The following is a 48,636-nucleotide window of genomic DNA, read 5'->3' as shown; positions in this document are numbered from 1 at the left end:
GGATCACCGTGTTAGAAAGCGAGATCCAAAAACTTGAAGGCACGTTAGCAATCGAAGCGGAAACGCTCGAAATCACCACCTACGAAGACATAATAGCCCTATACGAAACAGAAGAAGGCCGATTGAAACTCAACACATTTTTCATCACCAGAGGAATCACCTTCGACGTTAAAATTGACAAAGAAACAAACCTCGTCGGCATGGACATTCGTATAAAAGGTGAAAAAGACTTTAATCTTTATACCCATCAATTTTTCAAACAAAAAGCTCCACTAACGCCATTTGGAATACCAGACCTTTCCCACATCATAAAATAAAATTAAGCCCCTCTAATAAACCGAAAATTGGAGGGGTTACACATTAACAATCCAAGGCGTTACACGTTAAAAACCAGAGCAAAAACAAAAGGCACCACGCTCTTAATCACCAGAATAGCTTTTGACTTTCTTCAAAAAAAACTTTTTTAAAAAAATCTCTCGCATAATGCACTCCCCCGCACACGCCTCATGTATACGCACGCACCCACACACGTCTTTAGTTATCTATATATAGATATCATATACACTAGATAACTATAATAAAGATTACTACACCGCACGCACATACCCAACCAACACCACTATACAAAACCACCCACACCATCATGCTTGATATACATTTTTTATGTGGTTCAATATATGCATATGGTTCAAGTTTTCAAAGAAGCCCTTAGAAACATACCTGCTATGTTAACCATCCCACTTTTGCTACGCAAAAGATGTGACGGTTAACGCAGGTGCCTAGTCGGCAGGACAGAAGCAAAAGCCAAGAGCAAAGACCAACCCACTACTGAGGATGTAATGAATGACACCAACCTGCAAACAATCACGCTAACAAAAAGAGATAGGAACTACTCCAACCTGAAGGGGTTAGATAGTTCGTTAAGACACTCGCTCAGGCTCGATCAAAATGAGTATGACGACTTTGAATTCAATCCCAATCCAGACCACCCGAGTGTCGCCATTGTAGGTGGTCTTGAACAGATATTAACAAGGGAATTGGCAGAGCAATTACTGGCCGATTTCAACGACCAACTACAAACCAAGCTCATAGCGACAGAAGCGACTGACGAGATAGCAGCAGAAAAAGAAAAGCTGAGAAAACTCAAATCTAAACTGGTCAAATTCATAAACGCAACCGAACCAACCGAGATAAAAGAACATGTCACATCTGTAATGGAGGGGGAAAGGACGTTGGTAATCGAGGACTACGCCACCCTATTAAATCAACACAAGATTAGCCGCGTAGCCCAGAGGATCGACCTTTTAGAGAACTACACCACCAAGAAGCAGGAGATCGAGCAGAACGCACCAGATAGAGCCGTATCAAGGACGGTTAACAGGGTCAAGGAGATCATCCTTGTGATCCCCGAACCCAATAAATTGGCAATCACAAAGGGATACACAGACCTTTTGCAGAAAGCCATGCACCAGTTCTATCAAAAGAATTTCCCCAACAACAAGATGCTTTTTTCATTCAGCCACTTGGACGAGACAACCAACCACGTTCACGCCTTCCTTGACCTTCAAAACACAAAGACCGGAAAATATGATTTTTCAGCCCAAGAATTTGAATTCGCATCACAATACTACGCGAAGAATAAAGCTCACCTTGATAATATATCCGAACCGCCAACATTAGAAGACTTCAAACTTCCCAACCGTAGCGAAGAAAAGCAAAACCATAGGTTTATCCGAGAACGCGAGTCATGGAAGTCAAAAGTAATGCAGGCGGCCTTTTACGAGCACTTTAACAGCTTAGCCGCTCCATATGGCTTACAAGCCAAATTCCTACCTAAAACCAAGGATAACAAAGAATTCCTAAGCAAGATTGAGCAGGAGGCCAAGAAGCCCAAGAGCGAGCGAAGCCATAACTATTACACCAGACAAGTAGAGAAACTTGAGCAGGAGCTTACACAGAAGAAAGAAGAGCTGACCGAGCAAAAAACGAATGTCGTCACGCTTAACACCACGATAAGCGAGCTTCAAAATACTGTTTCAACATACAAGAATAAAATCCAAAACTTAGAGATGCACGCCACAGAGCAGCAAAAAGAAAATGCGAAGCTCGACCACCATAGGCAAATACTGTCCGAGGACATAACCGAGAAGACGAACAAAACCGAACAGCTAAAGATAAATTTCAAATCCACCAAAGAAAAAATGACCAAAGAACTACGCGAGCTAAGGAAGAAAATAGAAGAGGATACCGAAAGAAAATCAGTATTAGAAAAAGCGATTAAGGTCTACGAGGAAGAGCTTGAACCATTAATCAAAAAATTTGACATTCTGGTTGATCGAATACTTGAAGCCAAAAGGCTTGATGAAAATCCAGAGCAATTCTATAAGAGATTAAGAGAAAACACATATAAAATGGCAAGCCGCTTGGGTTCAGAGAAACGAAAGGATTACCTATTTAACGTTGGGGAACAACTAAAAGAACAAGGATTAGACCATGCCAAAGTGGAGTTAGGATTTACAGATAAAGTGAAACTTTTGGCATCCGACACGTTCACAAGAAAACAAGTTATTGAGTTTGACAAGGAGGAAGCCCTGCAGGCGAAAGAAGCCAGAAAGAGAAGACTGCTAAAACTCAAGCCACCAAGCCCATTTCAAGACCCTTATGACCCATATAGCTAACTCATAAAAAAAGCCCCTAAAAGGGGCTTATAAATAATTTGCGAGCGTCATCTTGCTTTTAAAGCCTAAATTTTGAAACCATAGAATGCAAATCTACCGCAAGACGCGAAAGCTCTTGACTAGCCGCATTGGTTTGGTTAGCCCCCGCAGACGTTTGCATTGACAAATCCCTAATATTAACCAAATTTCTGTCAACTTCACGGGCAACCTGTGCCTGCTCTTCCGAAGCACTGGCAATAACCAAGTTTTTCTGGTTGATTGAGGTAATTGCTTCACTAATTACCTCAAGAGCATCATTAGCTTCCCGAGCAACCACTAACGTGCCATTAGCACGGTCTTGGCTCTCATTCATAGCATCAACTGCACGGCCTGTACCTGATTGAATACCTTCAATCATTTGTTCTATTTCAGCTGTCGATTGTTGGGTTCTATGAGCCAACGCACGTACCTCATCCGCTACAACAGCAAAGCCACGACCAGCATCGCCAGCCCTAGCAGCTTCGATGGCAGCATTAAGTGCCAGCAAATTTGTTTGCTCAGCAATTGAGCGAATTACTACCAGTACTTGACTAATTTCACCGGCACTCTGTGCCAAAATTTTAACTTCAGACGAAGTATCAGAGATATTACCAACGAGTTTATTAATGGACTCCAAAGCCTGACTAACCTTTTCACGGCCTTGATAGGTGCTTTTATCAGCAGCTTTAGAATCATCGGCAGTATTTACAGCGTTACGAGCCACTTCCTCAACCGCCGCTGTCATCTCATTTACCGCTGTAGCGGCTTGGTCGATTTCTGCACTTTGCTGGTTGAGTCCTCGATTAGTATCCTCCGTCACCGCATGTAACTCTTCAGAAGCAGAAGCCAGCATATGTGATGATTCGGAGATTCTTTCAATCGTATCATGCAAGCTAATCTGCATTTTTTTCAATGCAATTAGCAGGTGTGCAGGCTCGTCAGAACCATTTATCTTGATTCGTTGAGTTAAATCACCATCGGCAATTCTATCTGCAACTACCACCGCTTCAGCCAAAGGAGAAACGATACTCCGAGTAAGAACCACCGCGATTACAATCATCAGTATCAAAATAATAATCAACGCGACAACAATCATGAAAACAGCAGCATTAAATACTTTATTTGTTTGATCAGCAGCATGAACAGCACCTTTCTCATTAAACTTAATCAACTGATTTAAAAAAACCATCATTTGATCAGCATTATCAGCCAAAGGTCCATTTGCCATCTTAATTTCGTCAGCCCTTTCAGGTGAAGACAAAACTCCTTCTAAAATCTGACGCTGAACAGAAAGGTACTTTTCGTATGAGGTTTTAAATTTCTCGAAAATCTGACGATCCTCAGAGTCATCTATTTCCTTTTCATAACCTTTCAAGCTCATAGCAACATCTTGGTTTATACTTCTAACCAGATCAACGGTAGTATTTAGTTCGGATTTCTCCTCCAAAATCAACGTTCGTAAAGTCAGTGCTCTGGCTCGCCCTAAACTACTCCCAACCACTCCCACAGCCTCGACTGCTGGCAACCACTCATTACGAATTTCGGCAGCTGCATCGTCCATTTGGTGTGCTTGGAATAAAGCGATCCCTCCCATAACCAAAACGAGTAATGCGATAATTGTGAACCCAATACCGGCTCGACTACCAATGTTCATACTTCTAATATTCATCGACCGCTCCTAAACCCAGACGTAATAAATCAATACTTGCTGTATCGGCAAAAAAAATAATTTCTTGAATGAAAAAACTCATATCCTTCAGTCTAATTGATAGGCAGCATTGATTTTCAACACAAACCACAGTACAAACTCACCACTTACAGGCGGTAGTGTAATTTCCATTTCCCTTTGCCTGCATCGTGCAGGCTTTTTTATGCCAATAAAAAACCCGCGACTAAGCGGGTTTTTTACCATCTAAGTTTGACAAACTTCGAAAGTGTGGCAACTTGAAAGGAGCAGAAAAAGAAAACCACCCGGCAAGGTGGCTAAGGATACTACAATAAAATTTTAAAAAACTTTAATCAACACACTCATTTAATCATCAAAAAGTTTATTGTCAAGTCATCTTCCAAGGTTTTCTTTTTCTAAACAACCAATTAGAAGAGGAAAACAATGGGATGTATAAAACTATTTGAGGACTACTTACCAAAGAGACCTTATCACACCGATGATTTAATCAGCGGCTTAAAAATCAACAAAAAAGAAAAAGCTAAACTTGCAAGACTAGTTCAGCCCAATGGGCCTACACATAGATATTGGATGGTTTTTGACCTCGATAAATCTAATGCAGGGATGCACTGGGATGACGTGGGAGCACCAGCCCCAAACCTAATAGCTCGAAATCCGGCCAATGGGCACGCTCATTTGCTTTACCTCCTACAAACACCTGTCCGAACCGCAATCGACGGCAAAACCGCCGCTTTACGATACGCTGCAGCCGTTGAGGCAGGCTTGCGTAGTCGTCTGGGAGCCGACAGAGGCTATTCCGGGTTGATCTGCAAGAACCCGATCAATTCCCACTGGATCGTCCACCAATGGCAGGCCGATCCATACACGTTGGACGACTTGGCCGACTACATCGACCTAACCCCTGAAAAGGCCAAAGAAAAGCCCATAGAGGATTATGGCTTGGGTCGTAACTGTATGCTTTTTGACCAATTAAGAGCGTGGGCATACAAGGCGATTCGTCAGGGTTGGCCGACCTATGAACAATGGCTAAACGCTTGCCTAGACCGTGCCACCGGCTACAACGTTAATTTTACTACGCCGTTGGACATTTCCGAAGTAAAGCACACGGCCAAAAGCGTGGCGAAGTGGACGCATAGAAACTTTAACCGGGGCACCTTTGACGATTATGTCGCAAGAACCCATACAAGCGAGATACAGGCTTTCAGGGGTAAACAGAAGGGCAAGACCAAGAGAGAACGAGGTATTATCTTACTTGAAGCAGGAGCAACCATTAAGGAAGTCATGAAGGAGTTAAATGTAAGCCGTAGAACTGTATTTTATTGGAGAAAGCAACCCTAGCATTATAATTAGTGCAAAAGCCTATATCAGATAATAGCACCCGGTGAGGGTGTTTCTTCTTCCTTTCCCGCCCATCCCCTCCCTTTCCTCCCCGTATCCCCCACATATACATACACCGCCCCACCGATATCGATATAACGCACGGAATTGGTCAAAATCGGCATTCTTCCACTCCGTTGATATAACGACACCAAGCCACACCACTACACGCCTAAAATAGCCAAATGCGTTATACCTCGCAGCATTATGGGTAGTGTAAAAAGCCTATATCAAAAACAGTCCAAAACAGCGTTAACCACTCAACCCAATACTTCCATAGGTTCGGAGATATGTCCCCCAACCTATATGTATGTATACATACATATCAAATTTCTCTCCTAATGAAAATTTCACACTTTTCAAAATTCATCAAAATGGGTGAATATCATTCACTGGGCTGATAAGCGTAAATATCCCGAAAGCGATTTGGGGCAGTAACCAAAAATCGACTTTTTACAAAAATTATTTTCTTGAAAAAATTGCCGTGAAAATTTAACGTTTTCATCGAATTTTTTTAGATATTTAATTTTTTAACCATTGAATTATGGCTTATTTACAGCAAAAAACCTTGTCAATAGCAAAACGAAAATAAATATAAGGTCGGACGTTAATGAGCAAATAGGGTTCAACCCTAAGCAAATCACTTAGTTGAAATTTGCCACAAAGCAGAACAAAAAACGACACTGCAAAAACTCAAAAATCGCTCTCAAATTAATTTCACAAAAAAATGTGGGGGATTGGTGACGTTAAAATTTCAAAAAAATCGAAAGTAGCCAATTTCCTACAATACATATCCCGGAAGCAAAACCTGAAATAGTTGAAGGTTCGGAGATATGACCTTGAAGCATTGACATATCAAAACCCTATGGTATTGGTATTATAACAACATAGGAGTTCTAATTATGAACAGGATGGAATATGCAGGAAAAATAGGCGGTATGGTTGGTGGATTTAAAAGACGTGAGCGTCAAAAATTTTTAATCATGTTCGTAAAGATAGTAGAAATGGATGAGCTTCATGATATCCGAATGACCTCAAACCTCGCTAAAAAGCTAATAGCAGCATTTTCAGGCTGCAAATCAATATCCAATGATGTTCTAATCAAGGAGTTTGCAAGAAGCGGGAACAGTGTAAAACAACAAAACCTTGATATGATTGTCCATTCATTAGTAGCACGATGGCAAGACCTTTATGAAGAACAGTGGAAAGAAGCAAAAATAAAAATAGACATTGAAGCCGACGAATACAAGCAATCTATTATCGAAAAGCTGGACATTAAACTATAAACACATGTAAAGCCCCACTTTACATACTTATACCCGTGAAGCTATTTTTCGCTTTGCGGATATACACATTCCTACACCGTAGGAATTTACAACCACTATGTATCCTGCCACGATACATACTTGTATCTTTAAACCAAATAATGACCTTCACGGACATATATCCTACTCACACAGAGTAGAAAATACCGCCTATCTTTTCGTTGAGCTAAGCAGCCATAGGTTCAAGGATATATCTCCAAACCATTAGCTATCACCCACAGCCTCACCCCCCCTTCCATTATCACTCCGTTGGCTATTTCCGTATCCGGCCCCCAATCAGGCGGATGCAGAGCCTCCACCCGCTTGGCGACCTAGATCACAATTATTAGAAACAGCTAGACCCTGCGAGATCGGCGCCATCGACAACTGCGGCTGACCGTAGGGCGCGAACGCTGCCGGAATGCCGTCAATCAATACCGTGGAGCGCGGCGACAAGCGCGAGGTGAGGCCGCGCACCCCCACGTTCAAGGAAATATCGCTGCCACCGGTGCCGTTGGAATCTTGCACCTGCACGCCGGGGATGCCTTTGAGCACATCGCGCACATTCATTGCGCCCTGCTCGACCATCGCTTCGCGGCGCACCACGGTGCGCGCACCCGGATGGTTTTGCACCACTGATTCGTTAGCATCGCCGAGCCAGTTTCCCACCACTTTTACATCCAGCGGTGCCAGTTCCAGTGTGCCGCTGCCTACTGATGCGCTGCTCACAGGCGCTTCGCGCAGCGTCACCACATCGCCGCTCAACGCGTAACTCAGGCCACTGCCTTGCAGCAACTCGCTCAGTGCCTGTTCAGGTGACAGGCTGCCGTTGACCGCCGGTGCGTGTTTGCCAGCCACCCACTGTGGGCTGAAAAACACTTGCAAGGCGGTCTGTTGTGCCAACTGGCTCAAGGCTGCGCCCAACGGTTGGGCCTGAATGTGAATGACGCTCGACGCAGACTCATTGGCAAACGCGGCAGGCAGCGCTGCGCTGACCGCCAGGGCCAGCGCCAAGGGCAGCCACCGCGCTCGGGGGGAGGGAAGTGGAGTACTCAGAGCTGAGTTGAACGAAGAAAATCGTCCACGGGAATTATTGTTTTTCACGTCGAGTCTTGCCCTATTGATCGCATCTTGAGTGCGACTGTTAATGCAAACCAGTCTCAGTTGTTCAAGAAGACGAAGAACTCGAAAAAAACCTGAATCTATCGTGCAATTATTTCCTGACTGCCATCGGTGTGGGTCTGGATAACCACCGGCAGAATTTTGGGCAAGGCTATGAGCAGCGCATCGGTGTCATCCACTTTGAACACACTCGACAGGCGCAATTGCGCCAGCGCCGGGTTGCTCACACGTAACGGCTTCTGGCGATAGCGCGATACCTGGGCCGCTACTTCTTGCAGGGTGGCATCGTCAAACACCAACTGCCCTTTGCGCCAGGCAGTCAGCGCCTGGGCATTCACCGCATACGCCGCTGCCACCTGCCCTTGCCCCGTGACGTAGGTGCCCAGACCCGCCGTCAAATTGACCTGCGCGTTTGCGTCAGCCCCTTGCACCTGCACATGGCCCGACTCGACGACCACTTGGGTTTGATCACCCTCACGGCGTACATCAAAGCGCGTACCGGTGACCGTTACTTGCCCCGGCCCAGCCTGCACGACAAAAGGTCGATCGCTGTCGTGGGCCACACTGAACATGGCCTCCCCCTGTTCCAGCTCAACATGGCGCTGGCGACGTTCAAAGTTGACGCGCAAGCGGCTGCGGCTATTGAGCTCAAGGTTTGTGCCATCGGGTAACGTCACGCTGCGCCGCTCGCCAAGGGCGGTCGCGAATTGGGCTTGATACCCCGCCGATGTGTGCTGATAACCCCATACCCCAGCGCCTGCGGCGATGGCAACCAGGCTGGCCGCCAGCCCGTAACGCACCACCGAACGACGTTTGAGCGGCGCTGCGGGCGGCTCACACAACGCCTGCAAGCGCGCCTTGGGCAATGCGTCGGTGGCCGACCACAGGTTCAGCAGCCATTGGTATTCCGCTTCATGGCTGGGGTGCTGCGCCCGCCATGCGGCCAATTCCAGCTGCTGTGCGGCACTCATGGCCTGCCCTTGAGCACGCGCAAACCAGGTGGCTGCGGCGTCACGCACGCTTGCGCTATCACAGCTACAGTCACGGGTATCCATCATGGAATCCTTACGGGGGCTGGCGGTAAACCGTTCAAGCCTGTCTGGCAACCTGACCTCTTCACGGAGCCTCCACGCGTTCACGCAGATGGCGCAGGGTGCGGATCATATACTTTTCCACCATGTTCTTGCTCAACCCCAGGCGCTCGGCAATCTCGGCCTGGGTCAAGCCTTCAATCTTCTGCCAGACGAAAACCTTGCGGCAATTGAGTGGCAGCTCCTGCAATGCCCGCTCAACCGACTCAGCCAACTGGATAGCGCGCATGTACTGCTCCGGGTCGCCCGTTTCGGACGAACTTGGGGGAACGGCTGCCTGCTCCTTGGCGTCGCGTAGCTCTTCACGGCGAAAACCATCGACCGCGATGTTGCGGGCGGTCTGATGTAAATAGGCACGCGGCTGCTCGACTGCATCCGAGTCGGATTCGAGCACGCGCACGAAGGTGTCATGGGCCAGGTCCTGCGCCTGCTGGCGATTGCGCAGGCGGCGGGTCCAGGTGCCAATCAACTCTTCGTAATGGTCAAAAAAGCCCGTTCGACGGGGCGGTTTATGCGTCATTGCACTGGGCTATGAAGGCGGGGCGCGAATAGTAATGCTTCCTATTAAAGCCAGCAATCACTGTGACGCCCCGCTAACATCAGTTGTTCAGTTCAATGGGTTTTAACGCCTCCCACGATTCGACCGGACCAGGCGACTGCGCATAACTGCCGCCGCCCAGACATACCGCGATTTTGTTAACCGCGTTGATGGCACTGCTCACTGCTCCCTCGGCCCAGCCACCCGTCCATGAAACATCATCGCCAGCCAACACAAACCCATCAGGATCGCCTTGCGCAACGCCCGTCATAAACTGGGAAAAAATACGCCGTTGGTATTCATACTGACCCGGCAGGTTCATCTTGAAGGCACCCAAATGGAAAGGCTGCTCTTCCCAGTTGTATTCGATAAAGGCATTGCTCGTGCTGAAATGTTCATCCAGCTTGATGTCCGGGTAAATACTCTCAAGCAACGTGGTACACAATTGAGCATGCGACAACGATGCCCTGTCACCGAGAAACTTCAGCGCGTCATCATTCCACGTGTAGGACAAATAGATGCCACTGCCCCTATGCTTGCCGCTGCTGCCGGCGTAATCAACAGGGTAAGTGCCACGTGTCAAACGGTCTGACAGCGTGACGCTCATTTTTCGCGGGCTTCCCTCGGGGGGTGTTTCGTTCCAGAACGCAGAGGTCGTGGCTGCAAAAATCTTCGCCGACTGCATGTAATGGGTATACATGATCGCCTCCCACGTTTCAGGCGGCAGCAACGCACGTTCCGGGTCAAGACTCTGCGGGGTATTGGCGTAGCGCATCTTGTCCAGAATCCGCAGATGCGGGGTGTAGACAACAAAATCAAAGGGGTGCCAGCCCGCTTGGCCGTCAGTTGAGTTGTCTTGAATCAATACCGAAAAACCGCCATCAGCCTCGCGCTTTATATCCCGAACCTCTTGGTTGAAGGGGGTTGCCAACACGGCTTTGCTGAGCGATTCAACGCTTTTGTCGTTCGCCCATTCAACGCACGCATCCCCAAGGTCACGCGCGGTGCTTGACCACAGTTTTTGCGGCAGGGTTGAAGAGCCGTCATACATTAATGTGTGGTCTGCATCCAGCGCGGTGTAAAGCACACGCAGCACTTCAAGAATGCTATTGGGGTAGTCGGTGTTCCAGCCGCCTGTACCGAAACCGATTTGTCCAAACAAATCAATATCCTGTTTGCTCCACCCCGACTCTTGTAACAAAGCCGCATAAAAACTTACATCATCCCAACTTCTGCCGTCCGCTAATTTAAGCACGCCATTCCATAACCGTTTTATAAGGGCCTGATCAATTGTCCCTTCCGTCATGGCGGCTTCAATTCTTTCGAAGTTAAAAGGTTCTCCTCCCACAAAATTTTCAAAAAACTCAGTTTCAAGCCGCACGTATTCAGCGGGTTTGGGAAAGGCCCCGCTCTGATTTTCGTAGTAGTTGGTGGTGCCCTTGAAATCAACCACAGTACTGACCGCTGCATCAGAACCGGGGTTCGGAAAAGGGGCCGAATTGAGGGTCATTCCAACTTTGTTGAAGTAATGGAACAGGGCCTTTCCGGACACAGGAAAGCGCATGGCTCCAAGCTCACAGATCACCTGCGCGTCCGGATCTTCAGGGTCACCTTGCAGCACCGAATGTAAACGCCCGCCAATTCTGTCAGTGGCCTCGACGACAACCGGATGCAGGCCCACTTTCATTAATTCATAGGCCGCGACAAGCCCGCACACACCCGCCCCTACAACCAGGACCGTCTTTGTGCCGTGCAGCAGCGGATCAATTTGACACAAAGGCCTGCCCTGAGCCTGCGCATCATCGAGATATTGACCGTAGTGAAATGGAAAATCAGGAATCAAGGCGGTGACATCTTTATTGGCAAGAATCGGAGATCTAAGCGAACGCGTAGGGATTGACGACATAACTGCACTCCATACATTTCATGACATTCCGTTGGCATAAACACTATGCGAGCAGCCCAAACAGCCACCTGAAACCAGTCAAGCTCAACCTATCCTACATAACAAATAGAAAAACCCTACATGCCGACCAGCGGAGATCAGTAACCATAGACAGGCGAGCTAGAACGCTCAGAAATACGTGAAGTCATTATTTTTCATATTTTATTCTTATATGTTGCCCCCATGAATAACACTTGCCCGACCTCACACGGCGTCAACGACACCGGCTGTGTGCAAGCGGCAAACAGACCTATAAGAAAAGATGAGGATGTTCAATGAGCATTGACAACCAAGTTACCCCTGCGCGCCCAAAAATTGAAGTTCGCTCCATTGATTATGTGCCGCGCAACGAGCGCCACGGCAAGGTGTGGCATCAAGCGCCATTTTGGTTCACAGGTAACTTCGTGTTGACCACTATGGTCACCGGCTTCACCGGACCTGCGTTGGGCATGGGCACACTTTATTCAATACTGGCCATTGTATTAGGTGTCTGTTTCGGGACCTTTTTCATGGCCTTCCATGCCAATCAGGGGCCACGCATGGGCCTGCCACAAATGATCCAGTCGCGAGCGCAATTCGGTCTGCGTGGCGCTATCGTCCCCTTCGCAGCGGTTGTATGTGTCTACATTGGCTTCAATGTGTTCAACGTTATCCTAGCCACCGATGCCATCAATACCGTACTGCCCGGCCTGCGCGCCCCTTGGTATCTGTTACTGATTCTCGTCGCCGTACTGCTGGCGATCATCGGGCATGATCTTCTGCACACTGTGCAACGCTGGCTGACATACGTGATGATTTCAGTGTTCGGGGTGCTGACTGTCAGTGCATTGATGACATTGCAAATGGATGCAGCCTTGGCAAACGCCCATTTTTCATGGAGCGCATTTCTGATCCAGCTCTCTGCCGCAGCCGGTTACCAAATCAGTTATGCCGTGTATGTGTCCGATTACTCGCGCTATCTGCCCCATGACACCCCGACGGGCAAGGTGGTGTTCTGGACCTATCTGGGTGCCGCAGGCTCTGCACTATGGCTGATGGCGCTGGGCGCATTTCTCGCCTCTGCCCTGCCGGTCCCGGATGCCATTGGCAGCGTGCGCGAAGTCGGCAACCACTTCTACCCCGGCTTTGGCACCTTGACGGTCCTGATAGCAGTACCGTCACTGATCGGCATTATGGCTATCAACTGTTATGGCGCAATGCTCACCAGCCTCAGTGCCATCGACGGATTTCGTAAGGTCACGCCGAGCCTCAAAGTGCGCGTCGCAGGCATTCTGATCATTTCTACTGCGGTGTTTCTGATAACCCTGTCGATTCCGTCGAGTTACCTGAGTAGCTTCAACACCTTCGTATTGCTGATGCTGTATTTGCTCGTGCCTTGGACAGCCGTTAACTTGGTCGATTTTTATGGTGTGCGCAAAGGCCGATACGCCATCAGTGAAATATTCAATCCGTCGGGTATCTACGGCCTGTGGAATAAAGCCGGCTTGGTGGCCTACTGCACGGCACTGATCGCAATGGTTCCCTTCATGTCACTCGAGTTTTACCAAGGGCCTGCTGTTCAGGCGCTGGGTGGGGCTGACGTGGCTTTTTTCATCGGCTTACTGGTCGCCAGCACGGTCTACTGGATCATGACCCGCACGCTGGACTCAACACTGGAAACACCCTTCATCGACCACAGCGACCGCCTGCTTGAGGAGCAATTGCAATGACCCCCCCCCACACCGTTGTCGCATGCTGTCAATTGGCACCTAAAGTGGGTGAGGTTGCACACCATCGTGAAATCTCCTTGCAACGCATCAGTGCGTTGAACCAAGTTCATGCGGATCGCCGCACTGATCGGTATGACAGCGCTCGGCGGGCCTGAGCGCTAAGGTTTTCTCTAAGCGTAAACCTGCACTACAGGTCCACCTTGGCCACCAGGCGCTGCTCGACATGATTGCCCCGCGCAAAGCCGAACCGGCGGGCGGTGAGCAGCCCGACCATGCCCATCAACGCACAAAACACCACACACACCCACGGGCTCCATGGCATCAGCGCGATCAGCAACAGCGGTGTGGTGCTGGCCCACAGCGCATAAGCGATGTTGTAGGTGAAGGAAATCCCCGAAACCCGGATTGGCGCCGGAAACAGCCCGACCATCACCGACGGCACCACACCGACAATGCCACAGGTTAAGCCGGCAAAAGCGTACGCCAGCCCCGGCAGCGCCCACTGCCCGACCAGGCTGGCGTAAAGCAGGCCAATGCCCAGCGGCAGCAGCAGGCTGTACAGCACAATACTGCGCCACACGCCTATGCGGTCGACGATCAGCCCGGCCAACACGCAGCCCAGGTTCAAGAACACAATACCCAGGCTGCTCAGGGCGAACGTGTGGCTGGCGTCCATCCCGAACCGCTGCTGCATCACGGTGGGAGTAATCACCACAAACACCACCACGGCACTGGTCAACACACAGGTCAGCAACGCGGCCGGCAGCAAAGCACTGCGATGATCGCGCAGCACGGTACGCAACGGGAACTCGGCCCGGCCCTCTGTGCGCTCGCGCAACGCTAAAAACACAGGGGTTTCGCTCAGCCAGCGGCGCAGCCATACACCTATCACGCCAAACACGCCGCCCAGCAAAAACGGATAACGCCATGCGTAATCGAGGATTTGCGCCGGGGTAAACAACTGCGCCAACACCGTGGCAGTCAACGCACCCAGCAAGTAACCAAAGGTCAATCCGGCCTGCAAAAAGCCCAGTGCATACCCGCGACGCCCCGCCGGTGCGTGCTCGGCCACAAACACCCAGGCGCTGGGCACCTCGCCACCGACCGCTGCACCTTGCAGGATGCGCAAGGCCAATAGAATCAAGGGCGCGAAGTAGCCGATGTCTTCGTAGGTGGGCATGATCCCGATCAGCAGACACGGGAGCGCCATCATTAAAATACTCAGGCTGAAGACCCGCTTGCGGCCCAAATGGTCAGCAAAGTGCGCCATCAGGATCCCGCCCAGCGGCCGCGCCAGATAGCCGGTGACGAAGATGCCAAAGCTCTGCAACAAGCGCAGCCACTCAGGCATGTCCGGCGGGAAAAACAACTGACTGAGGGTCAGGGCGAAAAACACGAAAATGATGAAATCGTAGATTTCCAGCGCCCCGCCCAAAGCCGCCAATCCCAAGGTTCGGTAGTCAGAACGGGAAAAGCGCACCCCGCAGGGTTGAGTATCAGCAGGCATAAATACGCTCAATATTCAAAGGACACGCCTCAGCAGACGCGGCGATCAGGGGCGCGAGCATAGCAAATCTGCGCACCCGCGCTTCAGTCCCTCAACTTGTGATGCAGTTGCTTGCTGCATCAGCGCCGTGCATTGACCGATCCATCCTCCCAGCCGCCACCCAGCGCGGCATACACGTCAACCAACGACAACGACACCGCTACCGTGCTGTCAACCCACGCAGCTTCGTTGGCCAGCAGTGCGTTTTGCACCGTCATGACGTTCAGGAAATCCACGGTGCCCTGCGCGTATTGCTGGTGCACGCTGTCGAGCGCGCGCTGGCTGTGGCGCACCGCTTGCGCAAGGCTGTCACGGCGCCGCTGGCTGGCCTGATACGCCACCAGCGCATCGTCCACTTCGTGCCAGGCCCGCAGCACGGTTTGCTGATAGCCGATGCCCGCTTCCTGTTGTCGCCCTTCTTGCAACTGCAAAGCGCCCTTTAAGCGTCCGCCTTCAAAGAGCGGCACGCTCAGGCCAGGCCCAAACGCAAAGCTGCGCGCCCCCCAACTGCCCAGGTCCGACAGCTGCATGGCCTGCAACCCGAGGCTGCCAGACAACGTGATGCGCGGATAAAAGTCCGCCTTGGCCACGCCGATGGCAGCGGTCGCTGCGTGCAGTTGTGCCTCGGCACGGCGTATGTCCGGGCGCCGCTGCGCCAGTTCGCTGGGTAACCCGATGGGCACTGGCGCTTGATAAGACGGCACCTGCGCCGGTGTCGCCAATTGCGCCTGCAAGGCACGCGGTTCCCTGCCCAGCAACAGGCTCAGGGCATTGATCAATTGCGAACTGCTTTGCTGCAAGGGCGCCAGCCGCGCCTGCATTTCCGCGACTTGCGCGGCCGCTTCAGACACTTGCAGGTCCGTGGCCACACCTTCCTGCACTTGCAATTGCGTCAACGCCAGCGTGCGCCGGGCAATGGTCAGGTTCTGCTCCACCACCGCCAGCGCCTGCTGGGTGCCGCGCAATTGGATGTAATGCTGTGCCGTCTGTTGAATGACCAACAGCTGCACGCCGTGTCGATCTTCCTCGGCCATGCGTACCGACGCATCGGCGGCCTCCACCGAACGTTTTACCCGGCCCCACAGGTCAGCTTCCCAACTGAAACCCAGCCCGCCCTTCCACAGGTTGAAGGCCTGCTTGCCGCTGCGTCCCGAGGGGTCATTCAAACCGTGCTGGCTGTTGCGGCTGCGACTGTAGTCCAGCCCTGCGTCGACAGCGGGCAACGTGTCGGCGGTGATCTGACGCCGCAGTGCCAGGCTTTGCTCCAGTCGGCTGGCCGCCCGTTGCAGGTCGAAGTTATTACGTTGCGCCTCGGCAACCAGAGCCGAGAGCTGCGCATCACCAAAGCGCTGCCACCACTGTGTATCGACCGGCGTTTCCACCGCTGCGCTGTGGCCGGGTTCACTCGGGGTGGCTGCCCAGTGCGGGGCAAGAGGTGAATTCGGGGTTTTAAAGTCCGGCCCCAGCACGCATCCACTCAGGTTTAACGCGCAGTAACCGACCACTGCGCAGGCCCATGCAGTGTGTTTCATCGCGCACTCACCTGTTGCGGCTGGTCCGACGCCGTATCGATAGCCGCGTCCACCGACATGCCCAAGCGCAGTTGATAGGCCAGGGGCTGGTCGTGATCCAGACTGATCTTGACCGGCACCCGCTGAGCCACTTTGGTGAAGTTACCGGTGGCGTTGTCCGGCGCGATGGCGGCGAACGTCACGCCCGTGGCAGGCGCAATGCTGTCCACGGTGCCGTGCAGGGTTTCGCCAGGGAAGGTGTCAACCTTGATCGTGACCCGCTGACCGGGGCGCATATGGGTCAATTGATGCTCGAGGAAGTTGGCCACTACATAAGCCTGCGCCAACGGCACCACCGCCATCAGTGTGTCGCCGGGTTTGACATAGGCCCCCAGCCGCAGGCTACGGCGCCCGACGATGCCGTCAAACGGCGCCAGCAACCGGGTGTGCGACAAATCCAGCTCGGCGCGGGCCAACAAGGCCTGGGCGTGCTGCACCGACGCTTGAGCGGCCGTGTGCTGCGCCACCAGCACACGGGTTTGCTGACGCGCAGCTTCCAGCGCGGCCTTGTGCTGAGCCAGCAAGGCGCGAGCGGTTTGCGAGCGGTTTTTGGCCTGCTGCGAGTTTTGCAACGTACCCGCGCCCTGCCCGGCCAGGTGCTCATAGCGCTGTAACTCATGGGCGGCGAACTCCACCTGCGCAAGGTCGGCGTCCACCGTGGCATTGGCCTGCTCGATCAGGGAACGCTGGCGTTCCATCATGGCCAATGCATTGGCCTGCTGCGCCTGCGCCGTGGCCACGCCGGCCGTGGCTGCTTGTACTTGCGTTTCATAGTCCTGGGGGTCGATACGGGCCAGTAACTGGCCCGCCTTGACCGCCTGGTTGTCCTGCACCAGCACCTCGTCAATGAAACCTGCCACTTTGGGCGCGACCAAGGTGAAGTCCGCGCTCACAAAGGCGTCATTGGTGCTTTGCACCGGCGAGGCCGCGAACACCAGCCGCCACAGTCCATACAGCACCAGAACGCTCAACAGGCCCAGTGCGGCCATCAGCCAGGGCTTGCGCCCGTGCGTTGTACTCATGTCATTGCTCCACTACAGATTCAGCTCGGCGCCCGTGGCGGGTAAATCCGCGTCGGGCCAAAAGGGATTAATACGATCAACAGCACGGCCAAAACGGCCATGCACAGGTACAAGTCCGAGGAGGTCAGCACCATCGCCTGTTGGTGGATGCGGTGCGCCAAATCCGCATCGCCACTCACCAGCGGTGAGTTACCCGCACGATCCACCAGCATCGTCGAATGAAAATGCTCGCGATTTAGCGTCACCACTTGCAGCACGCTGCCCGCCGCCATCGCCGAAAAGCCTTTGACTGTGTTGAACCAGGCCGAGGCAAAGGGGCCCTCAGCGGGGTGCAAGCTGCCCGTGGCCAACATCAGCAACGGAATCACGGCCATGGGTTGAGCGATGATTTGAATCGCTTGCAGCACATAAAAGTTTTCCCGGCTCCAGACCGACGTCACCTGCGAACCCAAGCCACACGCCAGCGCCAGCAACGCCAGCCCAACCGCCAACACCCAGCGGCAATCGACCCGCCGCAGGTTGCACAAGGCGACGACCAAAGGCAGCGCGATCAACTGCGGCAAGGCCACCAACAGCATCATCGGAGCGGTTTGCAGTGGCCGATAACCCTGGATTTGCGCCAGATAAGCCGAGGGAATCTTGATCAGCGCCAGCAACACAAACAGCACCCCGCCCAACGTGATCAGGGCATGTGTCAGGTTGCGATTCTTGAGCAATTGCAATTTGAAGAACGGCAGCGGATGCGACCACTCGTTGATAAAAAACAGCACCAGCAGCGCCAGGCCTGCGACGATAAAAATGCGGATCATGGACGACTCAAACCAGTTCAGGCGCTGACCCAGCTCCAGCCCCAGAACCAACATGATCAGCCCCGGCAACCCCAGCAACAGCCCGCGCCAGTCAAACTGCTTGAAACGTTCCAGACGCAACGGGTCTTGCGGCAGGCCCCAGGCCACGCACCCCATCGCCAAAAGACTCAGCGGAATAATTTGCCAGAACGCCCACTGCCATCCGGCATATTCCACCCACCACGCCGACAGCGGCGTGCCGAAGCTGGGGCCAAAGGTGGCGGTCAGTGCGTAACTGCCCAGCCCATAAAGCCGAATTCCCGGGGGCAAAAAACGCAATGCCACGGACATCAACATCGGCGGCAGTGCGCCCCCGGCAAAGCCTTGCAAGGTGCGCAGCAGCATCAATACATCGACATTGGGGGCGAACGGGCACAACAGACCCAGCAATAAAAATGCACCGATGGCGCAGAGGGTGAAACGGCGCAGTGAAAATGTCGCCGCGCACCACGGCGCAAAAGCCATCGCACTGATCGAGGTGGCTGAATACACCGCCAGCAGCCACGTACTTTCGTCATAGCCGATGCCCATCGCACCACGAATGTCCGGCATCGCGACCTTGGTCACATTCTCGTTAAAGCCTGAGACCAGCACCGCCAGCAACACGCCTACCAGCCCGGTAAAAATCCGCAACCCAAAGGCTGCACTGCCAGCGGGCGCCGGTGCGGGCGTGGTGATCGCCTGCGCACCGACCGTCAACGCAGTCACAGCCCCACTCTCGGCGCGAGATCACGCCCACAGCTATAACGCCCACACATCGCTGACTCCGTCGCCTTACAAGATGACGAAAAGTTTAATCAGCGCTGATAGCTATAAAAATTGATATATCGACAACTGTGGATTGCACCAAACGCAATCGACTGGCGACCCTTAAACCGACGCGTGATCGCAGAGGTTTTTTAAGGTGCGTCGCAACCAGCGATGCGCATGGTCGTTATCGAGGCGTGGGTGCCAAGCCTGGCAGATTTCAACCGGTTGCAACGCAATTGGCAGTTCGAATGCCTTGAGCTTCAAACCCAACGGTTCAAGGGTCCTGAGCAACAGTTGCGGCATCAACGGCAAAATCAGGTCCGAGTCGGCCAACGCAAAAATCGCCGAGTAGAACGTGGGCGTGGTGAAGAGCACCCGGCGCTCCAGGTTCAGTTCAGCCAGCACCGCATCAATCGGCCCACGGGCACGACCCCGGCGCGACACGCTGATGTGGTCGAAGCCCGCGAACCGTTGCGGGGTCATGGCCTGCTCAAAAATCGGATGCCCTTCACGGGCAAGCCCTACAAAGGGGCAACTAAACAGCTGCTGCACCTTGATATCGGCACTGAAGTGATGGGTGGCACTGATCGCCAGATCAATACGCCCCTCGTTCAGCGCCTCATCATCCGTAAAGCCTTCGGGCACCACGCGCAGGGCGGCATTGGGCATCTCCAGCGCCATTTGCTGGCGCAAGGCTCCGCCGTAAACGCCGAAAAACACATCATTGGCGCGAATGCTGAACGTACGGTCCAGTAGGCGCAGATCACTGTCCTGACTTTGGGTAAAAACGCCGTGCGCCAGCTCCACCACCCCGCGCACTTGCTCACGCAACTCAAGGGCGCGCGGCGTGGGCACCAGCCCGCGACCGGAGCGCACCAGAATCGGGTCATTGAGCGCTTCGCGGATACGCGTCAACGTACGGCTCATGGCCGGTGCGCTGAGGTTCATGCGCCGGGCAGCGCCCACCACCGAGCCTTCTTCGAGCAGGACGTTGAGGGCAACCAATAGATTCATGTCAGGTATATGCATGGGGCTGAAGGGTAGCGTTTAACCCTTCAGGTGAACAGTTCAAAGGTCTTGAACAGACCTGAGTCTTTCGATACCCGGCTCAGCGAAGCAGGCGCTTTCAAAACAGAGAATCAAAAACGCACCATTGTTGCGCACAGGGTAAAACTGTTTCACACCTGCTTAGCTAGCTAACTAAGTGGCTGATTGATACATTCGCCTCCGTCAGGTCAGTCCTGACGCTCTCTTTGGTTGAGATTTTTGGCCATTACCGGATCCCCATGAAGGTAATGGCCTTTTTTATTGCGCCATCGCACCCCCCCTCTTTGTGTTCAATTCCTGCATCTGCCCTGCTCCTGAGGCATCAGGGACACCTCGTTTTCGTCCGGCAAATTAACCTGTACGAGGCCTACTTTTCACCGCGTGTGCCAGAGCGCCCCGACCTCGATGTGTTCGCCAATGTGGTACTGCTGACGCCCAAAGAACACCACGAGCGGATTGTCGAGCGGGTACCTGCCCTGTGCGACATCAAGGCCGGGCTGGCCAGTGGCGTGACGCGCTTGCCGAATAACTGCGGGCTGATTTTCAACGTGCTGGGCAATGACAGCGGCGAGGTCAAAGCGCAGATCCGTGAGTTCTGGAAAATCGCCCGCGAAGAAAGGCTGGGCGTGACGTTGCCAGCGCAATTCCTATGGCGTTAATCAGGCGGTCTCGCGGGTTCAGCTATCAACAGCTCGCAGCCTGCGGAGAATCTTTAATGGGGAGAACATTCAATGAATGTTGCCAATGCACCCGCACCCAAATGCACACAATGGGCAAACAGCAATCGGCTGATTGAGATCATCGATGTCAGCCTGCGCGGCTGTGCTCAGGTCATGTTCCAGAACAACCCCCTGACCGGCGTGCTGTTTTTCGCCGCGATCATCGTCGGCGCCTACAGCGAGGGCATTCCGGCCGTGGCCTGGGGCTGTGCTCACCGCCACGGTGCTGCAAGCCGAGCACGCCAATATCAACAATGGCATGTATGCCTTTAGTGCCGTGCTGACGGCCATTGCGCTGGGTTCGACGTTTAATAAACTCAGCTGGCGTGTGCTGATCTACACCCTGATCGGCGTAATTTTCACTGTATTTGTACAGGGTGCTTTGAATACGCTACTGACGCCGGTGGGCATACCGACCTTGACCATGCCGTTTGTCTTGGCGTCGTGGCTGTTTCTGGTGACCAACAAGGACGTCATGCCTGCCCACCGACAATAGCGATCTACCCCTTAGCGGAGCCTTTACATGACAGCGATAGCCCAACCCCTGGTCCAAACGGCACCTTCGAGGACCACGCGCAACGCGATCTATTTGCTGATCGGTCTGATTGTTGCCAACGCGCTGGCCTGGCTCTGGGCCTTCAGTGAATTGGGTACCAACCCGGTATTGATGGGCACGGCTTTGCTGGCCTACAGTTTTGGTTTACGCCATGCGGTGGACGCTGACCACATCGCCGCCATCGACAACGTCACCCGTAAACTCATGCAGCAAGGTAAAACCCCGATAGCCGTGGGCACCTACTTTTCCCTCGGCCATTCCACCATTGTGGTGCTGGCCTCGTTTGCCATCGCGGCCACCGCCATGGCGTTCAAGGACGATATGGCCTGGTTCCATGAAACCGGCGGGCTGATCGGAACCCTTGTGTCGTCGTTATTCCTGCTGTTGTTTGGCGTACTCAACCTGGTGATTTTGCGCTCGGTGTACAAAAAATTTAAACAGGTCAAAGCCGGTAAAACCTTCGCCCCTGAAGAGCTGGACGGGATTGTCAGCAACAACGGCGGTTTGATGGCGCGCCTGTTTCGCCGAGTGTTCAACCTGGTCAACAAAAGCTGGCACATGTACCCGGTGGGGTTTCTGTTCGGGCTGGGGTTCGATACCGCGACCGAAATCGGACTGCTGGGCATCAGCGCCACCAGCGCCTCCCACGGCATCAGCCTGTGGTCAATCATGGTGTTCCCGGTGCTGTTCGCCGTGGGCATGGCCTTGATCGACTCACTGGATAACTTCGTGATGATTGGCGCCTACGGCTGGGCGTTTTCAAAGCCGTTGCGCAAGCTGTACTACAACATCACCATCACGGCGGCGTCGGTGGTGGTCGCGTTATTTATCGGCGGTGTTGAAGCGCTCGGGCTGATTGCCGACAAACTTGAATTGAGCGGCGGCATCTGGACCCCGATCAATGCGATCAGCGATCACTTCGGTGAAATTGGCTACTGGATCATCGGCATGTTCGTGTTGTGCTGGCTGATCTCAGCCTTGAATTACTACCTGCGCGGTTATGACCACTTAGGAGCCAATGCCTGATGAACAGGTTCAGCAAAGGGATGTGCCCGTTATTACCTGATCGACACTCCACCCACTCTTTCACTGAGGCGTCGTAGCAACCATGACTTTAAAAGAGGACATAAAAGCCAGACTTTCCTTTGCCTATGGGGTCGCCTTGCTTGTGGCCATCAATGGCTTTCTTTTATTTTTGCCGGTGTTGCAACGCGGGGTCGCGCACTCCAACGCGGCCTTAGACACCTTCGACACCTGGAAGGAGGCCTTGAGCTTTTTGGCCTTACTGGAAATACCCGGTTTCGTGGTCGGGCTGGTGTTGCTGTTGATGTCCATCGGTTTGGTGATCAAGTCACGCATCAGTTGGTTCTTTGCCCTGTTGTTGCTGGTGTCCACCGTCTGCGTCGACGTGTTCATCGTAAAAAAAACCACCGGGACAACCTTCTACTCGCTCTTCACCATTGCGGTGCTGGTGTATTACTGGCGCCGCTTTGACCATTACAGCCTGGCCACCGGCAGCTTCTTTGCCGTGGTCAGTGTGGCGTCATTGATCGTCTACAGCATGCTCGGCACGCTCTACATGGGCGAGCAGTTTGCACCCCAGGTGAGCGATCTTCCGACCGCGTTCTATTTCGCCATTGTGGTGATGTCGACCGTGGGCTTTGGCGACATCGTGCCGCACACCACCGATGCGCGCATGTTCACCCTGACCGTGATCATTCTGGGCATCACCATCTTCGCGATCTCGGTGGCCTCGATTGCCGGCCCGCTGATCAGCAACAACCTCCAACGCATTGTTAAAGGCAGGATTACCCACATGGCACGTAAAAATCACTACATCCTGGTGGGCGCCAGCTCGCTGGCTCAAAACGTCTACAAGAGCCTGACTGATCGCGGAGAGCATGTGACAGTGGTGTGCGCACCTGGCACCCAGCACGACTTGCCGGATAAAGCAGACATTATCGAGGGCGATACCTCGGCGGCATCCACCTTGAGATTGGCCGGTGCGGGTGAAGCCAAATACATCGTCACGTTGTGCGACAGTGACGCAGAAAACGTATTCGTGGTGCTGGCGGCCAAAGAAGTGGTGGGCGATAACACGCAAACCATTGCGCTGGTCAACGAAAGCCAAAACATGAACAAGGTCAAGCGCGTCAACCCGACCATGGTGCTTTCACTGCCGCAGCTGGCCAGCGAACTGCTGGTGCGCACCCTGCAAGGCGACACGATCAATAACGACCTGATCACCGACATGTTCTTCGGTAAACGCACCTCGTTGGGCTAAGCCTTACGCGTTCAACCCGTACGCAAGCGCTTGCGTGCGGGTATGTCGTGTCACTGCGCAGTGTCGGTTGCACGCGGTGCTGGCCACTTGGCACCGGCGATCAAACCCAGTGCTACCGCAACAAACCCTGCCACCAGGCTGGCCACCCGATAACACACAGACACAAACACCTGCGCCGGGTCATTCATCATTTGCACCGCGCCAAACACAAAGCTTGAGAACGTCGATAACCCGTCCATGATCCCGGTGCCAACCATGACATGGACGTACTGATTGATACGCTTGCTCTTGAACAACGACGTGGCCACGCCCAGCAACACCGAGACCAGCAGGTAGCCGATCACGAAAGCCCCGCTGACGTTAATCAAGAACGTACCCAGCGGCAGGTCGCCTTTATACCGCCGTGCGTCCCGCAGGCCGATCCACCCGCGCAGCAATGTGCCAAGGCCACCGCCCAGGCCGACCCAAAAAACGTCCAGTGCCGTCATGAACATTCCTCTCGCGGGTGTGGGTGAACGTCAGGAACGCTCGTTCATGCAGCGCAGGCGGGCAGTTGCTGGGCGTCGGTTAGCGCGGGATTTGCCAGACTTGCCCCGGCAAAAAGGAGTACCCTGCCGCCCTGCTCAGAATCCACCGCACACGGAACCCCCATGTACCCCAACGCTGACCGCTACAACCCTGACACCGAGTACGCCAACAAACTTGTCGACCGCATCGGCCAAACCCCGGCCTGGATTGCCTCGCGCATCGGCGTGACGGAAAAGCGCATGCGCTACATCCTCGCCGGTTCACGCACGATCAAAAACGACACCACCGAGATTTTCATGACCTATGCAGAGCAGTTCTGCATGGAGTGCCTGGCCGTTGAAGCCAAGGCCGCCAAAGACCGCGCCAAGTCCAAAGCCCTGGCTGATGCAGCCGACAAGGCTTAAAACAGTCCCAGTTGCCCGCCGACCAGCGCACTGAAGTCGTCATCGACGAACACCAGAATCGCATCCGCCACAGGCTGTAGCTGACGCGTCAGGTAGTGGTCGTAATCCACCGCAGCGGTCAGGTTTTCCAGGGGCTGTGGCCCGGCCACGGTAATCACGTAGCGGATGCTGCCACCACGCTGATATTGGCGTGGCCGCCCGTGCTGGTCGTTGTAGTCATCGGCCAGGCGCGCCGCCCGCACGTGGGGCGGCACGTTGCGTTCGTAATCACTGAGCGGGCGGCGCAGGCGTTTGCGGTAGATCAGTAATTCGTCATGTTCGCCCGCCAGGGTACTGCGCACAAAATCGCGTACGTAGTCCTGATACGGCTGACGCTTGAAGATGCGCTCGTACAGCGCCTGCTGAAACTGCTGCGCCAACGGCGACCAGTCGCTGCGCACGGTTTCAAGGCCCTTGTAGACCATCTCCAGTTGACCGTCGGGGCGCTCAATCATCCCGGCGTAACGCTTTTTACTGCCCTCTTCAGCCCCGCGGATGGTCGGCATCAGGAAGCGTCGGTAGTGGGTCTCAAATTGCAGTTCCAGCGCGCTGCTCAGGCCATATTGCGCCTGAACATGGGCCTGCCACCATTGATTGACGTCGCTGACCAATTCACGGCCGATACGGCTGGCGTCGGCTTCGCTGTGTTCACTGCGCAGCCAGACGAAGGTGGAGTCGGTGTCGCCGTAAATCACGCTGTAACCCTTGGCTTCGATCAGCGCACGGGTCTTGAGCATGATCTCGTGACCGCGCAAGGTGATCGACGAAGCCAGCCGGGTGTCGAAGAAGCGACAGCCACTGGACCCCAACACGCCGTAAAACGCGTTCATGATGATTTTTAGCGCTTGGGACAGTGGCGCATTCTTTTCACGCTTGGCCACTTCGCGGCCATTGGCCACGCGCTCGATGATCGCGGGCAGACAATGCCGGGTGCGGGAGAACCGTGCGCCGCGAAAGCCCGGCACCGACGCTTCATCGCGCGGATCGCGCAGGCCCTCGACCAACCCCAGCGGGTCAATCAGAAATGTGCGGATGATCGACGGATACAGGCTCTTGTAATCGAGCACCAGCACCGACTCGTACAAACCCGGCTGGGACTCCATCACAAAACCGCCGGGGCTGGCCTGGGGCGGGTTGTCGCCCAAATTGGGCGCGACAAAGCCCTGGCGGTGCATCAATGGCATGTACAAATGGTAAAACGCGGCCACCGAGCCGCCACTGCGGTCCGCTTCCAGCCCCGTCACTGAGGCGCGCTCCAGCAAAAACGTGAGCAGTTCGGTGTGTTCGAAGATACGCGTGACCAGTTCACAGTCTTTAAGGTTGTAACGCGCCAGCGCAGGTTTGTCCTCGACGAACATGCGATTGATCTCGTCCATGCGCTGATACGGCGTGCTGATGTCCTTGCCTTCACCGAGCAGGGTTTGAGCGACGTTTTCCAGGCTGAACGAGGGAAATGACCACGTTGCCGAACGCAACGACTCAATGCCGTCGATGATCAGACGGCCCGCCGCACTGGCGAAGAAATGGTTGTTGCGCGAGCCGTGCTCACGCCATTGCATTTCGCTGGCGCCACGCCCCAGCAACAGCGGGATGCCCAGACGTCGCGCGTGCTCATGCAACACCCGCATATCAAACTGGATGACGTTCCAGCCGATAATTGCGTCCGGGTCGTGCAGGGCCATCCATTGGTTCAAACGCTGCAACAGCTCACCACGACTGGCACAGAACTCAAGGTCGAAATCGACAGCGCTGTCGGTCTCAGAGGCCTTGCCCAGCATGTACACCTGTCGTTGGCCGCAGCCTTCGAGGGCAATCGAGTACAGGTCGCCTTGCTCGCTGGTCTCAATGTCCAGCGACACCAGTTTCAAACGCGGCCGGTAGTCGGGGTGAGGTTTGATTTGCGCATTGAGCAGCAGGCCATCAGCCTGCACCTGGCCGCTGAAACTCACGGGGGCTGTAATGAAGCGCTCCATCAGGTAGCGTTCCGGGGGGCGAATGTCGGCCTCATACACATCCAGTCCGGCACGCCGTAGCCGCTGGGCGATGTCGATCAACTGCCCGTGCTGCTGGCAATAAAGCCCCACCACCGGGCGCGATTGAAAGTCGCACAAAGCCAACACGCGAAACTCAACGTTGCGTTCATCCTGCAACAACGCCTCAGCCTGCTCGCGCTGCTGGGCCGGGATGAATGCGGTCGAGGTCTGATACGCCAGCCGCACCTGTTGCGGCCCCTCATCGGTGGCCAACCAGAATTCGACTTCGATGCCCGACGGCGTATCGCGCCAATGACGGGTCAACACAAAACCCTGACGCAGGCTCACGGGGTCAATCTCAGCGCCAACGTTGCGACGTTACAAGCACGTGGCCAACGCGGCCAGACGGCGCAAGGCCACGCTGTCATCGGGTTTGGCGGCGTAGTAGCTGGCCTCGGTCCCCGTGCCTTGAGGTTGCAGGTCAGCAAACGACTCGGCGCCACGGGTATACACCGTCATACGGCCGTTGTTAGCGTTGTCCATGTAGCCACTGGCATCTACGCCGTAAACCGCTTCGTCTTGCCACGCAAATTGAACACACTGAGCCACCAGCGGTGTCGGTTTGTCGGACATCAGCACGCGAAACGGCTTTTGGTTGCGGGCCTCGTTCATCGCAGATGAAACACAACCGGCCAGCAGGGCCAGGCTCACAGCGCCAATCAGCATTCGCATCACGTATCCCCTCAAAAATGGCAAGCACGATAGCACGCTGATAGCGCGGTTTCATTTTCCCTGCGCACGCGCGCCGCCCGTCATTAAACAGTGATGTAGCTGACGACAGGCTGTCGCCCAATGCCTTGAACCGGGCAGTGGCGATGGGTGATGCGATCGACTTGGGTTTGAAACCGCAGGGCAAAGCCTGCGAGCAATGGGAAGAACGGCTCAAGCGCCAACCTTTCAACCGTGAGGCGCGGTTGTGGCTGATCCAGTTCTCTCTAGAGAACGGTGAGGAGTCCAAAGCGCAGGCGATGCAGCAAGTGTGCAAGACCATCAATCCTGAAGATGTGGCGCTCAAGCACTGAGCAGATGCAGGGTAAGCCTGTGTTTGACGGCACAACGGCCCTCACGCGATAACCGGATCCACGGCTGCCCGCTTTTGGATCCAATAAAAATCGCACGCAAAAAAAAGCCCAAGTAGCTGATGGAAACTTGGGCCTTAAAAATGCATAAACCGTGGTAGGTGAACGCGGGGCGATCTTACCTCAGCGTTACAACTCGTAACAAGATATTTTGCATGAATATTTTCAATTTATTACTGATCTAAGTCATTAAATAACCACATATTTTTCATTAGATTAGACTCATAAGCCCATTCTACTTGGCCACGAGCTGAATCTTTTCAGCAGGTTATGCAATCGGATCCAATTTGCAGGCTTATTTCACCTTTGGCCTTAACTCATCAAGGCTGCGCTTGAAGCGCATTAACCTGCCGCTCCAGCATGTTGAGGACTGCCAGCCTCAAGCAAAAGAAAGCGCGCGCCACAAGCGGCGATTTATCCTGAATGTGCATCGCAGATGGCCTAACCGCCCACGGATTAGATAAGCTCTGACCCCACGTTCAGCCCCTGTTGTGTGAGCCGTGCAATGAGAACCGATATGACAAGCCATTTTGAGCAACACAATGCCTCTGAAACCCAATGCAGGCCTGATGAGCGCAGTCTCCTGTCCACCTCCCGATCAACGGGGGTGAAGGCATGATCGAAGTGACTGAAGTATCGATAGCCCAACTGCGCGCCGCGCTTGAGTCGGGACAAACGACTGCCGTAGCGCTGGTCGAGGCATTCCTGGCGCGCATCGAAGCCTATGACGGTCCACACACCGACGCCGCACTGAATGCGGTCGTGGTACGCAACCCGCAAGCGCTCGAAGAAGCGCAGGCAGCGGATGCCCGTCGCGCCGAAGGTAAAACCCTGGGGCCGCTGGACGGTATCCCCTACACCGCCAAAGACAGCTATCTGGTCAAAGGGCTGACCGCAGCCTCTGGCAGCCCGGCCTTCAAGAACCTGATTGCTTATCGCGATGCCTTCACCATCGAGCGCCTGCGCGCTGCCGGTGCCATCTGCCTGGGCAAAACCAACATGCCGCCCATGGCCAACGGCGGCATGCAGCGCGGTGTTTATGGCCGCGCCGAAAGCCCCTACAACGCGCATTATCTAACCGCACCGTTTGCCAGCGGCTCCTCCAACGGCGCAGGCACAGCCACCGCCGCCAGCTTCGCAGCCTTTGGCCTGGCTGAAGAAACCTGGTCCAGCGGTCGCGGCCCGGCATCGAATAATGGTTTGTGTGCCTACACCCCCTCGCGCGGTGTGATTTCAGTGCGTGGCAACTGGCCTTTAACCCCGACTATGGACGTGGTGGTGCCCTTCGCCAGAACCATGGCTGACCTGCTTGAAGTGCTCGACATTGTGGTCGCCGATGACCCGGATACCCGTGGCGACCTGTGGCGCTTGCAGCCGTGGGTGCCGATCCCTCGCGCCTCTTCAGTGCGCCCTGCTTCGTATTCACAACTGGCCGCAAGCCCGCAATCGCTTGCCGGCAAGCGCTTCGGTGTGCCCCGCATGTACATCAACGCAGACCCTGAGGCAGGCACCGCAGAAAAGCCAGGCATTGGCGGCCCCACCGGGCAAAAAATCATCACCCGCGATTCTGTGATTGCGCTGTGGGAGCAGGCACGCAAGGCGCTCGAATCGGCCGGGGCGCAGGTGATTGAAGTGGACTTCCCGCTGGTGTCCAACTGTGAGGGTGACCGCCCAGGCGCACCGACGGTTTTCAATCGCGGCCTGGTATCAAAAGCCTTTATGCATGACGAATTGTGGGAACTGTCGGCCTGGGCTTTCGATGACTTCTTGCGTGCCAATGGCGACCCAAAACTGAATCGGCTGGCCGATGTCGACGGGCCGAAGATTTTCCCCCACGACCCCGGCACCCTGCCCAACCGCGAAGACGATCTGGCCGCCGGCATGGACGAATACGTGAAAATGGCCCAGCGCGGGATCACGCCGTGGGACCAGATCACGACGCTGCCCGACGGTTTACGCGGACTGGAACAGACACGCAAAATCGACCTCGAAGACTGGATGGATCACTTGCAACTTGATGCGGTGATCTTCCCCACCGTGGCCGACGTCGGGCCGGCCGATGCGGACGTCAACCCGCAATCTGCCGACATTGCCTGGAGCAATGGGGTATGGGTGGCTAACGGCAACCTGGCCATCCGCCACTTGGGCGTTCCGACGGTGACCGTCCCCATGGGCGTGATGCAGGATATCGGGATGCCGGTCGGGCTGACATTTGCCGGACGCGCCTACGATGATTCGTCATTGCTCGGCTTGGCCAGCGCGTTTGAGGCCACGGGCTCAAAGCGCATGATCCCGCCTCGCACCCCGCCACTGAGCAGCACCCAGGCATAACCACCACGGGATTGGCGTGCGTGCACGCCAATCTTTACTGATTAAGGCTTCAAGCGCGCGATAACACTTGGCCATGACAGCGCAAACAGAGCGTGCTGAACAAGAACATAGATAGAGGAGGAGATAAAACAGACAACGAAATCACCTGACGCAGAGGCGCTGGTGGTTCGACGAAATAAGCTTGGAGAAAATGGCAGGGGCGGCTGGATTTGAACCAACGCATGGCAGGATCAAAACCTGCTGCCTTACCGCTTGGCGACGCCCCTGTATCTGTTGCGACGAGTGCTTGGCACTCTATTCCTGGTTGTTCTGCGCAGGTGGCATATATGCCCTCTGCAGCAGGCCATGTGATGACCTGTCCAGGAATGCGCGCAAATTTACCAACATTTGTTTCATCTGGGAACCCCCAAACGTACAAATTTATTAAAAAACAGCTACTTAGTACAAAAAACCTGGCATATATTCGTTCAGAGCACTTGTAAATACGTGTCCGCGCACTGCAAGAGAGGCGATCACGATACGGCGTTGCCTTGACCCATCACGCTCAGGCAACGCCTTAACACGCTAGTTCTGGGGCACGACTCGGGCATCACTGCCCGCCCCCTCGATGTAAACGCTCATACCGGGCTAATGCCGTGATGAATGTCTAGTCCTTCTGCCCCTCCAGCACTTTTATCCGTGCCCACAGCCGCTCTATCTCTAATGCTTGGGCTTCTAGCATTTCTATCGCGATGGCTTGTGCTTCTACCAAATGCGGAACGTACTCCTCATACCCCATTGACCAGACATCAAGCCCGCCGGTATCTGCGTGATGGCTTACACCCGTGAACGTGATGCCTATCTTTTTGGCAAGCGCGCTAACCTTCTGCGCAGGAAAACCCGCATGGAGGGATTTTCCGGCTTTAGACCCATCTGGTTTACCGCTCGTATACTGCGCCCGCAGGTCGTATCTGTATTGAATCGCCATGCCTTTGTGAGCACGAATAAACTCATATGATTTTTTTAGCGGCTTCACATCCGTCGCATCACGCTCATCCGCGCGAATTTGAAGAGCCGCGAACGCGTACGGGACCGTACCGAACGCGCCCAACTGAACCTGGTTATCCCCGGTCGCAGCAGTGCTCGATCCAAGCAGGGTACAACCGTTGAAAGCGTTTGGAGAAAATCCTGCCAGGGCGCCTAAAAAAGTGTTGTTGATCCCGGTACTGCCTGCACCCGCCTGAGTGCCGACAGACGTAACATATTGGGCACTGGCCTCAGAATAAGCGCCAACGGCCACTGATTTAGGGCCTGATGCAACCGCAGACTCGCCAATGGCCACCGTTCTGTCACCACTTGCCGTGCTAGAAGCTCCGACAGCCACGCAAGGCGTGGCACCTGTCGCCCTAGAAGATGAACCAATGGCCACCGAAAATGGCGACGAAAGAGTCAAGGAGCCGCTTCGCGCCTGGAAACCAATGGCGATGGCGTTGTCACCTGCGGCCAAGGACTCTCGCCCCACGGCCGTTGTATTGGCATAGGTGGCATAGGCAACCCCATTGCCGTAACCGGCATATGCCCCCACATAAGTGTTACCCGACCCGGACAAGGCCATCATTCCAGCGTTGGAGCCTTGGGCAGTGTTGAAGTTACCCAGCAGCAGATTTCGCAATGAGTACCAACCAAACGCACTGTTATCTGTACCGGTTGTATTCAGACCTAGCGACCAAAATCCCGTCGCTGTGTTGGCCGAGCCTGTGGTGTTATTGGTTAGGGATTTATAGCCAATAGCTGTCAGCTCTCGGCCTTTAGTATTGAGTTTTGCAGCCGAGTACCCTAACGCAATGTTGTTTGATGTTTCGTTGAATTCAAGTGCGTAGGTCCCTATCGCGGTGTTCTGGTCACCGAACTGATTGGTTGCCAGAGCTTTGGCGCCAATCGCAAGGTTATGCGCAGGGGTTTGAGGTAATCCATCGTATTTAAGGCTGGCAAGTGTGTATCTATCCCCAAATGCAATGTCGTTTCGACCATAAGCGCAGGCCTTGAAACCAATCGGATTTTTTGGCCCGTTCTCTGTACCCGCTCCCGCCAGGGCAAACATCGTCTCCGCCACAGGCACAAGGGATAACGAATAGACCCGGCCGCCCCACAAGGCATCACTCTCTATAGACACCGTTGCGAACGCCGTCCCACTCGTCGCGTAGATGAAGTTGTAGGTATTGGCGTCAATGGCGCGGTTATTTTCGACCCCTTCTGTTTTGATGGGCGCTGTTGAAAACAAGTAGCCCGAAGGCTGATCAGACATTATCGGCGCGCCGTCGAACTTGATATTCAAGCAACCTGCAACTTCGGTCTGAAGCACAACTGTCACCATGTAAAGCGAGAAGTCTGAGCCGGCGGGGGAAGCGGTCGTTGTCATGCTCCCCAATGAGCCTGAGGCATGATAGCCCGAAGCATCAAAATTCACTTTGGCGAACACAGTAAGTTCGGGCAGCACGTTGTCACCGTTCAGCGAGTAGTCACGGGTGTTTTGAACAACGCCTCCCATGGCAAAGTAACTGTTTTCGCCAACACGCTTTAGTACATCCGCCACCGTCTCAGAGTTATGCCCCAACAACAGCGAACCCTGCGAGCCAGACAGATGCTGCACTTTTGCAATCTCTTCGTTTGGGCCGACATAAATAATGTTATCTGCTGTATCAGCGAGGTCCTCGGCGCTGGCGACACGTTCAGCTATGAGCTTTTCAACAGAGTGTTTAGTCGCTACATCCTGCGGGTCAACAGGGTCTTTGACTGAGGTAATGCGGCGATTCTGTGCCTCGTAATAGTCACGCCCAAACGGCCGCGTCAAAGGCAGTCGAAAGAGTGCAAAACCTTGCTGAACTAGCCGGGCCAATCTGCCGAGCAGGCCTGTGTGCGTCTTGTGCATTAACGTTCCCTCGTTACGTGACATAGCCTGCTGATAAACCGCTCTATCCCGAAATATGATCAATTACCCTGGGCCAGCCAGAATCTCTCTGGTCGTGATGCTCGCGTCATTATCATGACCCACGCCGGTGACCGTGTAATGCAACCCCATCACCAGATTCGAACTGCCCCCTCGGGACGGGTATACATAACTACCAGATCCTTGCTTTGCAGAAACTTGAAATAAAACGGGAGTTGTTAACGGCCCCATTGGCCACAAACGCTGCACTGCAATCAATCGTGTTCACACTCACCGTCGTGCCTCCTTTAAAACAGGCGAGATCATGCCTGCCAATTATTTATGTATTGAGCGTAGCGCTTAGTTATCCAGTGAGGCGTCAATATCTGGCAAACGGTACGGCGTCATCGTCCCTCATCCCCGTAGCGGATTTTGACCTTGGCCAAGTCATCCGTGGCCATGCATGACTACAGCCAATACACAGTGGGCCCGGACAGGTGCCGTACGGCATGGTCATGCGGCGATCTGCAAACCAGCAACAAAGCACGGAGATTTTGCTAGGCAAACCCAGCACTTCACCGTAGCCGCTGGTCAAGCCCAACGACTGCAACCATGGTCTGGCGCAAGGCAGATGAATCAAGGGGCGGCACGTGGGGTTTAAGGGGCTTCGCTTGACCTCTTCGGCGTAGCCCCGACGCCTGAAAACGGCTCTACTTTCAGGCCACTCACCGTCTCAACTGCATGGATGAGTCCCCTTTAGCAAGTAGCAGCTGTCCACAGGCTAAATCGATTCATTGCTCTGGACTGCTTTTCTGCCTGCAAATCAGTTCCTGATACAAACGCTCCCTACCGACGTTACGGCACTGGCGGTTGGAAATCTGTTCTCGCTGGCAAGTGCCAAGGCCTGTTCTTCGCCCAGCGGAGCAACGTTAAAGAACTTGCGCACATACTTGCCGTCATACTTGAGCGTCTGAGCCACCCAGCTTGTATACACCACATAGCCGCTCGTGTTGCTGCTGTGGAGGATGGCTGAGCACCATCTCGTCCCTGAACGTTCGCGCTGCCTGATACGCCATCGCCTCACCACCGTATTTAAGAAGCGAAAAAGTCTGATGGATTTTTTTACCGCGGCCTAAATTGATGACCACTTGCCAGGATCTGTAGCCTTTGGGATGGACATGCAGGACCAGTCCAAAGCCATTGAAGAATATGGTCGGGACGGAGTGATTCGAACACTCGGCCCCTAGCCCCCCATGTTCGAGCGTAAATTTCGTAACTCACTGTAATTAAAAAAATAATCTATTTATTTTGGCAGAAAGAAATCACTGATTTTCGTGCATTGGCAAACGGTAAACCGTGGGCTGTAGGATGGGTTTTGTGCATGCTTGTATATGTGCCCACCGGACCACCTTAAACTAAAGCGAGTAATAGTGTGTGAGCTACTGCTTTCCGCTAAGAACTGGCGTAGGTCTTCAGCTAAATCGAATATTTTTAACCGAACGCTGGGGAAGGAATCATGCTTAGGCCGGGTCTTGGCAACTGCTTAAATCAAAAAGGACAACGCATGAAAAAATATCTGGTTTTGTTGTTGGTTGGCGCCACAGGCGTTGCTCAGGCTCAAACGATATGCACTCACCAATGGTATGAATCGATCGATAAGATACTGCATACAACTGACGGGCAAGGGCATGGGCCGGATATAGGCTCCGATGAATGGAAGTCGGTGATCGAATTCAAATTAAGGGTTCGCGATAGGCCAAATGTCCCTGAACGAAGCTCCGATCAGTGGTGCCAATACATTGATCAGCAAATCAATGGGATGCAAGGGGCCGAGGGCAGTACGAGGAAATCGTCAACAGCCAATGTGACGCCTGGCCCTTCTTACGATTGCGCAAATGTGAAACCCGGCGCTATCGAAGCGATGATATGTGAGGACAAGGCGTTATCCGCGCTCGATCTCAATCTGTCAGTAGTTTATGACAGCGCAAGAATCAAGGCCGGTAACGAGCATCCCCCACGGCTTAAAGCAGAACAACGTGGATGGATAAAGGGTCGCGACGATTGCTGGAAGAGTGATGACGTCGGTGCATGCTTGCGCATAGAGTACCAGCGTCGCATCGCCGAGTTGCAAGCACGGTACAGACTGGTACCGGGAATCGGCCCTTTCTATTACGAATGCGAAGGAAAGCCTGCCAGCGAGGTTTCTGTCATGTTCTTTAAAACCGATCCGCCGACATTAATCGCGGAGCGTGGCGACAGCGTATCGCTCATGTACCAGCAGTCAGGTGGCAGTGGCTTAAAGTATCTTGGGCGCAATGAAACGCTCTGGGAACAGCAGGCCAAAACTATAATCACTTGGGGATACGGGGCGCCCGAATTACATTGCAAAAGAAGGTCTTGATCGGCGGTTTAGTCAGCTGGGTAATTGCATTTTGGCGAAAGCTAGCAAGTAGCCTGAGGCCGCTTTCGTTAAAAGATGAGGCCTGCCAGAAATAGACGGTCGTGATCTGTTACCTGCAAGGATTGGCAGATCTCGACCAACATCTACAGATGATGACGGGGCCGTACCCATAGACAACTGGGCAGAGAACCAGATCCGGCCATAGGCTCTTGGACGCAGGAACTGGCTCTTCGCAGGCTCATTACGCAGCGGAAAACGCATGGCGGCGATCATGAGTCTGATCCAATCGGCGCCTCCGAACGGGCATGATCCGTATATTTACTTAGAGGATGTTCTCACGCGCCTTCCGACGCAGCGGGCGTGTGACATCTACCAGTTGCTGGCGCATAACTGGCAGCCCGCTTGAGTTAGACAAGACCTGATTTCCGTAAACTTACACGACCCCATCCGCCCAAAGCACTCACTTTAGGATCCTGGCTGGTCAGCTCGCTGCGATATTGCTAGTGTCGATCAATGAATACCTATTGCCTCACCTCGACCACCGCCACCACGACCGCTGAAAGCGGAGCGTGCGAGGTTTCGTGAGCCAATAGCAGACGAACTTCAAAGGCCCGCCAGTGATGGACAGGGCCTTTTTTACGCCCTTGTGTCGCTGGCTCAAACGCAAGGAGATGCACCCATGTACGCCCTGTTGATACTCGATATCCAAGTCGGGCTTGTTCACGGCCCGGAAAAACTATGGCGCTGCGAAGAGTTGCTGGAAACACTGAATACCTTAATGGACAAGGCACGCAGTGCAGGCGCTCCGATTTTTCTCGCGCGCCACATCGGGCCCGCTGGTTCTCCCATCGAACCAGGCAGCCCGCTAACGATGGTTGCACAAGAACTGAAGCTGTTGGGTGGGGAAGTGGTGTTCGAAAAACGGCGGCCCAATGCCTTTGAAATGACCGACCTAGCTGACAATTTGCGCTCTTGTGGCGCCACCGGTGTGGTAGTCACTGGGATGAAAACTCAATACTGCGTCGACAGCACCTGCCGTGCTGCTCGTGATCTTGGCTTCGATGCGGTACTCATCGCCGAAGGCCATACCTGTTCAGACACGCCAGTGATGAAAGCTGAGGACATCGTTAACCATCACAATGCAACTCTTGACGGCCCGTTCTGCAAGCTAGTTCGGACTGAGGAGTGGAGCTTCTAGCAGAGCCCGAAAGTGCGGGAGTGCGCGTAAATTGCCGTAAGCACTGGCACCCTACGTGCATTCCCGCACGCCCTGAATGAGACGTTGAGTGCCTGCGATGGGACGATTTTACTGATGGAAAATTGCCCGAGGTGCTGCGCTTCAGACTACGAACACCGCAACACTTGTTGATGGGCGGCAGATGTGTTGCCGGAACGCTTCGACTTTGGGTGCCTGGCATGACCATTTTCAAGGGTGCCAGAAAGCCTTGACTGAATCTGACCTGCGGCCACTTGAAAAGGTTTGGCAGCGCTACGCAGTTACAGCGCTTGAAAGAGCGGAGACCCAATTATTGGACCTCCCGCAGTTGCTGGCACAATTACTTGGCAAAAAAACGGCCCCAAGTGGCACCAAAAAAAGCATACGTTTAGTAGATTAAGTATCATCGCCCGAAGGTTACACAAATGCTGAGAATCTTTGGTCAGAGCATTTGCCCCATATAAGGCTATGACTAAATACGGGGCTCGGTCTTCTAACATGGCAGCTCTGCCTGAAGCCGATCTAACCACTAACGGTCCGGCTAAGCACTCAGACGTGCCGTCACTTTATTCAACTGCCCTGATAACCCGTGAAGGTTCCGGCTTGCCGCTTCGGTGCGCTGCATGTTGTCCAGGTTGGTACTGGCAATCGTGGTGATTTCGGTGAGGTTGCGCGAGATGTCTTCCGCCACCGAGGTTTGCTCTTCGGCAGCGGTGGCAATTTGGCGATTCATGTCGCGAATGGCTTCCACAGCATGGGTGATACGCTGCAGCATCGCTCCGGCCTCATTCACTTGCGCGACACTTTCTTCACTGCGCGACTGGCCACTTTCAATGGCCTGAGCCGCGTCCACCGCGCCGATTTGCACCGTTTGGATGATCTGGTTGATTTCGATGATCGACGCCGCCGTACGCTGGGCCAGGTTTCGCACTTCGTCGGCCACGACCGCAAAACCGCGTCCGGCTTCACCGGCACGGGCCGCTTCGATCGCCGCGTTAAGCGCCAGCAAATTAGTCTGCTCGGCGATGCCGCGAATCACTTCCAGCACCTTGCCTATGCGGCCACTATCGGTTTCCAGCCGACGGATGACCGTGGCTGTGTTAGCGATCTCACCACGCATTTGGGTGATGGTGTGAATGGTACCCCGCATGACTTTTTCGCCATGCTGCGCGGATTGGTCGGCATCATCGGCGGCGCGTGCGGCATCGGCTGCGTGACGAGCCACTTCCTGGGCGGTGGCGGACATTTCGTTCATAGCCGTAGCCACCTGATCGGTACGGTTGAACTGCTCGTTAGTGCCGCAGGCCATGAGACCGGCGATGGCGTTTAACTCGCCACTTGCGCTGTCAAGATCCTTGGCGCTGCGCTGCAAGCGGTTGAAGGTTTCGGCGAGAAAGTCGCGCAAAGTGTTGGCGGCCATGGCTAGTTTGCCCAACTCGTCTTCACGACTGCTGGCCACGCGTTCGGCAAATTTCCCTTGGCTCAGTTGCGCCACGTAGTCGATTAGCTTGCGGATGGGGTCAACCAAGTTGCGGTTGATCAGCCAAAGGCTCAACAGGCCGATCAACAGACCCGAGGCGAGCATCACGATAATCCCCAGCATCACCGTGCGATTGGCAGCGGCGCTGATCAGTGTAGATTGCTCGGTGCCCTGCTTGCGCAGTTCGCCAACAAGTTCGCTCATCTGATCGCTGGTGGTACGGTCAACTCCTTTGACGGCGGCGTCGCCTGCAGTGGGGTCTGCACCCGCGGCAATATAGGCATCGCGACCTTTCTGGTAAGCGCTGCCCAACTGACGGTGTTCGTCACGCAGGCGGTCGATGCGGGTCTTGAGTTGGCCGTCCAGTCCTTTCTGGTTAGCCAGTTCGCCAAGGATCCCCTGTACGTCGCGCTGACGGTCTTCGAATTGCTTCCAATATTTATCCAGCTCTGCCGGCTGCTTGCCCCGTAGTAATACGTTTTTCCATTCCTGAACCTGCACCTTGAATTGCAGGTTGGCCTCGTCGATCAATTGCGAAGTGTGCAGCGGGCCTTCGATTAAAGTGGCGTAGTTTTGCACGCCGTTGGACAGGAAATGAAAGCATGCTAAAGCAATCAGCAACATCGCCAACAGGCTGCCGCTCAGCAGCGCGAGGATTTGAGTTCTCAGGGATTTTTGCAGCATCGGATGATACTCATGACAGGAATGAAGTACGCCTGGTTAGGCGTGAAAGACGTCCAAACATCCCTGTCTGCGGTTCCGGTTCGTGGCCGGAGCCGCGCAAACTAACACCTACGTCATCGGCGTGCCCGAGCTGTTCTTGAGGGGAGTCCGACCGCTGGTGCCTTGTCAATTCTCGGTTATCGTCCTCCCTATGATTTCCGTTGGTTTGGAGATCAGATGAATGACAGTTTTTAGCCGATTCTGTTGAAAAAGTCGGCCATGCTTTCCAACGCAGAAAAGTACGCGCCTGAGATTGAAATCAGAATTTTGGGCAGAAGGTTCAGGCCTCGGATTTCACGTGACAACGTACAAAACAGGTGTTTTCGCCCATCCATATTCGAGTGTTTGGGGAAAATCGAATTTTTCAACAGAATCGGCCGATGGCAGCCCTTCGTCACGGACTGCTAGCGATTCCATCTATACACTCTAAAACAACCCTCCCAAAGCCTCCGGCACCCAATTCATAACAATCAGCTCCCCCGTCACCTCAGCTTTCCCCTGCCGCTTATTCATGGTTGTGTAGTGGATCTCAGTCGTCTCAAAGTGAAACCCTTCAAACACCCGCCGAATGTCCGGATGGTCATTGATGCTGACCATCACCTTCCCTTTACAGCGCCGCATAAAATCAGCCATGCGCTCGTAGTTTTCAAACGGGAAGGCCACGCCGTAGCCAGCGGTCTGCCAGTAAGGCGGGTCCATATAGTGGAAGGTGTGTGGCCGGTCGTAGCGCTCGGCACATTCAAGCCAGGGCAAGTTTTCAACGTAGGTGCCGGACAACCGCTGCCAAGCTGCAGACAGATTTTCTTCAATGCGCAGCAGGTTGATTGCCGGAGCGGTGGGGGCGGTAAAACGGTCGGCCAGCCGGCGTTTGCCGCTCATCCAAGGAATGATGGGTGAGGACATTGTTTGCAAGACCTTTACTGTATGAATAGACAAGTACCAGGCTCGCTCCGCTTTGTGCACGGAGCAGGAGCCTTGACTGGGCTTGCAGGGCTAATCTGCGGGTTTGGTGGCCGGGCTGGATGTTGACGCATCCCGCTCGGCCGCTCCTTTTATTTCGTGCCTGATACTTCTTTGGCGTAGGCCTGACAGGCCTGCAGCGCGATCAGTCCTTGGTCGCCTTCGCCGGTGATTCCGATAATTCGTTGAGCATGCGCCGGGTCAAGTTTGGCTCGACGGGGTGCATGAACCACGCCGCCGGGGCCGGTGGTGGCTTGCATTCCGTTACTACAATTTGTGGCGGGGGTCTCGAGTAGGACTGACAACCGCAGGTCAGCAGTAGCAAGGCGATCACGCAGGCGGGTTTGATGAGTTTTGGCATCGGTCAAGGCTCGATAGTGGGCTTGATCGCTGGCTGCCAGCCACTGCTCCAGGGCGAATCGCTTGCCCTGTTCCGCAAGGATTAACGCTGATTGGGTGTTGGCCAGATCGGACAGGGGCTTCGTCGTAGTCCAAAGTGACGATGGCCAACTTGCCGGTTTTCTTGTCTTGGTGCTTGGTGCTGAGCGCCCTGTGCGCGCTGCGATCACCCTGCCGGAACTGCCAGCGACTGACGTCGCTGCGGGTCAGAGTGATTGAGCCCAAGGCTTTGCCGCTCGCACTTTGACCGCCTTGGCGCTGCATCACCAGCAGCTTGCCGTCCGCCACTTTGGCGGTGCAGTCGAACTGCTTGGAAAGTCGGCTGATGAAGTTGAAGTCAGACTCGCTGAGCTGGTCAGCACGCGGCACTATCGCGTCCACCGGGCACACCGACGACCAGCCATTACGTGCAGCTATGTCCTTGACGATGCTGGCCAGGCTCACCCCTTCCCAACTGCCGCTGCGCGTGGTCTTGCCACTGCCGCGCATGTCGCTGGCTTTACCCCGGATCACCAGCGTATCGGGTGGACCGGACAACTCCACCTCGTCCACGGTGTAGCGCCCGAGGCTGGCTAAGGCGGTGCCGCTGTAGCCGAGGAATACTTCGATGCTCGCTCCACGGCTGGGTAATGACACGGCGCTATCACGGTCATCGATGCGCAGTTCAAAGTCGTCGGACTCCATGCCGGGTTTGTCAGTGGTGCGTAGCAACAGAAGGCGATCATTGATCAATGCGGTGATGTCGGCGCCGTCAGCGACAATGCGGAAAATTCCGGATAATAAAAAGCCCACGCTGAGGTGGGCTGTAGATGTGTATGCTTCATGTGTTAAATGCGAGCATTTAGGGAAATTTAAATCCTAGCCTTCGGTTAGATTTATGATTGTTTTAGTAAGTCAGACTTCCCAATCAATGCCAGCAGCACGATGCTTATCATCAAAACAATGATACCCCACTGCATGACAACCAACTTTCGCTTGAGCATTATCGGAAAATTTTTCAAATCCTCAGGGCATAATTCGCCTCTTTTTAGATAAGAGTTTGGAAACGTTAGAACGCCTGAAATGCCGCCAATCAGCAAAAGCCTCCCCCACGGGCCACCGTGCTTAAGCGGGGCGCGAACCATGATTGCAGTACAGTTTTTTAAACACCCCAGTATCAAGTCTATTTGGGTGTAAGCCATATGCAAGGCAATAGCCAAGCCTATGAGCAAACTAACGACAACGATGACACCCAAATACCCGACTATCAATGCAGCAGAGCTCATTTCGCGCTCTCGTAAATAACTTCACCACCTATTTCTCCAACTATCCCTCCAGCAAAACCACCGAGAAAAGATCCAGCTCCAACAACGACGATCCCACACACCAAGCCACCAATCCCACCAGTAGCGGCTGTAAGCCCAACACAAAGACCTCCACCAATAGCTCCTGACAGTAAATATCCTGCCCCCGCGCCACCCGCAACACTGCCTAAAAATCCACCCGATTCAGTAAATCTGATCTTCCTGCACTTCTCTGTTTTTCCTACCGCGCAAACATCCTGAACCTTCATATACGAGGCTCCACCACCAATGCCTGTTCCAATCCAACCACCATATTTCAAATACTTGGCCGCTTTGGACACGCCCTCAATATGCGTTGCATACCCAGGGATCTGGTCAGCACCGCCTGCCGCTGTCCAGCGATGAACCAGGCTACGACTGGAAATACCCAATGCTGTTTTCAAGTTCGGATGATCCGCAAAACCAATACTTTTTCGGGTAAGCGCTGTGAGATGGGCATCAAGTTGAGTTAAAAGACGTTTACGCTCAGCAAAAAAATCAGGCGAGCTTAAATTGCCATTGACCCGAAAAGTTCTAACATGCAGCGCTTCGATATCTTTAAATAAGTGCTTTATGTCATCCAGGTGCTTGGCAAACATCGCTTCACCGATCCCGATAGCGGTTGAACCATAGCCTGAGAACGTTTCAATTTCTTCTCGATGTCGAACCATGAAGTCAGCTTCTTCAGGCGTCATTTCTTTGATGACGTCATTAGCCTTGGCCGCAACGTCCATCAGCACAGCCTCTTCACGCGTGCATTGCAGGTTATTCGGGTCGCTCAATACGATCATCGTACCGGCGTTGATCTTGCCAAGGTTTGGATTCAGCGCATCGAACTTGCTCATCACGGTGGGATTTTGTACCGAGAATAAAGCCGCTTTTAGCTTTTCGCCCGTGGTGCTCTTAGGGACGACATAGGGACGACATAGAAGCCAGGCGCTTGCGGTTGCGGTTTGAAAATAGGTTCAGCTTCCGGCAACGGCGGTTTTTCCTGCTCAACAGGCATATGGAAACTGCCCGTCCAACCGCGTCCGGTGATGTGGGAATACTCGTTGAATGTGTCTTGGCTCAGCGGACTGAAGGGATCGTCTTTAACCAATAAAATGTCGCCCGCTTCTACGGCGTCTACGATTTCTTCATGGGTTAATTGTCGGCCATACGTTTGGATATCAAACAGGCTCAGCGTGGGCAAAGGCTTACATAAAGCGTCTTCGACTTCGAATTTGGCAAAGAAAGGGGCTTCGATCTCACTGAGACGAACCCCAAGTTCTTCTCGGTCGTCTGCATAAATCAGGCGCATGTGCATGTCGTATTTTCCTTAATCACCAGGGCCGATTAAAGCAGCGTCCCGTTCAGGTCAATCCATTGAAGTGCGCGGACTGTATCGGCCAGTTCAGCCAAGGGTCAATAAGACCTTTCCCATAATGACGGAGGGTCTATCTCTTTTATTCGTCGATGAAGCACTAGAAGTTCAAGCCCACAACAGCACCACCTCATCACTCGGCACGGGCAAATCTGGCAAGTGAATAACCAGCCCCGCCCGAAACTGCACCTCATCGGCCAGCCCTTAATTGGCATCGAGCACGGCCTCGACCGTACCATTGAGGTGGCCAAGGGGACGCTCGGACTGTACGCCGTTCACTTCAGACACTTCAGACACTTCAGACGGCATTTTGAGGGTAAGGCAGTCGATCAGATAACCATTCGTATGGTTGCAGAACTACTCGACACCTTGACACCTTGACACCCCGCAGTGCCAATCAAAGCCGCGAGCTGCTGGTAGACATTTTCAACCATGCTGCATCGAACGGCTTATGCCCTGACAATCCGGCATCAAGCACGATCAACCGTATCGAGAAGAAGCAGCGCAAACGCCATACCGTCGAAGGCCTCAAGGCAATACGAGACGTAGCTCCAGGTTGACTACGGAACGCCATCGACTTGGCACTGATCACCGCACAACGGCGCTCGGACATTTTGGACATGCGATTTGATGGCGTCCGGAATGGCGACCTGTACCTAGTGCAAAGAAGACAGCCAAGGCCAGCGATACTGCGTGGATTCGTTTCAAGGTGACTGACGAATTGCAGGCCGTTATCACACGTTGCCGTGACAACGTCGCCTCGCCCTTCCTCATCCATCGTAAGCCGCAACGACTGCTACAAAAGCAGGCGCAGACCAAAGAGCACTGGACCAAGGTAGAAGATCGGTTTTTGACGCGCTCTTTCAAAGAGGCGCGAGAGCTTGCTGGCTGTTATGCGGATTGGAAAGAAGAGGAAATGCCTGGCTTTCACGAAGTGCGCACGCTGTCGCTGCACCTGTACAAAAGAGCTGGTAAGGATGGGCAAACAATTGCGGGCCATGCCAGCGAGACCATGACCAAAAACTACCAGAAAGACCACGCCGATGTGATCTGGTCGGATGCGATTCCAGACCTGAATATCAGCGAAATCACCGGTTAGTTTTGCGCGCATTTTGCGCCAGTTTTGCGCAAGGCAGAAACGAGAAAGGGAATCAAGGGCCTAAACCCTTGATTCCCTTACAGAATATGGTCGGGACGGAGTGATTCGAACACTCGACCCCTAGCACCCCATGCTAGTGCGCTACCGGACTGCGCTACGCCCCGACTAGGCGTTAGAACGACTTGCTATAACAAACGCTGTTGAATATACCTCATGCTTTCAGAATGCGAAAGCATTTGATCACGCATTATTTACGGAGAATCAGCAAAACGTCCTCCAGCTCGGAGATTGTTTGACGTATCAATTGCTTGTACTGCGTTGTGTCATCTTTGGCCTCATCACCCGAAAGACGCAAACGCGCCCCGCCAATAGTGAAGCCTTGGTCATAAAGCAAAGCGCGTATCTGCCGGATCATCAGCACATCCTGTCGCTGATAATACCGGCGGTTACCGCGGCGCTTTACGGGGTTGAGTTGAGGAAACTCTTGCTCCCAATACCTCAGAACATGCGGTTTAACCGCACATAACTCACTTACTTCGCCTATGGCGAAGTAGCGTTTGCCTGGTATTGGCGGGAGCTCGTCGTTATGACTTGGTTCCAGCATAAGCCTCTACTCGGGCCTTCAACTTCTGCCCTGGACGAAAGGTGACCACACGGCGTGCCGTGATCGGGATTTCCTCTCCCGTTTTCGGATTACGGCCAGGCCGCTGTCGCTTGTCACGCAGATCAAAATTGCCAAAACCTGACAGCTTGACCTGTTCATTGTCTTCAAGAGCGTGCCTGATTTCTTCGAAAAACAACTCAACCAACTCTTTGGCTTCGCGTTTATTCAGGCCTAGCTCTTCATAAAGACGTTCCGCCATCTCAGCTTTCGTCAGAGCCCCCATACGTCACTTCCTTAACGTGGCGTTCAACCTTTGTTCGAGCGAGGTGAGGATATTTTGCGTAGTAGTATTCACCTCATCGTCATTAAGAGTGCGCGATGGATGCTGCCAGGTCAAGCCAACTGCAAGGCTTTTTCTATTTGGATCAATACCTTTACCTTGATAAACGTCAAAAAGCCTTAGGTCTGTCAGCCACTCTCCTGCATTTTCACGAATGACTTTCAGGACATCGCTGGCCGCTACGTTGCAATCAGCAATCAACGCCAAGTCTCGACGCACTTCGGGAAAGCGCGAGAGTTCTTGGAATTTAGGCATTTTACCCAAGGCAACTTCAGCCAATACCATCTCAAAGACAAATACAGGTCGATCGAGGCCCAGCTTTTTTGACAGCTCAGGGTGGACTGCACCTACATACCCCACCTCTCGACCATCGCGCTCGATACGAGCGGTTTGACCCGGGTGCAGCGCCGGATGCTTGCCAGGCACAAAAGTGAAAGCATTCAGAGCACCTGCGAATCCAAGAACAGCCTCAACGTCTGCCTTAACATCGAAAAAATCCACAGTATCACGACCCTGCGCCCAGCCTTCTGGCAAGCGCGAGCCACAGACTACGCCTGCCAACATTGGCTCTTGCTTCAGGCCTTCCAACTGCCCCACGAAACGCAGTCCACTTTCGAACAAACGAACACGATCTTGTTGACGGTTGAGGTTGTGCTGCAGCGATTTGATCAAGCCTGGCCACAAGGACGCACGCATCGCCGCCATGTCGTTAGAAATCGGGTTAGCCAGCAGCAAGGGTTCAACACCCGGACTGAATAGCTCGAACTGCTTAGGATCGATGAAGCTATAGGTGATGGCTTCTTGATAACCGCGTGCGACTAACAGGCGACGAAGCTCTGGCAGGTCGCTGCGTGCTTCAGCTTTGGCTTGTGGCGCCAAGCGAGCTTGCGGGTAGCGAACCGGCAGGCGGTTGTAGCCGTACAATCGCGCGAGCTCTTCAATCAAGTCGACTTCAAGACTGATATCAAAGCGGTGACTAGGTACTTCTACGCGCCACTGCCCTGCGGTTTCTGCTGTGACGGTCAGACCCAGTGCGCGCAGCAAGCGCTCAACCTCAGCCGGGTCCATCTCCATGCCAAGCATCTGACTGATACGCGCGGCCCGCAGAGTTATAGGGGCAATCGACGGCAAGTACTGTTCGTTGACGGTTTCGATGATCGGACCCGCTTCACCGCCCGCGATGTCTAGCAGCAAGCCAGTGGCTCGCTCCATAGCCTCACGCGCCAGCTTCCAGTCCACGCCGCGCTCATAACGGTGCGAAGCATCCGTGTGCAGACCATACGAACGGGCTTTACCCGCTACAACGATCTGATCGAAGAACGCACTTTCAAGGAAGATGTTACGTGTTGTTGAGGTTACACCGCTGTGCTCGCCACCCATGACACCCGCTATGGCTAACGCACGCTGATGATCAGCAATTACAAGCGTATCGCTACGCAAGGTAATTTCCTGACCATCAAGGAGTACCAGTTTCTCTCCCTCCTCAGCCATACGCACTCGGATACCGCCATGGATCTGAGCGAGATCAAACGCATGAAGCGGCTGCCCCAGCTCAAGCATCACATAGTTGGTAATATCCACGGCCGCGTCGATACTGCGTACGTCGGCGCGACGCAAACGCTCAACCATCCACAAGGGTGTAGGCCGTGATAAATCCACGTTACGAATGATACGGCCCAGGTAGCGCGGACATGCTGGCGGGGCAAGCACGTCGACTGGGAGGACTTCGTCGTGTACGGCAGCAACAGGTGCTACAACTGGACGCGTCACTTGGGCAGCATATAAGGCGCCCACTTCACGGGCCAGACCTGCCAACGAGAGGCAGTCACCACGGTTCGGGGTCAGATCGACTTCAATGCTGGCATCTTCAAGCTGCAGGTAGGCACGAATATCCTCACCCACCGGCGCATCGGCTGGAAGCTCCATCAGCCCGTCATTGCCTTCACCGACTTGCAGCTCAGCTTGCGAGCACAGCATGCCGTTTGACTCAACGCCGCGTAGCTTGGCCTTCTTTATTTTGAAGTCGCCCGGCAGTTCGGCACCCAACATGGCAAACGGTATTTTCAGACCCGGACGCACATTCGGCGCTCCGCAAACGACCTGAAAAGTTTCGGCACCATTACTGACCTGACAAATGCGCAGCTTGTCGGCATCAGGGTGCTGCTCAGTGCTCAGCACCTCACCCACCACAACACCACTGAAAACACCGGCAGCCGGGGTAACACTATCAACCTCAAGACCCGCCATCGACAGACGAGCAACCAGCTCATCTCGACTTACCTGCGGATTAACCCAACCACGCAGCCATTGTTCACTGAATTTCATTCTGCTCTCCTAAGAATCCGTTACGACTAGCGAAACTGCGCAAGAAACCGCAAGTCGTTGTCGAAGAACAGACGCAAGTCGTTCACGCCGTAACGCAGCATGGCCAAACGCTCTACCCCCATACCAAAGGCAAAGCCCGAGAACTCTTCCGGGTCAATCCCGGACATACGCAGCACGTTCGGGTGAACCATGCCGCACCCCATAACCTCAAGCCAACCGGTCTGCTTGCAAACGCGGCAACCTTTACCGCTGCACATCACGCATTCCATATCAACTTCGGCCGATGGCTCTGTGAACGGGAAGTACGAAGGACGGAAACGAACAGCCAGTTCTTTTTCGAAAAATACCCGCAAGAACTCTTCGATAGTGCCTTTGAGGTCAGCAAAATTGATGTCACGATCGACCAACAAGCCCTCTACCTGGTGGAACATTGGCGAGTGAGTGATATCGGAGTCGCTGCGATAAACACGGCCTGGGCAGACGATGCGAATCGGGGGCTGCTTGGATTCCATGGTGCGGACCTGTACCGGTGAGGTATGGGTGCGCAACAGCATGTTCGCATTGAAATAAAAGGTGTCATGCATCGACCGGGCCGGATGATGGCCTGGGATGTTGAGCGCCTCAAAATTATGGTAATCGTCCTCAACTTCCGGGCCTTCGGCGATGCCGTAGCCAATATGAGTGAAGAACTGCTCAATGCGCTCCAGAGTCCGGGTGACCGGATGGAGACCGCCTGAGGTCTGGCCGCGGCCAGGCAGGGTCACGTCAATGGATTCGGCAGACAGTTTGGCGGCCAGTTCAGCCTCTTCAAACAGTGCCTTACGCGCATTGAGAACCTCTGTTACACGCTCCTTGGCAACGTTGATCAGGGCGCCGACTTGCGGACGCTCCTCTGCAGGCAAATTCCCCAGGGTCTTCATCACCTGAGTCAACTCACCTTTCTTGCCAAGGTACAGAACCCGGATTTGCTCCAGGGCATTGATGTCTTCCGCGCTTTGCACAGCCTCTAGTGCTTGGGCGACCAGCGCATCCAGGTTTTCCATGTACAGACTCCAGATACAAAATAGGGGAAGAGCTTAAAGGCTCTTCCCCTATTTATGACGTTTAGTATCCGAGCTCACACAGGTAGGCCCGGATGACTGTCGGGGGTACTTAAGCCAAAGTGGCTTTAGCTTTCTCGACAATCGCAGCAAACGCCGCTTTTTCGTTCACTGCCAGATCAGCCAGAACCTTACGGTCGATCTCGATGGACGCTTTTTTCAGGCCGGCGATG

The 48,636-nt window shown here is 54.0% G+C and carries 37 protein-coding genes, 2 tRNA genes and 9 pseudogenes (1 of these 48 only partly in view); 17 read left to right on the top strand and 31 right to left on the bottom strand.

From position 1 onward, the window contains the following. Both TU86_RS18245 and TU86_RS18240 read left to right on the top strand, forming a co-directional pair. A pseudogene (locus TU86_RS18245) lies at nt 1-317 on the top strand (hypothetical protein); the annotation flags it as partial. A 522-nt stretch (nt 318-839) separates the two neighbouring features. Continuing rightward, nucleotides 840-2,678, top strand: coding sequence for a coiled-coil domain-containing protein (locus TU86_RS18240; protein WP_048365706.1), 1,839 nt, complete (start codon nt 840-842; stop codon nt 2,676-2,678). Between the two features lie 58 nt (nt 2,679-2,736). Here TU86_RS18240 and TU86_RS23755 read toward each other — a convergent pair whose 3' ends face one another. After that, nucleotides 2,737-3,549, bottom strand: a complete 813-nt coding sequence (locus TU86_RS23755) for a methyl-accepting chemotaxis protein (protein ID WP_420876386.1) — start codon at nt 3,547-3,549, stop codon at nt 2,737-2,739. Nucleotides 3,550-3,594: 45 nt separating this feature from the next. Beyond that, nucleotides 3,595-4,350 (bottom strand): annotated as a pseudogene (locus tag TU86_RS23750) (MCP four helix bundle domain-containing protein); the annotation flags it as partial. Nucleotides 4,351-4,806: 456 nt separating this feature from the next. Here TU86_RS23750 and TU86_RS18230 point away from each other — a divergent pair. Then, nucleotides 4,807-5,721: a replication initiation protein gene (locus TU86_RS18230; protein ID WP_048365704.1), complete on the top strand. Its 915-nt coding sequence runs from the start codon at nt 4,807-4,809 to the stop codon at nt 5,719-5,721. Nucleotides 5,722-6,662: 941 nt separating this feature from the next. After that, nucleotides 6,663-7,046, top strand: a complete 384-nt coding sequence (locus TU86_RS18225; protein ID WP_043864217.1) for a hypothetical protein — start codon at nt 6,663-6,665, stop codon at nt 7,044-7,046. 336 nt (nt 7,047-7,382) lie between these two features. Here TU86_RS18225 and TU86_RS18220 read toward each other — a convergent pair. From TU86_RS18220 to TU86_RS18205, 4 genes and pseudogenes are all read right to left on the bottom strand, one after another. Further along, nucleotides 7,383-8,120: pseudogene (locus TU86_RS18220) on the bottom strand (STN domain-containing protein); the annotation flags it as partial. A 146-nt stretch (nt 8,121-8,266) separates the two neighbouring features. Beyond that, a complete protein-coding gene (locus tag TU86_RS18215; protein ID WP_048365702.1) occupies nt 8,267-9,244 on the bottom strand; it encodes a FecR family protein in 978 nt (325 codons plus the stop codon). A gap of 58 nt (nt 9,245-9,302) precedes the next feature. Continuing rightward, nucleotides 9,303-9,797: a sigma-70 family RNA polymerase sigma factor gene (locus tag TU86_RS18210; protein WP_048365701.1), complete on the bottom strand. Its 495-nt coding sequence runs from the start codon at nt 9,795-9,797 to the stop codon at nt 9,303-9,305. Between the two features lie 79 nt (nt 9,798-9,876). Continuing rightward, a complete protein-coding gene (locus TU86_RS18205; protein ID WP_048365700.1) occupies nt 9,877-11,721 on the bottom strand; it encodes a flavin monoamine oxidase family protein in 1,845 nt (614 codons plus the stop codon). A gap of 320 nt (nt 11,722-12,041) precedes the next feature. Between TU86_RS18205 and TU86_RS18200 the strand changes: the two genes are divergently transcribed. Next, nucleotides 12,042-13,469 (top strand): purine-cytosine permease family protein, encoded by a 1,428-nt coding sequence (locus TU86_RS18200; protein ID WP_420876385.1) that lies wholly within the window; start codon nt 12,042-12,044, stop codon nt 13,467-13,469. A gap of 187 nt (nt 13,470-13,656) precedes the next feature. On the opposite strand, the gene TU86_RS18195 is transcribed toward TU86_RS18200, so the two are convergent. The 5 genes from TU86_RS18195 to TU86_RS18175 all read right to left on the bottom strand — a co-directional run bounded on the left by TU86_RS18195 (nt 13,657) and on the right by TU86_RS18175 (nt 20,235). Beyond that, a complete protein-coding gene (locus TU86_RS18195; protein ID WP_048365698.1) occupies nt 13,657-14,976 on the bottom strand; it encodes an MFS transporter in 1,320 nt (439 codons plus the stop codon). A 119-nt stretch (nt 14,977-15,095) separates the two neighbouring features. After that, a complete protein-coding gene (locus tag TU86_RS18190; protein WP_048365697.1) occupies nt 15,096-16,547 on the bottom strand; it encodes an efflux transporter outer membrane subunit in 1,452 nt (483 codons plus the stop codon). After that, nucleotides 16,544-17,608 carry an HlyD family secretion protein gene (locus tag TU86_RS18185; protein WP_048365696.1) on the bottom strand — a complete coding sequence of 355 codons (1,065 nt, stop codon included), beginning with the start codon at nt 17,606-17,608 and terminating at the stop codon, nt 16,544-16,546. The genes TU86_RS18190 and TU86_RS18185 overlap by 4 nt, the downstream gene beginning before the upstream one ends. A gap of 20 nt (nt 17,609-17,628) precedes the next feature. After that, nucleotides 17,629-19,155, bottom strand: a complete 1,527-nt coding sequence (locus TU86_RS18180; protein WP_238936096.1) for an MFS transporter — start codon at nt 19,153-19,155, stop codon at nt 17,629-17,631. Between the two features lie 171 nt (nt 19,156-19,326). Next, nucleotides 19,327-20,235 (bottom strand): LysR family transcriptional regulator, encoded by a 909-nt coding sequence (locus TU86_RS18175; protein WP_048365694.1) that lies wholly within the window; start codon nt 20,233-20,235, stop codon nt 19,327-19,329. Nucleotides 20,236-20,636: 401 nt separating this feature from the next. Between TU86_RS18175 and TU86_RS22620 the strand changes: the two genes are divergently transcribed. From TU86_RS22620 to kch, 5 genes are all read left to right on the top strand, one after another. Beyond that, on the top strand, nt 20,637-20,912 hold the full coding sequence (locus tag TU86_RS22620; protein ID WP_239658832.1) for a hypothetical protein: 276 nt from the start codon (nt 20,637-20,639) through the stop codon (nt 20,910-20,912). 72 nt (nt 20,913-20,984) lie between these two features. Then, nucleotides 20,985-21,245, top strand: a complete 261-nt coding sequence (locus tag TU86_RS23390) for an urea transporter (RefSeq protein ID WP_053076058.1) — start codon at nt 20,985-20,987, stop codon at nt 21,243-21,245. Further along, a complete protein-coding gene (locus TU86_RS23385) occupies nt 21,181-21,468 on the top strand; it encodes an urea transporter (RefSeq protein ID WP_239658830.1) in 288 nt (95 codons plus the stop codon). The genes TU86_RS23390 and TU86_RS23385 overlap by 65 nt, the downstream gene beginning before the upstream one ends. Before the next feature lie 27 nt (nt 21,469-21,495). Next, entirely contained in the window at nt 21,496-22,554 is a 1,059-nt protein-coding gene (locus tag TU86_RS18160) for a HoxN/HupN/NixA family nickel/cobalt transporter (RefSeq protein ID WP_048365692.1), read from the top strand. An 82-nt stretch (nt 22,555-22,636) separates the two neighbouring features. Next, nucleotides 22,637-23,812: a voltage-gated potassium channel protein gene (kch, locus tag TU86_RS18155; protein ID WP_048365691.1), complete on the top strand. Its 1,176-nt coding sequence runs from the start codon at nt 22,637-22,639 to the stop codon at nt 23,810-23,812. Nucleotides 23,813-23,862: 50 nt separating this feature from the next. Here kch and TU86_RS18150 read toward each other — a convergent pair whose 3' ends face one another. After that, entirely contained in the window at nt 23,863-24,300 is a 438-nt protein-coding gene (locus TU86_RS18150; RefSeq protein WP_048365690.1) for a CrcB family protein, read from the bottom strand. A 162-nt stretch (nt 24,301-24,462) separates the two neighbouring features. Between TU86_RS18150 and TU86_RS18145 the strand changes: the two genes are divergently transcribed. After that, complete coding sequence (locus tag TU86_RS18145; protein ID WP_048365689.1) at nt 24,463-24,744, top strand: hypothetical protein; 282 nt, start codon at nt 24,463-24,465, stop codon at nt 24,742-24,744. Here the strand turns inward: TU86_RS18145 and TU86_RS18140 are convergent. Together TU86_RS18140 and TU86_RS18135 are read right to left on the bottom strand one after the other, a co-directional pair. Then, the gene (locus tag TU86_RS18140) at nt 24,741-27,104 is read right to left on the bottom strand and encodes a DNA polymerase II (protein WP_048365688.1); all 2,364 of its coding nucleotides are present in this window, start codon (nt 27,102-27,104) and stop codon (nt 24,741-24,743) included. The two genes, TU86_RS18145 and TU86_RS18140, sit on opposite strands and share 4 nt — an antisense overlap. Nucleotides 27,105-27,134: 30 nt before the next feature. Then, nucleotides 27,135-27,488, bottom strand: coding sequence for a hypothetical protein (locus TU86_RS18135; RefSeq protein ID WP_048365687.1), 354 nt, complete (start codon nt 27,486-27,488; stop codon nt 27,135-27,137). A 143-nt stretch (nt 27,489-27,631) separates the two neighbouring features. Here TU86_RS18135 and TU86_RS18130 point away from each other — a divergent pair, with 143 nt between their 5' ends. Both TU86_RS18130 and TU86_RS18125 read left to right on the top strand, forming a co-directional pair. Beyond that, the gene (locus TU86_RS18130; protein ID WP_157395926.1) at nt 27,632-27,838 is read left to right on the top strand and encodes a hypothetical protein; all 207 of its coding nucleotides are present in this window, start codon (nt 27,632-27,634) and stop codon (nt 27,836-27,838) included. A 672-nt stretch (nt 27,839-28,510) separates the two neighbouring features. Then, entirely contained in the window at nt 28,511-30,226 is a 1,716-nt protein-coding gene (locus tag TU86_RS18125) for an amidase (protein WP_048365685.1), read from the top strand. A gap of 191 nt (nt 30,227-30,417) precedes the next feature. Here TU86_RS18125 and TU86_RS18120 read toward each other — a convergent pair. Together TU86_RS18120 and TU86_RS18115 are read right to left on the bottom strand one after the other, a co-directional pair. Further along, nucleotides 30,418-30,492, bottom strand: a tRNA-Gln gene (locus tag TU86_RS18120). Between the two features lie 380 nt (nt 30,493-30,872). After that, nucleotides 30,873-33,158 (bottom strand): hypothetical protein, encoded by a 2,286-nt coding sequence (locus TU86_RS18115; protein ID WP_157395925.1) that lies wholly within the window; start codon nt 33,156-33,158, stop codon nt 30,873-30,875. 1,537 nt (nt 33,159-34,695) lie between these two features. Between TU86_RS18115 and TU86_RS18110 the strand changes: the two genes are divergently transcribed. The 3 genes and pseudogenes from TU86_RS18110 (at nt 34,696) to TU86_RS18100 (ending at nt 36,730) form a co-directional block, all read left to right on the top strand. Then, a complete protein-coding gene (locus TU86_RS18110; protein ID WP_048365683.1) occupies nt 34,696-35,532 on the top strand; it encodes an MliC family protein in 837 nt (278 codons plus the stop codon). Between the two features lie 151 nt (nt 35,533-35,683). Then, nucleotides 35,684-35,938: pseudogene (locus TU86_RS18105) on the top strand (transposase domain-containing protein); the annotation flags it as partial. A 273-nt stretch (nt 35,939-36,211) separates the two neighbouring features. After that, entirely contained in the window at nt 36,212-36,730 is a 519-nt protein-coding gene (locus TU86_RS18100; RefSeq protein ID WP_048365682.1) for a cysteine hydrolase family protein, read from the top strand. Between the two features lie 559 nt (nt 36,731-37,289). Here TU86_RS18100 and TU86_RS23745 read toward each other — a convergent pair. The 9 genes and pseudogenes from TU86_RS23745 to TU86_RS23375 form a co-directional block, all read right to left on the bottom strand. After that, a complete protein-coding gene (locus tag TU86_RS23745; protein ID WP_420865077.1) occupies nt 37,290-37,994 on the bottom strand; it encodes a methyl-accepting chemotaxis protein in 705 nt (234 codons plus the stop codon). Nucleotides 37,995-38,222: 228 nt separating this feature from the next. Next, nucleotides 38,223-38,333 (bottom strand): annotated as a pseudogene (locus TU86_RS23740) (hypothetical protein); the annotation flags it as partial. Nucleotides 38,334-39,377: 1,044 nt separating this feature from the next. Next, nucleotides 39,378-39,797 (bottom strand): annotated as a pseudogene (locus TU86_RS18090) (DNA adenine methylase); the annotation flags it as partial. 206 nt (nt 39,798-40,003) lie between these two features. Beyond that, complete coding sequence (locus TU86_RS18085) at nt 40,004-40,387, bottom strand: lysis system i-spanin subunit Rz (protein ID WP_420876384.1); 384 nt, start codon at nt 40,385-40,387, stop codon at nt 40,004-40,006. Then, a pseudogene (locus TU86_RS18080) lies at nt 40,302-41,081 on the bottom strand (contractile injection system protein, VgrG/Pvc8 family); the annotation flags it as partial. The pseudogene TU86_RS18080 and the gene TU86_RS18085, both read right to left, overlap by 86 nt. 104 nt (nt 41,082-41,185) lie before the next feature. After that, nucleotides 41,186-41,575, bottom strand: coding sequence for a hypothetical protein (locus TU86_RS18075; protein WP_048365680.1), 390 nt, complete (start codon nt 41,573-41,575; stop codon nt 41,186-41,188). Next, on the bottom strand, nt 41,572-42,477 hold the full coding sequence (locus tag TU86_RS18070; RefSeq protein WP_239658828.1) for a hypothetical protein: 906 nt from the start codon (nt 42,475-42,477) through the stop codon (nt 41,572-41,574). The genes TU86_RS18075 and TU86_RS18070 overlap by 4 nt, the downstream gene beginning before the upstream one ends. Before the next feature lie 35 nt (nt 42,478-42,512). Further along, a complete protein-coding gene (locus TU86_RS23380; RefSeq protein WP_048365679.1) occupies nt 42,513-42,938 on the bottom strand; it encodes a hypothetical protein in 426 nt (141 codons plus the stop codon). Between the two features lie 165 nt (nt 42,939-43,103). Then, a pseudogene (locus TU86_RS23375) lies at nt 43,104-43,292 on the bottom strand (tail protein X). Between TU86_RS23375 and TU86_RS18060 the strand changes: the two are divergent. Next, nucleotides 43,236-44,094: pseudogene (locus tag TU86_RS18060) on the top strand (tyrosine-type recombinase/integrase); the annotation flags it as partial. The pseudogenes TU86_RS23375 and TU86_RS18060 sit on opposite strands and share 57 nt — an antisense overlap. An 87-nt stretch (nt 44,095-44,181) precedes the next feature. On the opposite strand, the gene TU86_RS18055 reads toward TU86_RS18060, so the two are convergent. The 6 genes from TU86_RS18055 to rplT all read right to left on the bottom strand — a co-directional run. Continuing rightward, nucleotides 44,182-44,258, bottom strand: a tRNA-Pro gene (locus TU86_RS18055). An 83-nt stretch (nt 44,259-44,341) separates the two neighbouring features. Next, nucleotides 44,342-44,698 carry a MerR family transcriptional regulator gene (locus tag TU86_RS18050; RefSeq protein WP_047275136.1) on the bottom strand — a complete coding sequence of 119 codons (357 nt, stop codon included), beginning with the start codon at nt 44,696-44,698 and terminating at the stop codon, nt 44,342-44,344. After that, nucleotides 44,679-44,981, bottom strand: coding sequence for an integration host factor subunit alpha (gene ihfA / locus TU86_RS18045; RefSeq protein WP_002553164.1), 303 nt, complete (start codon nt 44,979-44,981; stop codon nt 44,679-44,681). The genes TU86_RS18050 and ihfA overlap by 20 nt, the downstream gene beginning before the upstream one ends. A gap of 3 nt (nt 44,982-44,984) precedes the next feature. Beyond that, a complete protein-coding gene (gene pheT / locus TU86_RS18040; RefSeq protein WP_048365678.1) occupies nt 44,985-47,363 on the bottom strand; it encodes a phenylalanine--tRNA ligase subunit beta in 2,379 nt (792 codons plus the stop codon). Nucleotides 47,364-47,389: 26 nt separating this feature from the next. Then, nucleotides 47,390-48,406: a phenylalanine--tRNA ligase subunit alpha gene (pheS, locus tag TU86_RS18035; RefSeq protein ID WP_048365677.1), complete on the bottom strand. Its 1,017-nt coding sequence runs from the start codon at nt 48,404-48,406 to the stop codon at nt 47,390-47,392. A 109-nt stretch (nt 48,407-48,515) separates the two neighbouring features. Beyond that, on the bottom strand, nt 48,516-48,636 hold the 3' portion of the coding sequence (rplT, locus tag TU86_RS18030) for a 50S ribosomal protein L20 (RefSeq protein WP_047275143.1). 236 nt of this gene lie beyond the right edge of the window; 121 of the gene's 357 nt are visible here — the last part of the coding sequence; its start codon lies off the right edge, out of view — the gene reads right to left on this strand; the stop codon is at nt 48,516-48,518.

The sequence above is a fragment of the Pseudomonas weihenstephanensis genome, from assembly GCF_001043055.1.
Taxonomy (GTDB): domain Bacteria; phylum Pseudomonadota; class Gammaproteobacteria; order Pseudomonadales; family Pseudomonadaceae; genus Aquipseudomonas; species Aquipseudomonas weihenstephanensis.
This window is presented reverse-complemented; position numbering and strand designations above follow the sequence as displayed.

Bases quoted from the DNA above. Each gene is read 5' to 3' on its own strand.
- TU86_RS18240 (WP_048365706.1), top strand. From the start codon at position 840: ATGAATGACACCAACCTGCAAACAATCACGCTAACAAAAAGAGATAGG.
- TU86_RS23755 (WP_420876386.1), bottom strand. From the start codon at position 3,549: ATGCTGGCTTCTGCTTCTGAAGAGTTACATGCGGTGACGGAGGATACT.
- TU86_RS18230 (WP_048365704.1), top strand. From the start codon at position 4,807: ATGGGATGTATAAAACTATTTGAGGACTACTTACCAAAGAGACCTTAT.
- TU86_RS18225 (WP_043864217.1), top strand. From the start codon at position 6,663: ATGAACAGGATGGAATATGCAGGAAAAATAGGCGGTATGGTTGGTGGA.
- TU86_RS18215 (WP_048365702.1), bottom strand. From the start codon at position 9,244: ATGATGGATACCCGTGACTGTAGCTGTGATAGCGCAAGCGTGCGTGAC.
- TU86_RS18210 (WP_048365701.1), bottom strand. From the start codon at position 9,797: ATGACGCATAAACCGCCCCGTCGAACGGGCTTTTTTGACCATTACGAA.
- TU86_RS18205 (WP_048365700.1), bottom strand. From the start codon at position 11,721: ATGTCGTCAATCCCTACGCGTTCGCTTAGATCTCCGATTCTTGCCAAT.
- TU86_RS18195 (WP_048365698.1), bottom strand. From the start codon at position 14,976: ATGCCTGCTGATACTCAACCCTGCGGGGTGCGCTTTTCCCGTTCTGAC.
- TU86_RS18190 (WP_048365697.1), bottom strand. From the start codon at position 16,547: ATGAAACACACTGCATGGGCCTGCGCAGTGGTCGGTTACTGCGCGTTA.
- TU86_RS18185 (WP_048365696.1), bottom strand. From the start codon at position 17,608: ATGAGTACAACGCACGGGCGCAAGCCCTGGCTGATGGCCGCACTGGGC.
- TU86_RS18175 (WP_048365694.1), bottom strand. From the start codon at position 20,235: ATGCATATACCTGACATGAATCTATTGGTTGCCCTCAACGTCCTGCTC.
- TU86_RS23390 (WP_053076058.1), top strand. From the start codon at position 20,985: ATGAATGTTGCCAATGCACCCGCACCCAAATGCACACAATGGGCAAAC.
- TU86_RS18160 (WP_048365692.1), top strand. From the start codon at position 21,496: ATGACAGCGATAGCCCAACCCCTGGTCCAAACGGCACCTTCGAGGACC.
- kch (WP_048365691.1), top strand. From the start codon at position 22,637: ATGACTTTAAAAGAGGACATAAAAGCCAGACTTTCCTTTGCCTATGGG.
- TU86_RS18150 (WP_048365690.1), bottom strand. From the start codon at position 24,300: ATGACGGCACTGGACGTTTTTTGGGTCGGCCTGGGCGGTGGCCTTGGC.
- TU86_RS18145 (WP_048365689.1), top strand. From the start codon at position 24,463: ATGTACCCCAACGCTGACCGCTACAACCCTGACACCGAGTACGCCAAC.
- TU86_RS18135 (WP_048365687.1), bottom strand. From the start codon at position 27,488: ATGCGAATGCTGATTGGCGCTGTGAGCCTGGCCCTGCTGGCCGGTTGT.
- TU86_RS18130 (WP_157395926.1), top strand. From the start codon at position 27,632: ATGGGTGATGCGATCGACTTGGGTTTGAAACCGCAGGGCAAAGCCTGC.
- TU86_RS18125 (WP_048365685.1), top strand. From the start codon at position 28,511: ATGATCGAAGTGACTGAAGTATCGATAGCCCAACTGCGCGCCGCGCTT.
- TU86_RS18115 (WP_157395925.1), bottom strand. From the start codon at position 33,158: ATGTCACGTAACGAGGGAACGTTAATGCACAAGACGCACACAGGCCTG.
- TU86_RS18110 (WP_048365683.1), top strand. From the start codon at position 34,696: ATGAAAAAATATCTGGTTTTGTTGTTGGTTGGCGCCACAGGCGTTGCT.
- TU86_RS18100 (WP_048365682.1), top strand. From the start codon at position 36,212: ATGTACGCCCTGTTGATACTCGATATCCAAGTCGGGCTTGTTCACGGC.
- TU86_RS23745 (WP_420865077.1), bottom strand. From the start codon at position 37,994: ATGTCCGCCACCGCCCAGGAAGTGGCTCGTCACGCAGCCGATGCCGCA.
- TU86_RS18075 (WP_048365680.1), bottom strand. From the start codon at position 41,575: ATGAGCTCTGCTGCATTGATAGTCGGGTATTTGGGTGTCATCGTTGTC.
- TU86_RS18070 (WP_239658828.1), bottom strand. From the start codon at position 42,477: ATGAGCAAGTTCGATGCGCTGAATCCAAACCTTGGCAAGATCAACGCC.
- TU86_RS23380 (WP_048365679.1), bottom strand. From the start codon at position 42,938: ATGCACATGCGCCTGATTTATGCAGACGACCGAGAAGAACTTGGGGTT.
- TU86_RS18050 (WP_047275136.1), bottom strand. From the start codon at position 44,698: ATGCTGGAACCAAGTCATAACGACGAGCTCCCGCCAATACCAGGCAAA.
- ihfA (WP_002553164.1), bottom strand. From the start codon at position 44,981: ATGGGGGCTCTGACGAAAGCTGAGATGGCGGAACGTCTTTATGAAGAG.
- pheT (WP_048365678.1), bottom strand. From the start codon at position 47,363: ATGAAATTCAGTGAACAATGGCTGCGTGGTTGGGTTAATCCGCAGGTA.
- pheS (WP_048365677.1), bottom strand. From the start codon at position 48,406: ATGGAAAACCTGGATGCGCTGGTCGCCCAAGCACTAGAGGCTGTGCAA.